This is a genomic window from uncultured Shimia sp. (genome assembly GCF_947493595.1).
Classification (GTDB): domain Bacteria; phylum Pseudomonadota; class Alphaproteobacteria; order Rhodobacterales; family Rhodobacteraceae; genus Shimia.
Genome location: NZ_CANLRL010000001.1, coordinates 110,562 through 165,392 on the forward strand (window position 1 = coordinate 110,562; position 54,831 = coordinate 165,392).

61 protein-coding genes (2 of these 61 running past the window's edge) are annotated in these 54,831 nt (G+C 57.7%); 37 read left to right on the plus strand and 24 right to left on the minus strand.

The features are described from left to right. From Q0955_RS00560 to Q0955_RS00575, 4 genes are all read left to right on the plus strand, one after another. Positions 1–660: the 3' portion of an MBL fold metallo-hydrolase gene (locus Q0955_RS00560; RefSeq protein WP_299418669.1), read on the plus strand. Its footprint begins 384 nt before the window's first position; 660 of the gene's 1,044 nt are visible here — the last part of the coding sequence; its start codon lies beyond the left edge, outside the window; its stop codon occupies positions 658–660. Between the two features lie 15 nt (positions 661–675). After that, positions 676–1,134 (plus strand): DUF6173 family protein, encoded by a 459-nt coding sequence (locus Q0955_RS00565; protein WP_299418671.1) that lies wholly within the window; start codon positions 676–678, stop codon positions 1,132–1,134. Positions 1,135–1,226: 92 nt separating this feature from the next. After that, complete coding sequence (locus Q0955_RS00570) at positions 1,227–1,361, plus strand: aa3-type cytochrome c oxidase subunit IV (protein WP_299418673.1); 135 nt, start codon at positions 1,227–1,229, stop codon at positions 1,359–1,361. Positions 1,362–1,385: 24 nt separating this feature from the next. Next, a complete protein-coding gene (locus Q0955_RS00575) occupies positions 1,386–2,015 on the plus strand; it encodes a hypothetical protein (RefSeq protein ID WP_299418675.1) in 630 nt (209 codons plus the stop codon). Between the two features lie 105 nt (positions 2,016–2,120). Here the strand turns inward: Q0955_RS00575 and Q0955_RS00580 are convergent, their stop codons facing one another. Further along, a complete protein-coding gene (locus Q0955_RS00580; protein ID WP_299418677.1) occupies positions 2,121–2,444 on the minus strand; it encodes an AzlD domain-containing protein in 324 nt (107 codons plus the stop codon). Continuing rightward, positions 2,441–3,154, minus strand: coding sequence for an AzlC family ABC transporter permease (locus Q0955_RS00585; RefSeq protein WP_299418679.1), 714 nt, complete (start codon positions 3,152–3,154; stop codon positions 2,441–2,443). Before Q0955_RS00585 ends, Q0955_RS00580 begins: the two co-directional genes overlap by 4 nt. A 149-nt stretch (positions 3,155–3,303) precedes the next feature. Here Q0955_RS00585 and Q0955_RS00590 point away from each other — a divergent pair, with 149 nt between their 5' ends. From Q0955_RS00590 to glp, 4 genes are read left to right on the plus strand one after another with little or no spacing between them, the layout of a single operon-like run. Beyond that, the gene (locus Q0955_RS00590; protein ID WP_299418681.1) at positions 3,304–4,191 is read left to right on the plus strand and encodes a formate dehydrogenase accessory sulfurtransferase FdhD; all 888 of its coding nucleotides are present in this window, start codon (positions 3,304–3,306) and stop codon (positions 4,189–4,191) included. Further along, positions 4,188–4,808: a molybdenum cofactor guanylyltransferase MobA gene (mobA, locus tag Q0955_RS00595; protein WP_299418684.1), complete on the plus strand. Its 621-nt coding sequence runs from the start codon at positions 4,188–4,190 to the stop codon at positions 4,806–4,808. The genes Q0955_RS00590 and mobA overlap by 4 nt, the downstream gene beginning before the upstream one ends. A gap of 2 nt (positions 4,809–4,810) precedes the next feature. Then, on the plus strand, positions 4,811–5,308 hold the full coding sequence (mobB, locus tag Q0955_RS00600) for a molybdopterin-guanine dinucleotide biosynthesis protein B (RefSeq protein WP_299418686.1): 498 nt from the start codon (positions 4,811–4,813) through the stop codon (positions 5,306–5,308). Between the two features lie 21 nt (positions 5,309–5,329). Then, on the plus strand, positions 5,330–6,601 hold the full coding sequence (glp, locus tag Q0955_RS00605; protein ID WP_299418688.1) for a gephyrin-like molybdotransferase Glp: 1,272 nt from the start codon (positions 5,330–5,332) through the stop codon (positions 6,599–6,601). A 27-nt stretch (positions 6,602–6,628) separates the two neighbouring features. On the opposite strand, the gene Q0955_RS00610 is transcribed toward glp, so the two are convergent. Continuing rightward, the gene (locus Q0955_RS00610) at positions 6,629–7,651 is read right to left on the minus strand and encodes a hypothetical protein (RefSeq protein WP_299418690.1); all 1,023 of its coding nucleotides are present in this window, start codon (positions 7,649–7,651) and stop codon (positions 6,629–6,631) included. Between the two features lie 26 nt (positions 7,652–7,677). Beyond that, positions 7,678–8,148: a transcription elongation factor GreA gene (greA, locus tag Q0955_RS00615; protein WP_299420999.1), complete on the minus strand. Its 471-nt coding sequence runs from the start codon at positions 8,146–8,148 to the stop codon at positions 7,678–7,680. A 251-nt stretch (positions 8,149–8,399) separates the two neighbouring features. On the opposite strand from greA, the gene Q0955_RS00620 reads away from it, so the two are divergent. From Q0955_RS00620 to Q0955_RS00630, 3 genes are all read left to right on the plus strand, one after another. Next, the gene (locus Q0955_RS00620; protein WP_299418692.1) at positions 8,400–10,049 is read left to right on the plus strand and encodes an electron transfer flavoprotein-ubiquinone oxidoreductase; all 1,650 of its coding nucleotides are present in this window, start codon (positions 8,400–8,402) and stop codon (positions 10,047–10,049) included. A gap of 112 nt (positions 10,050–10,161) precedes the next feature. Further along, the gene (locus Q0955_RS00625) at positions 10,162–11,868 is read left to right on the plus strand and encodes a tetratricopeptide repeat protein (protein ID WP_299418694.1); all 1,707 of its coding nucleotides are present in this window, start codon (positions 10,162–10,164) and stop codon (positions 11,866–11,868) included. After that, positions 11,858–12,703: a 4-(cytidine 5'-diphospho)-2-C-methyl-D-erythritol kinase gene (locus tag Q0955_RS00630; protein WP_299418696.1), complete on the plus strand. Its 846-nt coding sequence runs from the start codon at positions 11,858–11,860 to the stop codon at positions 12,701–12,703. The genes Q0955_RS00625 and Q0955_RS00630 overlap by 11 nt, the downstream gene beginning before the upstream one ends. Here the strand turns inward: Q0955_RS00630 and Q0955_RS00635 are convergent. Further along, positions 12,700–13,701: a polyprenyl synthetase family protein gene (locus Q0955_RS00635; protein ID WP_299418698.1), complete on the minus strand. Its 1,002-nt coding sequence runs from the start codon at positions 13,699–13,701 to the stop codon at positions 12,700–12,702. The genes Q0955_RS00630 and Q0955_RS00635 overlap by 4 nt on opposite strands. Before the next feature lie 59 nt (positions 13,702–13,760). On the opposite strand from Q0955_RS00635, the gene Q0955_RS00640 reads away from it, so the two are divergent. From Q0955_RS00640 to Q0955_RS00650, 3 genes are all read left to right on the plus strand, one after another. Continuing rightward, a complete protein-coding gene (locus Q0955_RS00640) occupies positions 13,761–13,982 on the plus strand; it encodes a DUF2007 domain-containing protein (protein ID WP_299418700.1) in 222 nt (73 codons plus the stop codon). Continuing rightward, entirely contained in the window at positions 13,979–14,731 is a 753-nt protein-coding gene (locus Q0955_RS00645; protein ID WP_299418702.1) for a methyltransferase, read from the plus strand. Before Q0955_RS00640 ends, Q0955_RS00645 begins: the two co-directional genes overlap by 4 nt. Before the next feature lie 202 nt (positions 14,732–14,933). Next, the gene (locus Q0955_RS00650) at positions 14,934–15,098 is read left to right on the plus strand and encodes a YdcH family protein (protein WP_299418704.1); all 165 of its coding nucleotides are present in this window, start codon (positions 14,934–14,936) and stop codon (positions 15,096–15,098) included. A 3-nt stretch (positions 15,099–15,101) separates the two neighbouring features. Here Q0955_RS00650 and Q0955_RS00655 read toward each other — a convergent pair whose 3' ends face one another. Both Q0955_RS00655 and gcvA read right to left on the minus strand, forming a co-directional pair. Then, complete coding sequence (locus Q0955_RS00655; RefSeq protein ID WP_299418706.1) at positions 15,102–15,968, minus strand: EamA family transporter; 867 nt, start codon at positions 15,966–15,968, stop codon at positions 15,102–15,104. Beyond that, the gene (gene gcvA, locus Q0955_RS00660) at positions 15,965–16,915 is read right to left on the minus strand and encodes a transcriptional regulator GcvA (protein ID WP_299418708.1); all 951 of its coding nucleotides are present in this window, start codon (positions 16,913–16,915) and stop codon (positions 15,965–15,967) included. The genes Q0955_RS00655 and gcvA overlap by 4 nt, the downstream gene beginning before the upstream one ends. Positions 16,916–17,031: 116 nt before the next feature. On the opposite strand from gcvA, the gene Q0955_RS00665 reads away from it, so the two are divergent. After that, positions 17,032–17,190: a hypothetical protein gene (locus tag Q0955_RS00665; protein ID WP_299418710.1), complete on the plus strand. Its 159-nt coding sequence runs from the start codon at positions 17,032–17,034 to the stop codon at positions 17,188–17,190. A gap of 74 nt (positions 17,191–17,264) precedes the next feature. On the opposite strand, the gene phbB is transcribed toward Q0955_RS00665, so the two are convergent. The 5 genes from phbB to Q0955_RS00690 form a co-directional block, all read right to left on the minus strand. Then, positions 17,265–17,987, minus strand: a complete 723-nt coding sequence (phbB, locus tag Q0955_RS00670) for an acetoacetyl-CoA reductase (protein ID WP_299418711.1) — start codon at positions 17,985–17,987, stop codon at positions 17,265–17,267. A gap of 192 nt (positions 17,988–18,179) precedes the next feature. Then, positions 18,180–19,358, minus strand: a complete 1,179-nt coding sequence (locus tag Q0955_RS00675; RefSeq protein ID WP_299418713.1) for an acetyl-CoA C-acetyltransferase — start codon at positions 19,356–19,358, stop codon at positions 18,180–18,182. Between the two features lie 202 nt (positions 19,359–19,560). Beyond that, positions 19,561–20,400: an EAL domain-containing protein gene (locus Q0955_RS00680; RefSeq protein WP_299418715.1), complete on the minus strand. Its 840-nt coding sequence runs from the start codon at positions 20,398–20,400 to the stop codon at positions 19,561–19,563. 193 nt (positions 20,401–20,593) lie between these two features. Next, positions 20,594–21,211 carry a hypothetical protein gene (locus Q0955_RS00685; RefSeq protein ID WP_299418717.1) on the minus strand — a complete coding sequence of 206 codons (618 nt, stop codon included), beginning with the start codon at positions 21,209–21,211 and terminating at the stop codon, positions 20,594–20,596. A gap of 44 nt (positions 21,212–21,255) precedes the next feature. Continuing rightward, a complete protein-coding gene (locus Q0955_RS00690; RefSeq protein WP_299418719.1) occupies positions 21,256–21,858 on the minus strand; it encodes a TlpA disulfide reductase family protein in 603 nt (200 codons plus the stop codon). A gap of 22 nt (positions 21,859–21,880) precedes the next feature. Between Q0955_RS00690 and argH the strand changes: the two genes are divergently transcribed. The 5 genes from argH to Q0955_RS00715 all read left to right on the plus strand — a co-directional run bounded on the left by argH (position 21,881) and on the right by Q0955_RS00715 (position 27,995). Continuing rightward, positions 21,881–23,275 carry an argininosuccinate lyase gene (gene argH / locus Q0955_RS00695; RefSeq protein WP_299418721.1) on the plus strand — a complete coding sequence of 465 codons (1,395 nt, stop codon included), beginning with the start codon at positions 21,881–21,883 and terminating at the stop codon, positions 23,273–23,275. Between the two features lie 140 nt (positions 23,276–23,415). Beyond that, a complete protein-coding gene (locus tag Q0955_RS00700) occupies positions 23,416–23,613 on the plus strand; it encodes a hypothetical protein (RefSeq protein ID WP_294116453.1) in 198 nt (65 codons plus the stop codon). A 104-nt stretch (positions 23,614–23,717) separates the two neighbouring features. Then, positions 23,718–24,035: a DUF2834 domain-containing protein gene (locus Q0955_RS00705; RefSeq protein WP_299418723.1), complete on the plus strand. Its 318-nt coding sequence runs from the start codon at positions 23,718–23,720 to the stop codon at positions 24,033–24,035. An 84-nt stretch (positions 24,036–24,119) separates the two neighbouring features. Next, positions 24,120–25,400: a diaminopimelate decarboxylase gene (lysA, locus tag Q0955_RS00710; RefSeq protein WP_299418725.1), complete on the plus strand. Its 1,281-nt coding sequence runs from the start codon at positions 24,120–24,122 to the stop codon at positions 25,398–25,400. A 21-nt stretch (positions 25,401–25,421) separates the two neighbouring features. After that, a complete protein-coding gene (locus tag Q0955_RS00715; protein WP_299418728.1) occupies positions 25,422–27,995 on the plus strand; it encodes a TIGR02302 family protein in 2,574 nt (857 codons plus the stop codon). 20 nt (positions 27,996–28,015) lie between these two features. On the opposite strand, the gene Q0955_RS00720 is transcribed toward Q0955_RS00715, so the two are convergent. Further along, a complete protein-coding gene (locus tag Q0955_RS00720) occupies positions 28,016–29,197 on the minus strand; it encodes a zinc-ribbon domain-containing protein (protein WP_299418730.1) in 1,182 nt (393 codons plus the stop codon). Positions 29,198–29,341: 144 nt separating this feature from the next. On the opposite strand from Q0955_RS00720, the gene Q0955_RS00725 reads away from it, so the two are divergent. From Q0955_RS00725 to Q0955_RS00740, 4 genes are read left to right on the plus strand one after another with little or no spacing between them, the layout of a single operon-like run. Next, positions 29,342–30,019, plus strand: coding sequence for an ATP-binding cassette domain-containing protein (locus Q0955_RS00725; RefSeq protein ID WP_299418732.1), 678 nt, complete (start codon positions 29,342–29,344; stop codon positions 30,017–30,019). Further along, a complete protein-coding gene (locus Q0955_RS00730) occupies positions 30,016–30,918 on the plus strand; it encodes an FtsX-like permease family protein (protein ID WP_299418734.1) in 903 nt (300 codons plus the stop codon). The genes Q0955_RS00725 and Q0955_RS00730 overlap by 4 nt, the downstream gene beginning before the upstream one ends. Continuing rightward, entirely contained in the window at positions 30,918–31,661 is a 744-nt protein-coding gene (locus tag Q0955_RS00735) for a lysophospholipid acyltransferase family protein (protein WP_299418736.1), read from the plus strand. Before Q0955_RS00730 ends, Q0955_RS00735 begins: the two co-directional genes overlap by 1 nt. Next, positions 31,645–32,250, plus strand: a complete 606-nt coding sequence (locus Q0955_RS00740) for a pyridoxamine 5'-phosphate oxidase family protein (protein WP_299421001.1) — start codon at positions 31,645–31,647, stop codon at positions 32,248–32,250. The genes Q0955_RS00735 and Q0955_RS00740 overlap by 17 nt, the downstream gene beginning before the upstream one ends. Position 32,251: 1 nt before the next feature. Here Q0955_RS00740 and Q0955_RS00745 read toward each other — a convergent pair whose 3' ends face one another. From Q0955_RS00745 to sucC, 9 genes are all read right to left on the minus strand, one after another. After that, entirely contained in the window at positions 32,252–32,779 is a 528-nt protein-coding gene (locus Q0955_RS00745) for a hypothetical protein (RefSeq protein ID WP_299418738.1), read from the minus strand. Positions 32,780–32,845: 66 nt separating this feature from the next. Continuing rightward, positions 32,846–34,240 carry a dihydrolipoyl dehydrogenase gene (lpdA, locus tag Q0955_RS00750; RefSeq protein WP_299418740.1) on the minus strand — a complete coding sequence of 465 codons (1,395 nt, stop codon included), beginning with the start codon at positions 34,238–34,240 and terminating at the stop codon, positions 32,846–32,848. Positions 34,241–34,324: 84 nt separating this feature from the next. After that, entirely contained in the window at positions 34,325–34,594 is a 270-nt protein-coding gene (locus Q0955_RS00755) for a hypothetical protein (protein ID WP_164644948.1), read from the minus strand. 255 nt (positions 34,595–34,849) lie between these two features. Continuing rightward, positions 34,850–35,254, minus strand: a complete 405-nt coding sequence (locus Q0955_RS00760; RefSeq protein ID WP_299418745.1) for a hypothetical protein — start codon at positions 35,252–35,254, stop codon at positions 34,850–34,852. Positions 35,255–35,377: 123 nt separating this feature from the next. Further along, positions 35,378–36,877: a 2-oxoglutarate dehydrogenase complex dihydrolipoyllysine-residue succinyltransferase gene (odhB, locus tag Q0955_RS00765; RefSeq protein ID WP_299418747.1), complete on the minus strand. Its 1,500-nt coding sequence runs from the start codon at positions 36,875–36,877 to the stop codon at positions 35,378–35,380. A 3-nt stretch (positions 36,878–36,880) separates the two neighbouring features. Further along, positions 36,881–39,841 (minus strand): 2-oxoglutarate dehydrogenase E1 component, encoded by a 2,961-nt coding sequence (locus Q0955_RS00770; protein WP_299418749.1) that lies wholly within the window; start codon positions 39,839–39,841, stop codon positions 36,881–36,883. 249 nt (positions 39,842–40,090) lie between these two features. Continuing rightward, positions 40,091–40,972 (minus strand): succinate--CoA ligase subunit alpha, encoded by an 882-nt coding sequence (sucD, locus tag Q0955_RS00775; RefSeq protein ID WP_294116436.1) that lies wholly within the window; start codon positions 40,970–40,972, stop codon positions 40,091–40,093. Between the two features lie 82 nt (positions 40,973–41,054). Further along, on the minus strand, positions 41,055–41,537 hold the full coding sequence (locus Q0955_RS00780; RefSeq protein ID WP_299418751.1) for a hypothetical protein: 483 nt from the start codon (positions 41,535–41,537) through the stop codon (positions 41,055–41,057). 3 nt (positions 41,538–41,540) lie between these two features. Beyond that, entirely contained in the window at positions 41,541–42,734 is a 1,194-nt protein-coding gene (sucC, locus tag Q0955_RS00785) for an ADP-forming succinate--CoA ligase subunit beta (RefSeq protein WP_299418753.1), read from the minus strand. A gap of 876 nt (positions 42,735–43,610) precedes the next feature. Between sucC and Q0955_RS00790 the strand changes: the two genes are divergently transcribed. Then, entirely contained in the window at positions 43,611–44,609 is a 999-nt protein-coding gene (locus Q0955_RS00790; RefSeq protein WP_299418755.1) for a glycosyltransferase family 2 protein, read from the plus strand. A gap of 53 nt (positions 44,610–44,662) precedes the next feature. Here Q0955_RS00790 and mdh read toward each other — a convergent pair whose 3' ends face one another. Beyond that, positions 44,663–45,625, minus strand: coding sequence for a malate dehydrogenase (gene mdh, locus Q0955_RS00795; RefSeq protein WP_299418757.1), 963 nt, complete (start codon positions 45,623–45,625; stop codon positions 44,663–44,665). A 235-nt stretch (positions 45,626–45,860) separates the two neighbouring features. Between mdh and Q0955_RS00800 the strand changes: the two genes are divergently transcribed. Together Q0955_RS00800 and Q0955_RS00805 are read left to right on the plus strand one after the other, a co-directional pair. Beyond that, positions 45,861–46,052: a hypothetical protein gene (locus tag Q0955_RS00800; RefSeq protein WP_299418759.1), complete on the plus strand. Its 192-nt coding sequence runs from the start codon at positions 45,861–45,863 to the stop codon at positions 46,050–46,052. A gap of 75 nt (positions 46,053–46,127) precedes the next feature. Beyond that, positions 46,128–46,868: a sulfite exporter TauE/SafE family protein gene (locus Q0955_RS00805; RefSeq protein WP_299418760.1), complete on the plus strand. Its 741-nt coding sequence runs from the start codon at positions 46,128–46,130 to the stop codon at positions 46,866–46,868. Between the two features lie 12 nt (positions 46,869–46,880). Here Q0955_RS00805 and Q0955_RS00810 read toward each other — a convergent pair whose 3' ends face one another. Continuing rightward, on the minus strand, positions 46,881–47,198 hold the full coding sequence (locus Q0955_RS00810; RefSeq protein ID WP_283427043.1) for a hypothetical protein: 318 nt from the start codon (positions 47,196–47,198) through the stop codon (positions 46,881–46,883). Positions 47,199–47,508: 310 nt separating this feature from the next. Here Q0955_RS00810 and Q0955_RS00815 point away from each other — a divergent pair, with 310 nt between their 5' ends. The 10 genes from Q0955_RS00815 to Q0955_RS00860 form a co-directional block, all read left to right on the plus strand. Then, positions 47,509–48,363, plus strand: coding sequence for a CoA ester lyase (locus tag Q0955_RS00815; protein WP_299418764.1), 855 nt, complete (start codon positions 47,509–47,511; stop codon positions 48,361–48,363). A 39-nt stretch (positions 48,364–48,402) separates the two neighbouring features. Continuing rightward, positions 48,403–48,954, plus strand: a complete 552-nt coding sequence (locus tag Q0955_RS00820; RefSeq protein ID WP_299418766.1) for an NnrU family protein — start codon at positions 48,403–48,405, stop codon at positions 48,952–48,954. Between the two features lie 4 nt (positions 48,955–48,958). After that, positions 48,959–49,162, plus strand: a complete 204-nt coding sequence (locus Q0955_RS00825; protein WP_132858657.1) for a DUF1737 domain-containing protein — start codon at positions 48,959–48,961, stop codon at positions 49,160–49,162. Next, positions 49,162–50,193, plus strand: coding sequence for a MaoC family dehydratase (locus Q0955_RS00830; protein ID WP_299418771.1), 1,032 nt, complete (start codon positions 49,162–49,164; stop codon positions 50,191–50,193). Before Q0955_RS00825 ends, Q0955_RS00830 begins: the two co-directional genes overlap by 1 nt. Before the next feature lie 8 nt (positions 50,194–50,201). Beyond that, on the plus strand, positions 50,202–50,948 hold the full coding sequence (locus tag Q0955_RS00835; RefSeq protein ID WP_299418773.1) for a DUF4344 domain-containing metallopeptidase: 747 nt from the start codon (positions 50,202–50,204) through the stop codon (positions 50,946–50,948). A 58-nt stretch (positions 50,949–51,006) separates the two neighbouring features. Continuing rightward, a complete protein-coding gene (locus Q0955_RS00840) occupies positions 51,007–51,672 on the plus strand; it encodes a DUF1194 domain-containing protein (RefSeq protein ID WP_299418775.1) in 666 nt (221 codons plus the stop codon). A gap of 258 nt (positions 51,673–51,930) precedes the next feature. Then, a complete protein-coding gene (gene sdhC / locus Q0955_RS00845; protein WP_299418777.1) occupies positions 51,931–52,314 on the plus strand; it encodes a succinate dehydrogenase, cytochrome b556 subunit in 384 nt (127 codons plus the stop codon). A gap of 11 nt (positions 52,315–52,325) precedes the next feature. Beyond that, positions 52,326–52,697, plus strand: coding sequence for a succinate dehydrogenase, hydrophobic membrane anchor protein (gene sdhD, locus Q0955_RS00850; protein ID WP_299418779.1), 372 nt, complete (start codon positions 52,326–52,328; stop codon positions 52,695–52,697). Positions 52,698–52,720: 23 nt separating this feature from the next. Then, positions 52,721–54,529 (plus strand): succinate dehydrogenase flavoprotein subunit, encoded by a 1,809-nt coding sequence (sdhA, locus tag Q0955_RS00855; RefSeq protein ID WP_299418781.1) that lies wholly within the window; start codon positions 52,721–52,723, stop codon positions 54,527–54,529. After that, positions 54,529–54,831, plus strand: the 5' portion of a protein-coding gene (locus Q0955_RS00860) for a hypothetical protein (RefSeq protein WP_299418783.1). The gene runs 252 nt beyond the window's last position; the window shows 303 of its 555 coding nt (coding positions 1–303); its start codon is at positions 54,529–54,531; its stop codon lies off the right edge, out of view. Before sdhA ends, Q0955_RS00860 begins: the two co-directional genes overlap by 1 nt.

Consider the following 54,831-nt stretch of genomic DNA (forward strand, 5'->3'; position numbering starts at 1 on the left):
GTACCACGCCAGGAAACGCTCGATTTCTACCGTGCCTGCGGCATGGATGAAGAAATCTACAACCAGCGATCCAGCGAACGGCCTTTCAATTTTGCCGATGTGGTTGCTCCGATGCCCCTGGGCTTCAAACGCATCAAGCAGGATGACGTGATCGAAATGGGCGGTCGCAAATGGACCGTGCACATCGGCAATGGCCACGCGCCGGAACATGCCACTTTCTGGTCTCAGGACGACAACTTGGTGCTGTCCGGTGATCAAATCCTGCCCTCGATCAGCTCCAACATCGGTGTTTATGCGACAGAACCAGAAGCTGACCCTGTGGCGGATTGGCTCGAAGCCTGCGAAAGGCTCAAACAATACGCCCGTGATGACCAACTGATCCTTGGCGGTCACAAGCTGCCCTTCACCGGCGCGCCCCTGCGCATGCGACAGCTGATTGACAACCACCACGGCGCGCTCAAGCGGCTGGTCGAGCACCTCGACACGCCACAAACTGCTGCTGAATGTTTCTTGCCGTTGTTCAAACGCCAAATTGATGGCGGGGCTTATGGGCTTGCGCTTGTTGAAGCCCTTGCACATCTCAACCATCTTTACCAAGTTGGCGACGTAAGCCGCACCACGCGCGAAGACGGCGCGTATCTGTGGCAGCGGATCGAATAACAGGCGCGAACACCTATGACTGACGACATCAAAACCACCGCAGAGGCCATCGAAGCGGAGGCTTTGCCACGCTTATACGAAGTGCATTCTGACCCTGATGCTGAAACCGTGGCGGTGCCCGAGGACATCGCCAAACAACCGGTGAAGCAGAAAAGCGCGGCGGAATGGGCCTACGAACGCCTGATCCTTTACATTCAGAACTTCGAAAAGCAGCTCGATAACGAACACGAAGTGGCAATGGGATTTGTCGGTGGCGAAGCTGGCGTGCTGCGCATCGAGGGCATGGGCTTCTTTGATCCCGATATCGTGACCTTCTACGGCACCGACAGCAGCGGTATCAAAACCCAACTGGTACAACATGTCAGCCAGCTGAACGTGATGCTGCGGGCCTTGCCGAAACAGAAAGACACCGGCGAAGCGCCGTCACGCATTGGCTTCCGCTTGGCCGAAGGTCTCAAGAAAGACAGCGCCTGAGGCAGAGATCATTGCCTGCGTCACCTGAGTGGGTGACAGGGCCAAATGAATCAGCTATCCAGCGTTTTAAGCAGACAGGAAGGATTACTCCCATGGCGGAACACAAGCACGGTTCGATGAACATCGACGCTCAAGAAAAAGCATTTGCAGGCTTCATCAAGGCCTCCACATATGTGTCGGTTGCAGCAATCGGCGTTCTGATTTTCCTGGCGATCTTCAACAGCTGATCGCATCGGGCGGGGGTGCCCTTTATGAATGTTTTGGTTCGTGGTTTGGCGCTTTTGGCGCTGGTGGCCTCTGTTTCCGCGTGTTCGGTGCGCAATCCGGCGTCGGAGAACTCACCGGATGCCGCTGTGGAGGCCGCACGCTATGTGCATGACGGTCCCAAACAGCTGACACTCTACACAATGATCTCCAACGAGAGTGGCTCTGGCGCTCACACGTCGTTGATGATCAACGGCAGCCAACGGGTCGCATTTGATCCTGCAGGCTCTTTCCGCAAAGAGGGCGCCATCGTTGCCAAAAACGATGTTGTCTACGGCATGACGCCTTACATGGTGGATCAATACACCCGCTTTCATGCTCGGGAGACTTACCATGTGGTGGTGCAGTCGATAGACGTGAGCCCACAGGTGGCAGAGATGGCGTTGCGCAAGGCGCAGACTTTGGGCCCCGTTACCGAAGCCCAATGTGCAAAATCAACGTCGGCGTTGCTCCAGACACTGCCAGGATTTGAAGATGCACCGCAGTCTTATTATCCGCGCAAGCTGATGGATTACTTTGCCGATAAAGGTGCGACTTATGATCGTTTGTTTGAGTATGACGATGATGACAAGTCCAAGGTGCTCGCGGCCTTTGTGCCGGAATACGAACGCCAGTAAGACCTCGCAAATGATGCACAGAAGCGCCCTACGGGGCGCTTTTTTGTGCGCGCATCGCCACAGTCGCAAAACAGTCGCGATACAGACGTAATACCGACGTGGATTTTAGAGGAAATACAGCCCCAAAAACAACGTCGCGGCGCCGCCAAAAATCGCCGCCAATACGTTCTTGGTGACATAGCCCAAGCCCAATGTTACCGCCGCAGCCGCCAGTCGTGCAGGGTCTGGCTGTCCCTCAGTTGCTGCGGGCCACAGCACAAGCGGTGCCACCAGCCCCGGCAGCACGGCCACAGCCGTATAGCGCAGATGGCGCAGTACCCATTCCGGCATCTCACGGTCGCCGATCACGCCCAAAAACAAGTAGCGCAGACCAAAGCTACCCAGCCCCATGGCGATAATGATCACCCAAATGGTTGTGCTCTCACTCATGCCATGTCCTTGTTTTCGGTGCGCAATTCAACAAAAGCGCCGGTTATCATTCCGGCAATGCCTGCCACGATCAGGCCCAGGTTCCAGGGCAGGAAAGCAAACAGCAGTGCGCAAATCACAGAAACCACCGCCGCTGCAATATGCGCCTTTGTGCGCAGCATTGGGCCAATCATTGCAAGGAAGGTGATTGGCACCGCAAAGTCGAGGGCAAAGCTGTCGGGAATAGACTGGCCCACCAGCGCGCCAACCAGTGTGGCGAGATACCAGTTGGGCAGAACTGGCGCGATAACCCCTGCGAAATAGGAGGTTTTTTGGGCCAGTGTCATCTCCGGACGCTTCTCATATTCCATGACAGACAGCGCGTAGCTTTGGTCCACCAAACTATACGCCACCAACGCCCGCCGCCATGCGGGCAGGGCACCAAGGTGCGGGGTCATAGAAGCGGAATACATCGCCATCCGCAGGTTCACAGCCAGAGCTGAGGCAATCACTACAAGCGTCGGAGCATTGTCCGCCATGAGCTGCAATGCCGTGAACTGCGCCGCTCCGGCGATGACAACAATCGAGAAGCTCATGACCTGCACCAAAGGCAGCCCTGCCTCAGTGGCCACAACGCCAAACAACATGCCAAACGGCCCTACCACGAGGACAAACGGCAATCCGTCTCGGAAGCCGCGCCAGAAGGTGGACCTATCCCAATATGACGCCATAAAAGCCTCGCTGAAATGTACCTTTGTCGGGGTAGCGAGTTGGCTCGACCTGCGCAAGCGTTGCGACCGTAAAGTCGCAGCAAAGTTATTGATGGTGGCAATGCAAAAAAATCATCACTAGGTTGCCCGCAAACCAATGGAGGACACGCATGGCAGACGCGCCGGACCTGGCACAATTTTTGATTGCCCCTGATCCCAAAGCGCCACGCTTGACCCGCGCTGTGACCGGCGTGGATCACCTCGGGCAGGAAACCGAAATTTCCGTTGTAGAAGAACGGCCTCTGACGATTTACCTCAACAGCCAGGAAATCGTGACAGCCATGACGATTGGCGACTATCCGGAGTATCTTGCGGTGGGTTTTCTGCGCAATCAGGGCATGTTGCGCGACGGAGACGTGGTCACGCGAGTGGATTATGACGAAGAGCTCGAAGTGGTTGTCGTGCGCACCGAAACCGAGACCAATCACGAAGAGAAGCTGAATAAAAAGACCCGCACGTCCGGGTGTGCTGTGGGCACTGTTTTTGGTGACATGATGGAAGGGCTTGAGGGGGTAGAGCTGCCTCAGACGCAGGTGAAAACCAGCGACCTTTACGCGCTGGCCAGCACCATCAATCGGACGCCGTCGTTGTATCTCGAAGCCGGGGCCATACACGGGACGGTGCTGTGCCAAGGCGCGCGCCCCTTGGTCTATATGGAAGATGTCGGGCGGCACAATGCGGTGGACAAAATCTCCGGCTGGATGTTTCAGAATGGGGAAACAGCAGCGGACAAGATGATGTACACCACTGGGCGATTGACCTCGGAAATGGTGATCAAATGCGCGTTGATGGGTATTCCTGTTTTGGCCTCTCGCTCGGGGTTCACCGCATGGGGCGTGGAGATCGCGCGGCAAGTTGGTTTGACGGTGATTGGCCGTATGCGTGGCCAGAGATTTGTCTGTCTGAGCGGTGAAGAGCGCTTGTTGCGCGACGTCGACCCGTCGAGTGTGCCGGAAGAGGCCAAGAAACATAGGCGCAAAGGGGGATTTCACAAATGAAACAACCTCTTGGTGTGATCCTGGCTGGCGGGCAAGCGACCCGTATGGGCGGCGGTGACAAGGGGCGCTTGTCTCTTGGTGGTAAGACAATCTTGCAGCACGTCATTGATCGGCTGGAGCCGCAGGTGGCTGGTCTGGCGATCAACGCAAATGGCGACCCTGCGCGGTTTGCGGATCTTGATATGCCCGTCTTACCGGATTCTTTGGCGGAGTTTCCCGGCCCATTGGCAGGTGTCTTGGCGGGGCTGGACTGGGCGGCGGAGCAGGGCGCGGAAGCCATTGTGACCGCAGCTGCGGACACGCCGTTTTTTCCCTGTGATCTGGTGCCGCAATTGTTGCTGGCGGCGGAAAACTTGCCGCATCCCCTAACGTTAGCGGCGTCCGGCGAACCGGGCGGCAAGCTTTGGCGGCAGCCCACATTTGGCCTTTGGCCTGTGGCGTTGCGGAATGATCTGCGGGCGGCTTTGGAAGATGGCTTGCGAAAAGTTGTGATCTGGACAGACAAACATGATGCAGGTCAAGCAGCCTTTGTTCAAAGCGGGATAGACCCCTTCTTTAATGTGAATACGCCGGAAGACCTTGAAGAGGCGCGCCGGATTTCTGGAGAGATAGAATAACAATGCAAATCTATGGCGTTGTCGGGTGGAAAAACTCGGGCAAAACAGGATTGATGGAACGTCTGGTGACAGAAATCACCGGCCGCGGTTTTAGCGTGTCTACGGTTAAGCACGCACACCACAGTTTCGACGTGGATCATCCCGGCAAGGACAGCCATCGCCATCGTGTGGCGGGTGCACGCGAGGTTCTATTGGCAAGCAAAAGCCGCTGGGCTTTGATGCATGAGTTGCGCGATGAGGACGAACCCACGCTGGAGGAATTGCTCACCAAGCTGTCTGATGTCGACCTCGTTCTGGTTGAAGGGTATAAGAGAGACGCTCACCGAAAGGTGGAGGCGCATCGCCAAGAGACCGGCAATGCATTGATTTCGCCAGAGGATCCCACCATTCGCGCAATTGCCAGTGATGTGGCCTTGGACAATGAGAAGCCGGTTTTCGACTTGAACAACACAAAAGAAATAGCGGACTTTATTCTGTCAGACTTGGGTTTGTCTGCGTAATTCAGCCCTTTGGAGGCCTGCATGTCTAAGCATAACGAGCTGGTGCCACCGCCGCTAAGAAATGACTGCTTTTCCCTGCCTGCCGACACCCACTGGACGCCGGTGTCCGAAGCGCTTGCGCTTTTGAAGGAGCGGCTTCAGGTTTGCGTCGGAATGGAAACCGTGCCGCTCTACCGGGCATTGGGGCGGGTCTTGGCTGAGGATGTCTTGGCGCTTCGGGCCAATCCACCACAGCCAAATTCGGCCGTGGATGGCTACGGGCTTAGTCATGCTGAGATCGTTGAAGGGCCACAAACGGTGCCTTTGGTGGACGGGCGTTCCGCGGCTGGTGATCCGTTTGAAGGGGTATTGCCGGTCGGCCATGCAGTGCGGATCTTGACTGGTGCCACAGTGCCCGAAGGTGTGGATACGGTGATCCTGCAAGAAGATGTAACGACGGATGGGCAGGCAATTGCTTTTCACGGCCCTCTAAAGCGGGGCAGCAACACGCGGAAGGCTGGCGAGGACGTCGCCAAAGGCGGGTTCATCCTTGCCAAAGGCCGGCGTATCACACCAGCTGACTTGGCACTGGCGGCAGCCACAGGTGTCTCAGAGCTTCCTGTTTTCAAACGCTTGCGTGTGGCGGTGGTGTCTACCGGAGATGAGCTGGCTGAACCGGGAAGCACAGCCCGTCCGGATCAGATATTTGATGCCAATCGCCCGATGTTGCTTGCCATGATTGCACAGTTTGGCTTTGAGCCAGTGGACATGGGGCGCGCGCCTGACGATCGGGAGGGATTGAAAGGCTTCCTAAATGAGGCTGCAATCCGCTCGGATCTGATCCTGACTTCTGGTGGCGCGTCAGCCGGTGATGAAGACCACATGTCAGCACTGCTCAATGATACTGGGTCGATGACCCTGTGGCGGTTGGCTATCAAACCCGGAAGGCCGTTGGCCCTGGGGATGTGGCAAGGCACTCCGGTGTTTGGTTTGCCTGGCAATCCTGTAGCAGCCAAGGTCTGTACGCTCATTTTTGCCAAACCGGCCATGGATGTGATGGGCGGCGCGGGCTGGCATGCCCCCGTGGGATTGAAGGTGCCAGCAGCATTTGCGAAGTCCAAGAAGGCAGGGCGACGTGAGTATTTGCGTGCGCGTTTGCGAGATGGGCGCGCAGAGGTTTTTGCGTCTGAGGGCTCTGGACGGATCAGCGGGTTGAGTTGGGCGGAGGGGCTGGTCGAGTTGCCGGACGAGGCCATGCAGGTGCAAGAGGGCACGGAAGTGCTCTACTATCCGTATTCTGCTTTTGGGCTTTAAAAAAGGCGCTCGTTAGAGCGCCTTTTATTAGTCAAAAATCCCAGCGACGCGCCCTAGTAACATAAACGCGCGTGCGGTGCGGGTCTCGGAAAGCGCCGCGATGTCGGCGTCGGTCGCGGTTTCCTCAAACTCTACAAAGCACTTGTCAAAGCGGCGCAAGAAGTGGTGCGCGGCATCCCGGAAAATCGGATCTTGCTTCATACGACCTGCTGCTAAGGCCAAAGAGCTGCGATCCCGAACGCCCCCGAGCGCGGCAATTGGCTTGCCGCGTTCACCCGCTGCAAAGCGACGCCAGATTTCCGGGCGGGCCAGGTCAGGGCGCAGGTCATCCATGTAGATACCGTCTTGGCTCAACAGAGTGAGCACATCCTGGCTTGCTTGAATCAGCTGTGCGGATTGTCGGTCCCGCAATGCTTTGCGCAGAGCGGCAAATCCTTCTGCGTCGTCCGCGTTTTCCGGGAAGTTTAGAGCCTGAATAAAATCCGTTCGAGGCAGCGGAGGCGATAGCTCTTCGGCTGGTGTGCCCAAAGCCAACGTGCCTTGATCCGCCAGATCATCTGCCGGAACGTCGATTTCTGCGGGTTTGCGGATGCTGTCGTCCCGCTCGCGGCTGGAAGAGAACGTGGCCAGTGCGGTTTCCGTCTTGCGTGTAGCTGCTGCAATCTCGTCAAGCTTTTTCGCAACCGACGGCTCAACGCCCTGCTGTGCCTGAACACCTTGCGCCTGATTGACGTAAGTACGGCGCATTGCATCAATCGCAGCTTGAAGGCGGGCACTTTCCTCGCGCATCACGCGAGATGACCGCGCTGCCGTGGCCGCGACCCAAATCATCGCAACGGGCATAAAGACAGCCAACAGGGTCATGAGGAATTGAAGCCCGCTGGCACCGTCAACGGGATTATGTTCCAGTACCAGGAAGAACACGACAGATCCGACAAGCCAAACGAAGCTAAGGCCAACCGCAATTAGCTCAATTGAGGTGACTTTAGGGCCGCTTGGCTTGTCATAAATTCCCAGCGGAGTTGGCTGAGAGTCTGTGTCGTCTTTCATGCGGGGCCGCATCTCAACTATCTGGTTCACTGAAAAGAAATACTTAGAACTTCGTAGCCTTTTTCGCCACCTGGTGTGCGAACTTCGACGCTGTCGCCTTCCTCTTTGCCAATCAGGGCACGGGCGATGGGTGACTTGATGTTGAGAAGGCCTTTTTCAATGTTGGCTTCGTGTTCGCCAACAATCTGCCAGGTTTTTTCTTCGTCGGTGTCTTCGTCCACCAAAGTCACGGTTGCGCCAAATTTGATGGCGCCGGACAGGGTTGCAGGATCGATCACTTCTGCCAGGCCAATCACCGCTTCAAGCTCTTTGACGCGGCCCTCGATGAAGCCCTGCTTTTCGCGTGCGGAATGGTATTCAGCGTTTTCCTTAAGGTCGCCAAGCTCACGGGCAGAGGCAATCGCCTCAATGATCGCGGGGCGTTCCACCGTTTTCAACTGTTTCAATTCCGCTTCAAGCGCCGTGTGGCCGGCGCGGGTCATTGGTATTTTTTCCATGGGTGCGGTCTCGTTGGTCATTGGCCGCCAAAAGGGTTTGGCGGCAGTCTGTATTACGTACTAGCTCGGCAGAGTGCCCTGAGACCGCTTTCAAATGCAAGAGTGGAAGCCAATGCAAGAAGAATTATGCTGCACTGCTGCAAAATTACTCAAATGGGTCGAAATGTCGTGGGGTTCCGATTGACGGAATGATTATAGTCGCGCTAGCAGATGCGAAAGAAAATTACCCAGCGATCCGGGAAGGGAAGCCAATGTCGGAAATCGAACGCGAAGCCATGGAGTATGACGTTGTCATCGTTGGTGCAGGTCCAGCAGGCCTGTCAGCAGCGATCCGTCTGAAGCAATTGGACGCGGACTTGAACGTAGTCGTTCTGGAGAAGGGCTCTGAAGTTGGCGCGCACATTCTTTCCGGTGCTGTTTTGGATCCTTGCGGCTTGGACGCGCTGATTCCTGATTGGAAAGAAAAAGGCGCGCCGCTGAACACTCCGGTGAAAGAAGACAACTTCTACATGTTGGGCGAGGCGGGCGAAATTCGCGTGCCAAACTTCCCGATGCCACCGTTGATGAACAACCATGGCAACTACATTGTGTCCATGGGCAACGTCTGCCGTTGGATGGCAGAGCAGGCGGAAGAGCTTGGTGTTGAAATCTTCCCGGGTATGGCCTGCTCTGAGTTGGTTTACGGCGACAACGGCGAAGTCAAAGGAGTTGTCGCAGGCGTCTTTGGTCTGGAAGAAGATGGATCGTACGGTCCAAATACCGAGCCAGGCATGGAGTTGCACGGTAAATACGTGTTCCTGTCCGAAGGTGTGCGCGGATCGCTCTCCAAAGAGGTGATTGCGAAGTACAACCTTCAGGACGGCAAAGAGCCACAGAAGTTTGGCGTTGGCATGAAGGAGATCTGGGAGATCGATCCTGCCAAGCACAATGAGGGCGAAGTAACCCACACTATGGGCTGGCCGCTGGGCAGCAACGCAGGTGGTGGTTCTTTCATTTATCATCTGGAAAACAACCAAGTGTATGTCGGGTTTGTGGTACATCTGAACTACAAAAACCCGCACCTCTTCCCATACATGGAGTTTCAGCGCTTCAAACATCATCCGAAGATCGCGGAGCTTCTGGAAGGCGGCAAGCGTGTTGCATACGGTGCGCGGGCAATTTCTGAAGGCGGTTATCAGTCCATGCCGAAGATGGTGGCGCCTGGCGTGGCGCTTTTGGGTTGTTCCGTGGGCATGGTCAATGTGCCGCGCATCAAAGGCAACCACAACGCGATGCTTTCAGGCAAGGCTGCTGCGGAAGCGGCTTTTGATGCGATCAAAGCGGAGCGTTCGGGCGACGAGCTTACGGCTTACGAAACCGAGGTGCGCAGCGGCGCGATTGGCAAGGACCTGAAGAAGGTGCGCAATGTGAAGCCGATCTGGTCCAAATGGGGCCTGACAGCTTCCCTGATGCTCGGCGGTTTGGACATGTGGACCAACACGCTTGGTTTCTCTCTCTTTGGTACGGTCAAGCACGGTAAAAATGATGCGGAAGCGACCGAAGAAGCCAGTAAGCACAAGCCGATTGATTACCCGAAGCCAGACGGAAAGTTGTCTTTTGACCGTCTGACAAACGTCAGCTTCTCGATGACCAACCACGAAGAAAGCCAGCCGTGTCACCTGCGTCTCGCCGATGACAGTTTGCCTGTGTCGGTGAACCTGCCGAAGTTTGCCGAGCCCGCTCAGCGCTACTGCCCTGCTGGTGTGTACGAAATTGTTGAAGAAGAAGGTAAAGACCCCCGCTTTGTTGTGAACTTTCAGAACTGCGTGCATTGCAAAACCTGTGACATCAAAGATCCGAGCCAAAACATCACATGGGTGACACCGCAAGGTGGCGACGGGCCAAACTACCCGAACATGTGATCGTAACACGTGGATTTTTTACCAAAACATGGGGCGGCCAATAGGTCGCCCCATTGCGTGTTGGCAGCCCCCCGACTACCTTTAAGGCGAGAATAGAGCATGGGAGTCTCACGTGGCCGGACAGTTTTTAAAATCAGTGGCGATTTCCGCGCTTTTGGCGACCATGGCGTTGCCTGTGCAGGCAGATGGCGGGGCGGGGGCGTATCTGGCTGCGCGTCAAGCCAGCTACGGATCTGACTATGCTGCCGCTGCCCGCTACTATAGTGACGCGCTAACCAAGGACCCAAGCAACCCTGTGCTTCAGGAGAACGCGGTGTTGGCCTTTCTTTCGCTTGGTCAAATTGATCGCGCTATGCCAATTGCGCGCAAGATGGATGCGGACGGCCACCAAAGCCAACTTGCGGAGATGGCGATCACGGCGGGGCTGGTTGAGGACAAAAACTACAATGAGTTGGTCGAGCGCTTGGAGGGGGCTGGTGTTGGTCCGCTGGTCGACGGTCTCATGAAAGCCTGGGCGCACATTGGCCGAGGTGCCATGTCTGAGGCTCTGGCTGCGTTTGATGAGGTGTCCAAAGAGCAAGGTCTTGGCGGTTTTGCTGCCTACCATAAGGCTTTGGCCTTGGCCTCAGTTGGTGATTTTGAAAGTGCGCACGCGATCTTTCTGGAAGGCGCGATGAACGGCATGCAGTCGACGCGGCGTGGCGTGGTGAGCGAAGTTGAAATTCTCTCACAGCTAGAGCGTAACGAAGACGCTGTTAAGCGGTTGGATGAAGCCTTTGGCGCCGATCTCGATCCTGAACTGCGGATGCTGCGGGATGACCTGGTTGCCGGGAAAGTACTGCCATTTACGCATGTTGGCTCAGCGGCTGACGGGATCGCTGAAGTGTATTTCTCGATAGCAAATGCGCTGAGAAACGAGGCTAACGCGGACTATACATTGCTCTATGCACGCTTGTCGGAGTTTTTACGCCCGGATCACACCGAGGCGCTGCTCTTGACAGCGGAACTTCTTGAAACATTGGGGCGCTATGAGCTGGCATCGCAAACCTACCAGAAAGTTCCTGCTGATGATCCGTCTTTCCATGCGGCGGAGCTTGGTCGGGCGGAAGCACTGCGCGAAGCTGGTAAAATTGAAGCCGCAATGGAGGTTCTTGAAGCCTTGACGCGCAGCCAACCGGATCTGCCGTATGTGCACACTGCACTTGGCGATTTGCGCCGTCAGGAAAAAGATTTTGATGGCGCGATCGCAGCTTACGACACGGCGATAGGCCTCTATGACACGCCTGAGCTGCGGCAGTGGTTCTTATTCTACGCGCGGGCGATTAGTCATGAGCGTCTTGGGAATTGGGAAGCAGCGGAGGCAGATTTCCGTAAAGCTCTGGAGTTGAACCCAGAGCAACCACAGGTGTTGAATTACCTCGGGTATTCACTGGTCGAGAAGCAGATCAAACTGGATGAAGCGCTGGAGATGATTGAGCGCGCTGTCGCGGCCCGTCCGGATAGCGGGTACATTGTAGACAGCCTTGCCTGGGTGTTGTTCCGCTTGGGCCGATACGAAGAAGCCGTGGGGCATATGGAGCGTGCCAGTGAACTTATGCCGGTTGATCCTGTTGTGACCGATCATTTGGGCGATGTGTACTGGGCGGTAGGCCGAGAGCTTGAGGCGCAATTTCAGTGGCGTCGGGCACTAAGCTTTGTAGATGAAGAAACCGCCGAGGAAGCCAAGCCAGATCGCATTCGCCGCAAGCTGGAAGTTGGACTGGACGTGGTGCTTGAAGAGGAAGGCGCAGCGCCTTTGGCGGCAACGGATGACAATTGAGGCTTTTGCGCCCGCCAAAATCAACCTGACATTACATGTGACTGGACAGCGGGATGACGGCTATCACCGTTTGGACTCGCTTGTCATGTTGACGGATGTTGGGGATCGGTTGACGGTTGAGAAGGCACGGGAAACCAGTTTGAACGTGGTCGGTCCAATGGCCGAAGGGGTGCCGACCGACCGCAGCAACTTGGTGATCCGTGCGGCGGAGATGTTGGGCGTTTCGGCAAAGATCACACTGCACAAGTCTTTGCCAGCAATGGCGGGGATTGGTGGCGGATCATCGGATGGGGCGGCCACAGTTCGTGCATTGTGCGCTTTGTATGATCTCGCAGTTCCAAGTGCTGAAATACTGTCATCGCTTGGGGCAGATGTGCCTGTTTGCATGGAGCCTGAATTGGTGCGGATGCGGGGCATTGGTGACGAGATTGATCGCCTGGATACACCGCCAGACTGGTCAATGATCCTTGTGAACCCGCGTGTGTCTGTTTCCACGCCGCAGGTGTTTGCAGCTATGGTTGAGCGGGACAACCCATTGATGTCAGAGCCGTTTCCGAATTGGGCTGACTTTAACAGTACAGTTGCGTGGCTGTCTGCTCAACGCAATGACATGCAGGAGGCCGCTGTTGAGATTCAACCTGTTATTGGCCAGGTGTTGGCCGAGCTAAACCAAACCGTTGGTTGCGCTTTGGCGCGGATGTCCGGGTCGGGGGCGACGTGTTTTGCAATTTACAGAACCGCATCGGAGCGCGATGCGGCTTTGGAGGTATTGCGTCACCAGAACCCAGGTTGGTGGTGTGTGCCAACGCGGCGGGTTGGGGCGCGGTTCGCTTAGTTCAGGCGGGCGACGACGTAGTCGGCGATGTCTGACAGCAAGCCCCGGATTTCGTGGTCCGGAAGTTTTTTTACAGCGTCTTTGGCTTTTTCTGCCCACTGCATTGCGTCGTCACGGGTGCGAGTCAAAGTGTTGTATTTGTCCATCAGCGAAAGCGCATGATCTAGGTCGCCGGCTTCCTGGCGGCCTTTTTCAATTGTGCGCTCCCAGAAGCTGCGTTCTTCGTCAGTGGCCTGCGCAACAGCTTTGATCACCGGCAGTGTTAACTTTCTTTCGCGGAAATCGTCACCCACGTTTTTGCCAGTCTGGGCTGAGTCGCCCTGATAATCCAGCAGGTCATCCGCGATCTGGAAGGCGATGCCAAGGGCGTCACCGTAGTCAAACAGGGCCTGCACATCGTCCGCAGACGCGCCTGCAATCACGCCGCCCACTTCGGTCGCAGCGGAGAACAGCGCAGCGGTCTTTCCTCGTACCACCTGCAGGTAAATATCCTCGTTGGTGGAGAGGTCTGTGGCTGCGGTGAGTTGCAACACTTCGCCCTCTGCGATTGTCGCGGAAGCGTTGGACAAAATACGCAACACGTCGATGTTGTTGGTTTCGGTCATCAGCTGGAAGCTACGCGAAAACAGGTAATCCCCCACCAGCACCGAGCTTTTGTTGTCCCACAGAAGGTTGGCGGTGGGGCGGCCACGGCGCTGTTCGCTTTCGTCCACCACGTCATCATGCAGAAGGGTAGCCGTGTGAATAAATTCAACGGTTGCCGCGAGGTGCACGTGGTAGGGGCCGTCATAGCCACATAATTTGGCGGCTGCCAAAGTCAGCATCGGGCGTAGGCGTTTGCCACCGGCACCAACTAGATGCGCGGTCACTTCTGGAATGCGCGGCGCATGTTTGGAGGCCATACGCTCTTCGATCAGGGCATTTACCGCTTCCATGTCGTCGCGCAGCAGGACTGCGAGGGCTTCGTGCGGCTTGCTTGCGGCGTGATCGAGACTCATTTTGGACTTCCTGTCGTGAGGGGTCGACATTGGCCGCTCCCTAACCTTAGATCGTTATTATGAAAGAGCTTTTGCGTAGCACAGATCCGACCACCATCGCCTTTGCCACAGCCCTGCTTCAGGGGGAGGGTATAGACTGCTTTGAAATGGACGTAAACATGAGCGTCCTTGAGGGCAGCATTGGCATATTGCCGCGCCGGTTGATGGTACGGTCACAAGATTTGCAGCAAGCTGAACGGGTTATGCTCGACAATGAGATCGCATTGGGGCGGGCGCTGTGAGTGCAGAGCTTACCCAGAACGATTTTTTGAATGGGCGCGTGACCCTATGGCAACCCAAGGATGGCTATCGTGCCGGGGTTGATCCAGTTTTGCTGGCCGCGACGATTCCTGCAAAGCCGGGGGATCGGGTGTTGGAGCTTGGCAGCGGCGTCGGTGCGGCATTTCTTTGCCTGTCTGCACGTGTGCCAAAGCTAACCGTGCATGCCGTCGAGCTGCAGCCAGAGTACGCCGCATTGGCGCATCGCAATGCCAAGGAGAACGGCGCGGAAGCGACGATCTGGGAGGCCGATTTGGCCATGTTGCCCATGGAGTTGCGGCAGATGCAGTTTGGGCATGTGTTTGCCAACCCGCCTTATTTCGATCGGACTGCGAGCACAGCAGCGCAGGATGCGGGCAGAGATGTGGCGATGGGGGAAGACACGCCACTTGGCAAATGGGTTGAGGTGGCCGCCAAGCGCCTTGCCCCCAAAGGCACCGCAACCTTCGTGCATCGTGCAGAACGGTTGCCGGACTTGTTGAGTGCAATGCATGGTGCATTGGGGTCCATACAAGTGATGCCTTTGCAGGCACGCGTGGGGCGGGACGCCAATTTGGTGCTTGTTCACGGTGTCAAAAACGGGCGCGCTGCGTTTCGTCTTCATGCGCCTGTGCGCATGCATGAAGGGGACAGCCACACGCATGATGGCGACAGTTACACGGATCAAATTCGCGGGGTTTTGCGCGATGGAGCGGCGCTGCCTTTCCCTTAATGGGTTACCGCAACGCTCGGGTCATTAAGCCTGACCGATTCGGCTCAAAACCACGTCGGTATCGCGTCGGTATTACGACTGTTTTACGACAGCGTCGGCGGAAATTTTCCAGTGTTAAGAATATGTCACAAGTCGCACGTGACAGGCGGCAAAAACTGTGCTGCACTGTTGGGACTACATATTGTTTGCATAGGAGAACATGATGAGCGTAAGCGCACACCTCGAAGAGCTGAAACGCAAACACGAAGCCCTCTCTGACCAAGTCGAACAAGAACAACGCGCCCCTGGCAGCAGTGATCTTGATGTCGCAGAACTCAAGAAGCAGAAACTCCGCCTCAAAGAAGAAATCACGCGATTATCCGCATAACGCTCAGCCAGATTTCAAGCTGGCGCGTGCGGCAAGCACCGCGCCGCCAGTGATCAGCAAAGCCGCCGCGCCCAGGTGTATCGTGGGCTCGGCAAACCCAACCCCCACCAGAGCCAATGTCGACAACAGCGGGGCCGCGTAAGAGGCGGTGCCCAAAAGTTGGATGTCGCCACGCTTGACCCCCACATCCCAGACATAGAACGCCAGACCAACCGGGCCGAGGCCGAGAGCGAAGACGGACACCCAAGTAAGCGCGTCGGCGGGCCAAATTGTTTCCTCAAGCGCGAGGTGCAGCAAGGTGGAGAGCGCGGCGGTGGCGAGGCAGAACACCACCACGGAGACCGTGGGGATGTCGCCAAGGCGACGGGAGAGCAGCGAATAGCTGGACCATGTGAAAGCGCAGGCAAGGGCAAGGCCATAGCCGGGCAGATGGGCCGGGTTAAAGCCAAGGCCGCCTCCGCCGATGATTAGGGCCGCGCCCAAGAAGCCAAGGCAGGCGCCAAACAGGTGGCCTGCGCGCAGGCGTTCACCGGGCAGGAGGCCGGACATCAATACAATCAGAAGAGGCCATAGGTAGGCGATCAGCCCGGCTTCAGCTGCGGGCGCGAGGCGCAGGGCGGAGAAGTAAAGCGCGTGATAGCCAAACAGGCTGAGGCTGCCAAAGAGGTAGACTTTGAGGGGGATGGTGCGCAGGGCGCGCCACTCGCCGGTGACTATCGCCCAGATGACGCCAAGCGTGCCGCCGACAGTGAAACACAGGGCGTTGAGCAGAAGCGGAGGTGTTGGGGCGCTGCCAACCGTGAAGAGGGCGAGCAGGGCCCAGAGCAGCACAGCGATAAAGCCAACTGCGGTGGCTTTGGTGCGGGTCATGCGGGGGGAATCTCCTCGATCGGCGTGATGATCAAGTTTTCTGTCACTTCGGCGGTTTTGTCTATCTCTGCCATCATCCAGTCGCGCAGGGCAGCGATGTGGGGGCGGTCCTGGGTGCCGTCGCGACAGAGGAAGCGGAAGCGGGCCTGTAGCCAGATGGCGTGTTTGTAGGGCGCGACAAGGCGGCCTTCGTGGATGTCTTTCACCACTAAGGCGCGACGACCAAGGGCGATGCCTGCGCCAGCCAGGGCGGCGTCAATGCTGTGGTCCGCGCCGGTGAAGCGGGGGCCATGAGAGGTGTCGATGTCGAGCTGCATCAGGCGGCACCAGGCGGCCCAATCGGCCCGTGGGCGCAGGAAGTCGATGGATTCGTCGTGGATCAGCGTGGCGTTTTTCAGGCTTTCCGGGGTGGGGAATCGCTCCGCCATTTCCGGTGTCATCACTGGGCTGACCCATTCGCGGGCCATTGGGGCGGCCCAAAGGCCTGGGTCTTCATTGGCGATGCCAAAGCGGATGGCGACGTCGACTTCGTCGCGATTGAAGTCGAGGTTGCGCAGGGTGGCGGAGAAGCGCAGGTCTATCTCCGGATGGGCGCGGGCAAATTCGTAAAACCGCGGCGCAAACCATTTGGCGGTGAAGGCGGGGCCGGCGGTGACCATAAGCGTGGCGTCATCCATCTGGCGCTGGGCGGCGCGCCAGGACGCGGACAGGGTTTGGAAGCCTTCCTGTATGCCGGGGGCGAGGGTCTCGCCAATTTCAGTCAGGGCCACGGCGCGGTTGAGGCGGTGGAAGAGTGGCGCGCCGAGGTGCTCTTCAAGCGATTTGATCTGATAGCTGAGCGCGGCGGGCGTGACGTGCAACTCGTCCGCGGCTTTGGCAAAGGACATATGGCGTTGTGCGGCATCAAAGGCCCGCAAGGCGGTGAGGGGAGGCAGGCGATCAGACATGTTGAGTTAAGTACAGCTTAAGTGAAGGTAGGGGAAGTCTCGTTTGTCGTGAAGGTACGTTAGCGCCATATTGGTCTCAGTTAAGTTTTCCATCGTCAAACAGAAGAGAGGCTAACATGATCGAGACTGCACCCAACGCCCGCACTCAGCAAGCCTACCAGGACGCGCACGCCGCCCGTAGCGCTGCCTTTGTTGGGTTTTTCAAAGCTCTGTTTGGTGGCAAATCCGTTCCGCTGAACCGCGTTGTTCTTACGGAACCGTCCCGCTGCGCCTGAGGCAGGCACTTACGGGGCAAAAGAGAAGGGCCGGTCAGATGACCGGCCCTTTTGGTTTGTATTGTCTGTGCAGATCAGACGAAGAACTGGCCACCGTTGGCGGAGATGGTGGAGCCGTTGATGAAGCCTGCGTCGTCAGAAGCGAGGAACGTCACACAACGCGCGATTTCTTCTGGCTCACCAAGGCGGCCGGTTGGGATCTGACCAATGATCGAGTCGCGGACCTTTTCAGGCACGGCCATGACCATCTCGGTGGCAATGTAGCCAGGACAGATGGCGTTGGCGGTGATGCCCGCGCGGGCACCTTCCTGAGCCAGGGACTTCACGATGCCAAGGTCACCGGCTTTGGTGGCGGCGTAGTTGACCTGCGCAAACTGACCTTTCTGACCGTTGATCGAAGAGATCACGATGATGCGACCAAATTTGCGCTCGCGCATGCCGGTCCAGACAGGATGCACAGTGTTGAACACGCCGGTCAGGTTGGTGTCGACAACTTCGTGCCACTGCTCCGGGGTCATTTTGTGAAACGGAGCGTCGCGGGTGATGCCGGCGTTGGCCACAATCACGTCGATCGGGCCAAGGTCGGCTTCGACCTGTGCCAGACCTGCTTTGGAGGCCTCGTAGTCGGCCACATTCCATTTGTAGGTCTTGATGCCGGTGGCTTCGGTGAAGGCCGCAGCCTTCTCGTCGTTGCCAGCATAGGTGGCTGCAACTTCATAGCCTTCGGCCTTCAGTGCTTTTGAGATGGCTTCACCGATACCGCGGCTGCCGCCGGTGACGAGTGCTACTCTTGCCATGATGGTCCTCCAAGTGAGTAAATGTGTTGGTAACTCTGTTACGTTTTTAAATCACGTTGCGCAACATAATTACGTGATGAATTGCCGCACTGCAGATATTTTTTGCTGCTTGTGCGAAAAATGACCTCCCGAAACCAAAAAAGGGCGCCCAATGGACGCCCCTTTCCTTTTTAAATGCAAAGGGGCGCAGTCTTATGGGCGCTCAAGGCACATGGCCACACCCATACCGCCGCCGATGCACAGGGTTGCGAGACCTTTTTTGGCGTCGCGACGCTTCATTTCAAACAGCAGTGTGTTCAGGATTCGCGCACCAGACGCGCCAATTGGGTGACCAATGGCGATGGCGCCGCCGTTTACGTTCACAATCTCAGGGTTCCAGCCCATGTCCTTGTTCACGGCGCAGGCCTGTGCGGCGAAGGCTTCGTTGGCTTCAACCAGATCCAGTTCCTCAGCGGACCAGCCTGCTTTGTCCAGCGCCTTGCGGGAGGCGTAAATCGGGCCAACACCCATGATGGATGGGTCCAGGCCGGCTGTGGCATAAGACGCGATGCGGGCCAGAGGTTCGATGCCGCGCTTCTCCGCTTCGTCTGCGGACATCAGCAGGGCGCCAGCCGCGCCGTCGTTGATGCCGGATGCGTTGGCCGCGGTTACGGTGCCGCCGTCGCGTACGAAGGCCGGACGTAGCTTTTGCATCGCTTCCATGGTGGCGCCGTGGCGGATGTATTCGTCGGCATCCACAACGATGTCGCCCTTGCGGGTCTTCACGGTGAACGGCACAATTTCATCGGCAAATTTGCCAGCCTTTTGAGCAGCTTCAGCTTTGTTTTGCGAGGCCACAGCAAAGGTATCTTGGTCATCGCGGCTGATCTGCCACTTCTCTGCCACGTTTTCGGCGGTCTGGCCCATGTGGTAGCCGTTGAACGCATCCCACAGGCCGTCACGGATCATGGAATCGATGTACTTCACGTCGCCCATTTTGGTGCCCGCGCGCAGGTGCGCCACGTGTGGGGACAGCGACATGTTTTCTTGACCACCCGCGGCGACGATGGACGCGTCACCCAATTGGATGTGCTGCGCGGCCAGTGCTACGGCGCGCAGGCCTGACCCACACACCTGATTGATGCCCCAAGCGGCGCTTTCGATTGGCAGGCCAGCGTTGACGTGTGCCTGGCGGGCCGGGTTTTGACCTTGGCCACCGGTCAGAACCTGACCGAGAATGGTTTCAGAGACGTCCGCCTTGTCGATGCCGGCACGCTCTACCAGTGCTTGCAGCACGGTGGCGCCGAGATCATGTGCGGGGGTGTTGGCGAACGAGCCGCTGAAGCTACCCACGGCGGTCCGTGCCGCGGAAGCAATCACTACGTTGGTCATATGCAAATCCTCTACAAAATGCTGAACAAAGCATGTGCGGGACCGCCCCCCTCAGGCAACCCGCAGAACTCCGTTTCCGTGGCGTCAATAGCGTATTTGCCGCACTGCGGCAACGGTCAGGCTGTCACAGGCCTAAAGTCGCACGCGAGAAAGCGCCCATTGTGCGTGGACGCTGTGGCGTTGGTTGGATCTGGATGGGGTTTTAGGCGGCGTCGCTTTTGCGTTGTTTCCACGGCGGCGAGATCGTCGGCGCGCCAAAGGCGAAGCCTTGCAGGCAGTCAAACCCAAGATCCGCCATCATTTGGGCATCCGCCGGGCTTTCGATACGGCTAGCGACAGAGTGCATGTCAAACCGTTCACAAATCGCAGCGACCGCGGAGGCCAATACCTGATTGCTGCCATCCTGGGAAATATTGCGGCTGAAGCTGCCATGTAATTTGATTATGTCAAAATCAAAATCGCGGAACACGGTCAGCGTGGTCAGGCCGGCGCCGTAATCATCCAAGGCAAAAGACATGCCTTTGACTTGCAATTCTTCCATAAAGCCCTGGACAATCTCAGGGACTTGCACAACCGATTTTTCGGAAATTTCGAAAATCAACCGTTCGGGAATGGTGGCAGCACGGGTGAGGCCGCGTTGTAAACAATCCATCCATGGGGCATAGCCAATTGAGCGGGCCGACATGTTGATAGACAAGCGCAGGCCGGGCTGTTCGGCCAGTGCTTGCAGGCCAAGCTCGAGCGCCAAGACATCCAACTGGCGGCCCAGCTCGGTGTCTTCGACGGCCCCCATGAAATCTTTGGCAGGGATAATGCGGCCGGTTTCGTCCAGAACCCGCACCAGACCTTCGTAGAATGCGGGGCGCTTGGTGTTGGAGGCCTGAACAACCGGTTGGTAGGCGAGCATCACCTGTTTGTGCGTAATTGCCTCGCGGACCATATCCAGCGTGGAGGAATCCCGTGTGTCCAGGGCGTAAGCCAGCGGGCTGCGATGCTCTTGCTTCGCGCCAGCCTTGCGTTTCTTTTTCCTTGGGCGATCCATAGCAGGCTTCCCATCATCCCATTTAGCAGCGTGCCCATTTAAGAACACAGACATGAACCATGTCTTAAAATGACGATTTGATGGGGCTCTGAACAGGGGTGTTTTAGCCCTGTTTTTAACTAACTTAAGGCGAATAGAGGGCGATGAGCCCGCATTGCGTCACAGGGCTTAAGAAGCGGTTTTCAGAGCAAAGTCAGTGGGAAATGTGCACGATATGGCATGTTTGACGCGCCGGGCTCGACAACAGCGGCAGGAGGTCCTGTGGAGCGTCTCGCAGCAGTTTCACCGAGGCTTTGGCGCAACGATGTAGTGCTTGTTCGCGGGCCACCACTGGAGACGCTTCGGCCCAAGAATAGCCAAACGCCCCGTTGTCCGCGACGGCAAAGGCACCGGAGCGTTTTTTGTTTTGCAGCTTTTTGTATTCGCGAAAGTCTTTGTTGGCGGCGTGGGACAGGGTCACGCCAAAGGCGGTGCGATCAAAGTCCTTAGGCACGCTGCGGGCGTAAAGGACACAGTAATCGGGGTTGCGCGATTGTTGATGGCACAGGGTTTTCGCGTAAGCTTCGGCGAGCCAGAGTGAGTTGGCGTTGGCGTGCACGCCGGCGTGCCGTTCGGGGCGATTGATGTAGATCGCGCCGAAGTAGTCGGATTTGCGTTTGAACTGGCGGAAGGCGGCGCGGGCGTCGCCGCGCAGCTCAAATCGTTTCACCATCTCGATCTTAGTGTGCCTGCCGTGCTGCTGGACGTCTTGTGCGGCAAGATGGGCGGGGGCGCCCAACAGGAGAAAGAAAGCCAAGGCGTGGCGGATCATGTGCGTCTCTTCTTATGTGCCAGTCGTCAGAGCCTTGGGGCGGATCAGGAGTTTCCCATGGCGATAACAGCGGAGAGGATAGCACGGGCGTTTTCGCTCGACCAGTCTGCATCCCCTTGTAAACGCGCGATTTCCTTGCCGTCACGGTCCATTATGATGGTCGCGGGCAAGCCAAAGACCGCCATTTCCCGTGCAACGGCCTGCTTGGGGTCGCGGTGCAAAGGCAGGTTGTCGACGCCGATCTCGTCAAAGAACTTTTGCATGGCCGGCACCATGTTACGGCCGGTGGCCAGGGTCACCACCTCAAAGTCTGCGCCGCTGAGCTCGGATTGCAATTCAGACAGCATCGGCATTTCGTGGCGGCAGGGGGCGCACCAGGTGGCCCAGAAGTTGAGGAGTACCACTTTGCCTTTGTAGTCGCCCAAGGTGGCTTCGCCGCCGTCCTCGGTGATGAAGCTGTTTTGCGAAACTTCTTTGGGAGCGGAGTGGAAGTTGAGCTTGCGCATATCGCCGTCGCGCATGTCGACCACGGCGGAAAAGTCGCGGGTTTCGGCGGTTGCTGTTGGTTTCAGGGCAACAAAGGAGAGGGCGGCAATTGCGATTGCTGCCAAGCCTGTATACACCAGCGCGGACCCATTTACTTTCATCTTCCCTCCAAAAGGGCTTCTCATGACCAAAGATACCTCAAACCAGATGTGGGGTGGCCGTTTTGCCGCCGGACCGGACGCCATTATGGAAGCGATCAACGCTTCTATTGGCTACGATCAACGTATGGCGGCGCAGGACATTGCTGGCTCTCGGGCCCATGCGGCGATGCTCGCCAAGACAGGCATCCTGACAGATAGCGATGCTGAAGCCATTCGGGAAGGGCTTCTCACAGTCTTGTCAGAGATTGAGGGCGGCACGTTTCAATTTTCCACGGCGCTGGAAGACATTCACATGAATGTGGAAGCGCGCCTGAAAGAGATCATTGGTGAGCCTGCAGGGCGTTTGCACACAGGCCGGAGCCGGAATGACCAGGTAGCGACGGATTTCAAACTTTGGGTGCGCGACCAGATTGATGCGGCGATTGCTGGGATCGAAGCGCTGATCCGTGCGTTTGTGTCGCAGGCTGAAGCGGGCGCGGATTGGGTGATGCCGGGCTTCACCCATCTGCAGACTGCGCAGCCGGTGACATGGGGCCATCATATGATGGCTTATGTGGAGATGTTTGGCCGCGATTTGAGCCGGTTCAAAGACGCGCGGGAACGGATGAATGAATCCCCGCTGGGCGCGGCTGCCCTCGCAGGGACCTCTTTCCCGATTGACCGTGAGATGACCGCCAAGGCTTTGGGCTTTGACCGTCCGGCGGCAAACTCTCTGGACGCGGTGGCAGATCGAGACTTTGCGCTGGAATTCCTGTCGGCCTCCAGCATCTGTGCCATGCACCTGAGCCGCTTTGCTGAGGAGTTGGTGATTTGGTCCTCTGCACAGTTCCGCTTTGTGACGCTCTCTGATCGCTTCTCCACCGGCAGCTCGATAATGCCGCAGAAGAAGAACCCGGATGCTGCAGAGCTGATCCGCGCAAAAATTGGCCGGATTTTTGGGGCCAACACTGCGTTGCTGATGGTCATGAAAGGCCTGCCGCTGACCTATTCCAAAGACATGCAGGAAGACAAAGAGCAGGTCTTTGATGCGGCGGACAACCTGATGCTGGCGCTGGCGGCGATGGAAGGCATGGTCAAGGATATGAATGCCAACCAGGACAGTCTGGAAGCGGCGGCTGGCAGTGGTTTCTCTACCGCAACCGATCTGGCCGACTGGCTGGTGCGGGCACTGAACATGCCGTTCCGCGATGCGCACCACGTGACCGGGTCTTTGGTGGCAATGGCGGAAAGCAAAGATTGCGACCTGCCGGACCTGACTCTGGAAGACATGCAGTCTGTGCATGCGGCGATCACCGAAGACGTGTTTGGCGTGCTGGGCGTGCACAACTCCGTGTCCTCACGCATGTCTTACGGTGGCACCGCTCCAACCCGAGTGCGTGAGCAGATTGCTGCTTGGAAAGCTAAGCTGGACGACTAACCCCTTGGGGAGATGATGCCGGAGGGCAGTGTTTCCCCTTTTCAATCCTAGCTGTTTTTCCGTATGGTGGACGCGTCGACGGTATTTGCACCGGGGGGTGCAATTGGTCCTGTTGACGCTGCTGCCATGGGAGACCCCACATGTTCCGCGTTGTTTTTGCCTGTTTGAGTTTGGCTGTTGTTTCCGCTTGTGGCGTGGATGGAGAGCCCTGGACGCCCCGTGCCAACGCCAATATCGGAATTGGCTCTGACGGGGTGCACACATCCGGCAGCGTGGGTGTGACCAACGGTACCGTGAGCATTTCAATTGGCGGTGGCTGTCGCTGGTATGGCTGCTAAGGGCTTAGCCCCTTGAAAGCACGTCCCTAATCAGGACATTCTGATCCGAAGCAAAGGCGGCGCCGTACCTGTGGTGCCGCTTACTTTTTGGGATTGGGGAACACATGTCACTTTTGCGCTGGGTATTTCTGGGATTGGCCATTTGGGGCGCGATCCATCCGATGATGTATTTTGGGCCCTGGATTGCCGAGAACGGCTTGGACCTTCAGGCTATGGTCGCGCTGTGGAAAGCGAACAATGCGGTGACTGGACTGTATTGGGACTTAGTGATCTCCGCCATCACGCTAAACGTTTGGATTTTGGTAGAGGTGTGGGTGCGGCGTAATTGGATTGCGCTTTTGGCGATTCCGGCAACTTGGATGATTGGTGTGAGCTGCGGTTTGCCGCTTTATCTGTTCCTGCGGGCAAAACCGGTGAAGTAAGTCAGCTTAGGAGCATTGATCGGCGCTGTGCCGCGGCGTATGAGGGAGACCGAACTACGCTAGCGGCACGCAGGAGACGGCACTATGGATCATTTTCTTTATCGCGACGGGGAGTTGTTTGCCGAAGATGTGCCGGTGAAGGAAATTGCCGCGCAAGTTGGGACGCCGTTCTACTGTTATTCTACTGCGACGTTTGAGCGTCACTTCCGTCTGTTTGATGAGGCGCTGGAAGGCACGGATCACCTGGTGTGCTACGCGATGAAGGCGGCCTCCAATCAGGCGATCCTGAAAACTCTGGCCGCGCTGGGCGCGGGCATGGATGTGGTGTCGGGCGGCGAATATGCACGCGCCAAGGCCGCGGGTGTGCCGGGCGACAAGATTGTGTTCTCCGGTGTCGGCAAAACCGAAGACGAAATCGAGCTGGCGCTGACTGGTGGTATTCGCCAGTTCAACGTGGAGAGTGAGCCGGAAATGGCGGCCATCAGCGCCGTTGCAAGCCGTTTGGGTCTTGAAGCCCCGATCACCATTCGGGTGAATCCGGATGTGGATGCCAAAACCCACGCCAAAATTGCAACCGGCAAATCCGAGAATAAATTTGGGATTCCCATTAGCCGCGCCAAAGAGGTTTACGCGTTGGCGGCGTCTTTACCGGGCCTGAAGGTCATTGGCATTGATGTGCACATTGGTAGCCAGCTGACCCAGCTGGAGCCGTTTGAAGCGGCCTACAAAAAAGTGGCCGAGTTGACCGAGCAGTTGCGGGCCGAAGGGCACGACATCAAGCGGCTGGATCTGGGCGGTGGCTTGGGCATTCCCTATGAACGCTCCAACTCTGCGCCGCCGTTGCCGGTGGAATATGGCGCGATGGTGAAGCGCGTGCTGGGCCATCTGAACTGTGAGATCGAGATTGAACCGGGCCGTTTGATCGCAGGCAACGCGGGTATCATGGTTTGCAAGGTGATTTACGTGAAGTCCGGTGAGGATCGTGAGTTCCTGATTGTCGACGGGGCGATGAACGACCTGATCCGTCCGGCGATGTATGAGGCGCACCATGATATTGTGCCGGTTGTTGAGGCAGAACCAGGGCAGGAGCCTGCGCAATACGACATCGTGGGGCCGGTTTGTGAATCTGGCGACACCTTTGCCAAGGGACGTAACATGGCGCAGCTTGAGGACGGTGATTTGATCGCTTTCCGCAGTGCCGGGGCTTATGGCGCGGTCATGGCGAGCGAGTACAATACGCGGCCACTGATCCCCGAAGTGCTGGTGAAAGATGATCAATTTGCGGTTATCCGCCGACGTCCAACCTATGAAGAGATGATAAACCGCGATAGCATCCCGGAGTGGCTGGACGAAACCAGCGACTAAGAGATAACCGATAGGAGCGCCGTGACCCGTCAAACCTCTTCAGATGCAGCCTTGTTGCACCTTCGGTGGGTCATTGGCCTGACCCGTTTGGGTCTGTTTGCAGAATCATTCACGCGTGCGTTTTGGCCGGTGTGGACCATCGCCTTTGTGGTGCTGGCCGCACTCATGGTGGGCGTGCAGGATCATCTGCCGTTGGAAATGATCTGGATTTGCGGCTTTTTGGCAGCGGCGGGGATGTTTGTGTTTGTAGCGCGCGGGGCGCGGCAGTTGGTGTTGCCGTCCCGAGACATGGCAATTGCGCGGCTGGATGCGACATTGCCTGGACGGCCTATTGCCGCACTTCAGGATGTGCCGGCGGTGGGCAAAGATGATGTGGCGTCACAGGCCCTGTGGGCGGCACACCAGAAACGCATGGCAGCGCGCACCCAAGGGGCCAAAGCGGTGCAGCCGGATTTGCGCATTTCGCGGTTAGACCCGTTTGGGCTGCGCTATACGGCGATCCTTTTGCTGATGATTGCCTTTGTCGGCGGGTCATTTTCCAATCTGGCGTCGGTGCGGGAGTTGGGGCCGGGAGGCGGGGCTGCTTTGGCGAGCGGACCAACTTGGGAAGGTTGGATTGAGCCGCCGAGCTACACCGGCAAACCAGCGCTCTATTTGAACGATCAGCCTGCGGGCAAGCTGGTGTTGCCGGAGGGCAGCCGGGTTTTGCTGCGGCTTTACGGCGAAGTGGGGGCGTTGACCGTGGCGGAGACTGTGTCCGGTCGGGTTGGGGCGATTGAGAGCGCGGCGCAGCCGGAACAGAGTTTTGATGTACGCCAGACCGGGGATTTGGAAATTGCCGGGCCGGGTGGGGCGGCGTGGAATATTGTGATGCAGGACGACCGCGCGCCGAAAGTGTTTTTGAGCGGGCAGGTTGAGGCTTCCGGTCGTGGTGAGATGACCCTGCCGTTTCATGCGTCAGATGATTATGGCGTGGTTGGCGGCACAGCGGTTGTGGAGTTGGATCTGGACGGTGTGTCTCGGCAGTACGGATTGCGGATCGATCCTGAGCCGCGCGAGGCGGTGGTGGTCGAGTTGCCTTTGCCGATCTCTGGCGACCGGGCGTCGTTTGAAGAGACCTTGATTGAGGACTTTTCCGAGCATCCATGGGCGCATTTGCCGGTCAAGGTTACCTTGACCGTTGAGGATGACGCAGGGCTTGAAGGGCAATCCGGAGATTTGCGGTTTGAGCTGCCTGCGCGGCGGTTTTTTGATCCGTTGGCGGCGGCAGTGATTGAGATGCGGCGGGATTTGCTGTGGTCGCGGGAGAATGGAAAACGCGTGGCGCAGTTGATGCGGGCGGTGTCGCACCGGCCCGAAGATGGCGTGTTCCGGCGGGAGACGGATTACCTGCGGTTCCGGACCATCCTGCGGCGGTTGGAAGTGAACGTGCGCCACGGGCTGTCCGAAGAGAAGCGTGAAGAACTGGCCGAGGCGCTGTGGCAATTGGCGCTGAATTTGGAAGATGGTGACCTTGGCAGCGCGGCGGAGCGGTTGCGACAGGCGCAGGAGCGGTTGTCGGAAGCGATGAAGAATGGCGCAAGTGATGCCGAGATTGCGCGACTGATGCAGGAGCTGCGAGAGGCTACAGAGGACTACATGCGCGAGTTGGCACGACGCCAGCAGGAGAATGGTGAGCAGGGTGAGGATCAGCAAAATGCTGAGAACTCCATGCAGATGTCCCAAGATGATCTCCAGCGCATGATGGATCGCATTCAGGAGCTGATGGAAGAAGGCCGCATGGCTGAGGCGCAACAGGCGCTGGAAGAGTTGCAGCAACTGATGGAGAACATGCGCGTCACCCAAGGGCAGGGGCAACAGAACCAAGGTGAGCAGGCCATGGAAGGGTTGGCGGATACGCTCCGGAACCAGCAAGGGCTATCGGACGAAGCTTTCCGTGAGTTGCAGGAGCAATTCAACCCGGGTGCTCAAAGTGGTCAGTCGCAAGAGAACCAAGGCTATAGCGGTGGCGAAGGGCGTGGTCAGGCGCATGATGGCACCGGTGGGGAAGGCGACGGTGATGGTGAGGGCGACGGGGAGACCGGTCAATCCAGTGGGGATCAGCAGAGCCCGCAAGGGTCACTTGAAGATCGCCAGCAGGCCTTGCGACAGGAATTGAACCGCCAGATGCAGAACTTGCCCGGGCAGGGTACGCCCGAAGGGGATGCGGCGCGGGAAGCTTTGGGCAATGCCGAGGGCGCGATGGAAGGTGCAGAGGAAGCCCTGCGCGAAGATGATCTGGCCACAGCGATTGATCGGCAGGCAGAAGCCATGGATGCGCTGCGCGAAGGGTTGCGCAACCTTGGCGAAGCCATGGCGCAGCAACAGCAGCAGGGGCAGCAAGGCACAGCGGAAGCACAGGGCCAATCTCAAGACCCGCTTGGCCGCAGCCAAGGCAATCGCGGGGCGGCGGGAACCGATGAGGGGCTGCTGCAGGGTGAGGATGTGTATCGGCAGGCGCGACGTTTGTTGGATGAAATCCGCCGTCGCGCCGGGGATGCAGAGCGCTCCGAGTCAGAGCGCAATTATTTGGAACGTCTGCTCGAGCGTTTCTAAGCGCCGCGAAGGACAGTCGGTTAGGACTGTCCAGTTAACGCGTTGAGTTTCAAAAACAGACCGGTGACTTGATCGTCCAACCAAATACGTGCGCCGTTTGCGGAGCTCATAAAGCTGTCGATGTAAGGCGCGGCCTGTGGGTAATTCTGGCTGAGACTGGCGTGTGAGCTGTACACAAACACCGCCGCTCCCGCGATCAGGAGTACCAGCGCAAAACCCAACCGAAAACCGCGGGCTCGGCTGGCCTTGTTTGCCGACTTTTGTCCCAAATCCGGATTGCGTGGCGAGTCACCGGTGGTGCGCAGGGTGGAGTTGATTTCCTCAATGTCGGGCAACAAATCGCGCCGGGTGTCTTTGCTGCTGCGCACGGTGGCAGCCACAGCCGCTGCAGTGGCGTTGTCGTCCTCACCACGCAATCGGCGCAAACGTGCAGCCGCTTCACCAGTTCGGCGGTCTGTTTCAGCGGGACGATCTTCGCCTTGATCCAAGCCAAGATCGCCTTGTGTCTCTAAGCTTTGAGGTTGCTCGGCAGCGCGTGCCTGGGTTTCGTACTCCACCTCTTCGCGCAAGATATCCTTGACGGTGTCGTCCAGACCGCGGGGCTTGGGAGCTGGAGCTGGCGCTTCCTCCAAAGCTTCCTCGGCGGTCTCTGGTTCCTGTTCTGGTTCAACCTCAGGTTCAGACGCAGCAACGGGCTCCGGTTCGACGGCGGATCCCGCGTCCTCTTCGGCAGAGTCCGCCTCAGGGTCCGGCTCGGATGTGTCGCCCGCGACCTCGGCCGCGTCATCTATGGGCTCAAGTGTTTCTGTGGCTTCGTCGGTGTCGGATTCCGCCCAGCTGTCGTCTGTTTCCAAATCCCAATCGTCACCGCCAAGATCCAGATCGTCGGCGTTTTCCTCTTCTTCCTGGGGCGTGAAGAAATCCTGCTCTTCATCAGGAGCCGCCTCAATGGAGAGTTCAGGAGGTTCGACCTCTTCAAAATCCGTTGCTTCAGGTGCGGCGGGCGCTTGTTCGGTCTCTTCCGGTGTCTCAGCAACGACATCAGCGACGGCCTCTTCTACCGGGACTTCCGCCTGCATGTCGGCATGGACCTGAAACCACGTGTTGCCACAGTTGGAACACTGCACATCCCGTCCGCCTGTTGGGATGATGTCGTCCGGCACCTCATATTGGGCGCCGCAATTTGGGCAAGTTAGCCGCATACTCGTCCCCTGCTGTCGAAGTTCTTGCTTTTATTCAGGAACCATATTCTGAAACATCGCTTGGTGAAAGTGCAAAGGCTGCGTGGAACAGATTGCAACCAAGGCGATGCTCGTGCACAACAATCGGGACAAATGAGGTCTCAGGTGATCGAACTAGACAATATTGCGTATAGCTATGGCGGCGGTGAGCTGTTGAGCGAGGTGTCCTTGAAGCTGGCACCCGGATCCTTCCATTTTTTGACCGGTCCATCGGGGTCCGGAAAGACCACGTTTTTAAAGCTGTGTTACGGTGCATTGAGCCCCACGGCCGGACAGGTGCAACTGTTTGGCAAAGATGTGCGGGAAATGGATCGGGAAGATCACGCAATGACCCGTCGCCAGATTGGTGTGGTGCATCAGGATTGCCAGTTTCTGGACCATCTCTCGGTGCGCGAGAATGTGGCGTTGCCGCTCACGGTGTCTGATCGTGACTCCCTTGAGCAGCACTCTAACCTGAAAGAACTGCTGACTTGGGTGGGCCTTGGGCACCGGGCCAGCGCTTTGCCGCCGGAGCTGTCGGGCGGGGAGCGCCAGCGCGCAGCATTGGCGCGCGCCGTGATCATGTCGCCAGATGTCGTCCTTGCAGATGAGCCAACTGGCAACGTGGATTGGGAAATGTCGCAGCGGTTGCTGCAGCTTCTGGTGGAGCTGAATAAGATGGGGAAGACCATCCTGATTGCGACCCATGATCTGAACCTGATCCGCTCTGCCAAGCATCATGTGCAGGCGCGGGTGCTGCGGATTTCGGGGCGCAAGTTGCAACTGGCTGGGGCGGATCTATGAGCAAAGGTCTGCAATTGTCCAAGTTGATCGTCGGGGACGCGCAGGCGGACCGAGTGGTGCCGCCCACTGGGTTTACGGCCCGCTTGACGTTGTTTGCCGCTGGCGCAATGGCGTTTCTGACGGTGTTTGCTTTGGCTTTGTCGCTGGCTTCGGGCCGATTGGCGACGCGGTGGGGCGATGAGTTGGCACAGAGTTCGACTTTGCGCATATCCGCGCCGGAAGAACAGATGGCGGCGCAGACGGCTGCGGTCTTGACCGTGCTGGAGAGCACTCCGGGGATTGCTTCGGCGCGGGCCTTGAGTGTGGATGAGCAACGCAGCCTGTTGGCGCCTTGGTTTGGACCGGACTTGCCGCTTGATAGCCTACCAGTGCCGCAACTCATTGAGATTGTGGAGAGCGAGGAGGGCTATGACGGCGCGGGGTTGCGGCTGCGGCTACAAGCTGAAGTGCCAGGTGCGGTGTTAGATGACCATACACGCTGGCGCAAACCGCTTGAGCGCGCAGCTGGGCGGCTGCGTCTGCTTGGTTGGGTGTCCATTGGTCTGATTGGGGCGGCAACGGCAGCGATGATCACTTTGGCGGCCAATGCAGCATTGGCGGCCAATGCGCAGGTGATTTCTGTGCTGCGTTTGATTGGCGCACGGGACAGTTACATTGCGCGGGCCTTTGTGCGCCGCTTTACCCTGCGTGCCTTGCTGGGCGCGGCTGTGGGCACGGCGCTTGGGGCTTTGGCGGTGTTCCTGTTGCCGGCGACACAAGAGAGCGGTGGCTTTTTGACCGGCCTGGGCTTTCAAGGGTTTGGCTGGGCGCTGCTGGGGCTGATCCCAGTCCTTGCCGCCGTGGTGGCTTATGTGGCGACCGGTGCGGCGGCACGACGTACACTAGGGGAGTTGACCTGATGCGCTTGGCGTTTCAATGGGTGATGTCGATCATCTATGTGGTTCAGAATGCGGTTGTGATGCTGGCGATGGGGATTGTTTTCTTTCCCTGGGCCTTGCTGTCTTCCAAAGGAGCCATGGCGGCGTGTAACACCTATGCCAGTTGGGCGATCTGGTCGGCGCGCTGGCTGGTGGGCATTCGGTCTGAGGTGCGTGGCGAGGTGCCCAGTGGTGCGGTTTTGGTGCCTGCGAAGCACCAGTCCTTTCTTGATATCATGATGATCTTCAAAGCGGTGCCGCAGCCGCGCTTCATCATGAAATACGAGTTGCTGTTCACGCCCATTATCGGGGTCTACGCGTGGCGACTGGGCTGTGTGCCTGTGCGTCGTGGTAAGCGCGGCGCGGCGATCAAGGCGATGCTGGCAGATGTGGAAAGCGGCCGGGTGCCGCCAGGCCAATTGGTGATCTATCCGCAGGGCACGCGGGTGCCTGTTGGCGAACATGTGCCTTATAAGGTTGGCCCTTACGTACTCTATAAAGAGACTGGGCAGACGGCGGTGCCAGTGGCGACCAATGCGGGTATGTTCTGGCCGAAAGGCACGATGCTGCGCAAGCCGGGGCTGGCCGTGGTGGAGTTTCTGGACCCAATTGAGCAGGGTGCGGATCAGAAAGAGTTCATGGCGCGGTTGGAAGAGGTGATTGAGACCAAGTCCAACGCGTTGATGGTGGAAGCGGGGTTTGAGCCGGATGCAGTACGTCAGTGATCTTTCCGAATTAGAAGAGATTTACGGACAGCCAGCTTCGGCATCGGTCAATAAGGTGGCGCAGAAGATGACGCCGCTTTATCGCAAGTGGATCATGGCGTCGCGGTTCTGTGTGGTGTCGACGGTGGGGCCGGAGGGCACCGATGGCAGCCCGCGCGGGGACGATGGCCCTGTGGTGCGCGAGCTGGATGACCACACGCTGGCGATGCCGGATTGGCGCGGGAACAACCGGATCGATACGCTGCGCAACATCGTGGCGGATGGGCGCATATCGCTGATGTTCATGGTGCCGGGCTCCAACAATGTGGTGCGAGTCAATGGGCTTGCCAAGGTGACAACGGATACGGTGCTTTGTGAGAGCTTTGAGGTGCAGGGCAAACATCCGCGCGCGGTGATTGTGATCAAAATTGGCGAGATATACACGCAATGTGCGCGGGCAGTGATGCGGGCGGGATTGTGGACGTCTGAGCATGAGAGTGCTGACCTGCCCACCGTGGGGCAGATATTGGCCGAGCAGACCGATGGGGCCGAGGGCGGCACGCCCTACGACGAGGGCTGGGCGGCGCGCGCGGCGAAGACAATGTGGTGAGTTATAGAGGCTCACCTTGCGGCGCGACGAGAAACAAGGTGCTGCCAGCGCTTTCTTGCCAATCTGGATAGGCGAAAAAGAACACTCCCCAGCGGCTTGGATGTGCAGGAGGACCCTTGGCCCCCCCCTTGTGCACAGATCCCATCTGCGCATTGGGATCGTACGTGAGTTCCGGGAAACGTCGTTTTACAATCGCCTCCAGTAGGCGAAGTAATTCTCTTGCCTGAGTTTCGCTGAGCGCTAAAGGGGCGAGGGTATCCAGCCCACATCTGCGCGGTTCGAGTTTAAGAAAAGTGGCTGTAAATGGATGCACCCACAGGGGGGAGCCATCCGTGTCTTTCACCGCTTCAAACCCCCAAGCCGCCAGCGATTCGGTTGGTTGTGCGTAGTGATTTGAAATGCAGATTTCTTCAAAGAACTCGGCAATCTGCGCAGCCCTTGATTTCGGTATCAGCGCTATTGCCGAAATTAAGAGGCCAGTCACCAATCCGCCCAAGACGACTCCCGTCAGCTTCTCGCGATCTATCAAAAGCTGTGTTCCTCTCAAAATAAAGAGCGCCCTGAAAGGCGCCCTTTGTTGTTCTGGGTGAACAGCTTAGCTGTGGATTGCGCCGTCGCCGCAAGCCAGTGCGGCTTCGCGGACCGCTTCGGAGTAGGTTGGGTGCGCGTGGCAGGTCAGGGCGATGTCCTGAGCAGAGGCGCCAAACTCCATGGCCACGCAGAGCTCGTGGATCATGTCGCCGGCTGCCGGGCCAATGATGGCTGCGCCAAGCACGCGGTCGGTTTCTTTGTCGACGATGATTTTCACAAAGCCTTCGCCCTGATGCACGGCTTTGGCGCGGGCGTTGCCCATGAACATGAACTTGCCAACCTTGATCTTGCGACCTTCGGCTTTCAGTGCGGCCTCGGTGGCGCCGACGGTGGCCACTTCTGGGGTGGTGTAGACCACGCCCGGGATCACGCCGTAGTTCACGTGGCCGTGCTTGCCAGCCAGCACTTCGGCAACCGCCATGCCTTCGTCTTCGGCTTTGTGGGCCAGCATCGGGCCTTCGATCACGTCGCCAATGGCGTAGATGCCCGGCACGTTGGTGGCCCATTTGCCGTCCACGGCGATCTGGCCGCGTTCGGTCATTTTCACGCCAAGCGCGTCCAGACCCAGACCTTCGGCGAAAGGTTTACGGCCGGTGGCAACCAGCACCACGTCCGCGTCCACAACCTCTTCGTCACCGCCTTTCTTAGGCAGGTAGCGCACTTTGGCTTTGGTTTTGGTGGCGTCCACGCCCTGCACAGCCGCGCCCATGATGAACTTAAGGCCTTGTTTTTCAAGGATACGCTTGAAGGTGCGTTGCACGTCGGCGTCCATGCCCGGGCAGACCGCGTCCATGTATTCCACCACGGTCACTTCCGCGCCGAGGCGGGCATACACAGACCCGAGTTCCAGGCCGATCACGCCCGCGCCGATCACGGTCATTTTCTTTGGTACCTTTGGCAGGTCCAATGCGCCGGTGCTGTCGACCACAATGCCTTTGTCGTTGTCGACTTCAACACCTGGCAGGGAAGACGGTACGGAGCCGGACGCGATCACGATGTTCTTGGCTTCATGCACATCGTCGCCAACTTTGACCTGACCGGCGGCTGGAATAGACGCCCAGCCTTTGAGCCAATCGATCTTGTTCTTCTTCATCAAGAACTCGATGCCACCGGTGTTTTGTCCAACAACATCAGTCTTGTAAGCCTTCATCTGCGTCCAATCCACAGACGGGCTTTTGCCCTTCAGGCCCATGTCGGCAAAATTGTGCTCGGCCTCATGCAGCATGTGGGTCGCGTGCAGCAGCGCCTTGGACGGGATACAGCCCACGTTCAGGCAGGTGCCGCCCAGCGTTTCGCGGCCTTCCACGATGGCGGTTTTCAGACCCAGCTGTGCACAGCGGATTGCAGACACATAGCCGCCAGGGCCTGCGCCGATGATGATGACGTCGTATTGAGCCATAGGTGTGTTTCCTTGGTCTATTGCAGGGGCGTGATGCCCCGTGTTGTAGAAAATCTCACTACAAGAGATTGATATGGTTGGTCTTTATTCGGGTTTCAACAGTTTAACAGTGACGTTGGTGATGCCGTCGCGCTCCATGTGCATGGCCAGTTCCTCGCTCTCAAAAAAGGCGCGGGCCTGGTCTTTGTCAATGATGGCAAAGAGGGCGATGGCGTGGTTTTCACGGTCGGGATCGGACCAGACGTTGAGGTCCACAATCCCGGCGGCTTTGCGGTTGGCGGCGTCCTGTCGGAAGACGGTGAGCCAGGCGTCAAAATCGGCAACATCAGCTTGCCAGAGCACATGGGTGGGCATGGTCTATCCTCCTATGTCCTGCATCTCGCGCGGCGCGGGGCCAGCGGCGGGCAGGGGAAATGCGCGTCTCTCCAATAGGGGCAGTTTGGGCGATTTTTGCACGTCTGCATAGCGTCGGTATTGCGTCTGTATCGCGGAGGTGGGGATTTGGGTGGCGAAGTGAGGGAAGGGGCGCTGCCCCTGAGGCATCTGTGATGCCTCTACCCCGGGATATTTGGGGCAAGAAGAAGTCGATCGGCCAATGGAGTTCGACATTCAGCAATTCTCCTGAGCCGAGGCATTTGTCCGTTTCTCAAGATAGATTGCGATGCTCAAAAGCACTGCAGCAACAGCGAAGCAAGTGCCCCAAAACAAGTCATTTAGCTGGTAGCTTTTGCTGAGGTCGATCCCGTATACGATTGCGTCGTGCAGCCCGGCGATTGCAAACATGGCTGACACTGTCGCGACGATAGTTTTTGACCATCGGAGAATGACAAGCAGGACGATCATAGTCAGTACCGCAAAGTGAGCGCCTTGTCGGTCAACAAGCGCCAAGTATCCTTCCAGGGAGTTGCTGACCGTCGCCAAGTAAAAGTATGGCCATAGGCGCTCAAGCAAGATGGCGATTAAGAACAATCGCGCCACAACAACGAGTATTTGGGAGGTTTGGACTGATTTCATCTCATCCCTCCGCTCGGACCACGTGTGGCACGGGCAGCGCCCGACCGTCCCCATGGGCGGGCGCTTTTAGCACCCACCCGCGGTCAGGCGTTGCCCTATGTTGGGGGCGGTCGGTCACGATTTTTACAGATCCATCAGCAGGCGGCGTGGGTCTTCCAGCGCTTCTTTCACGCGTACGAGGAAGGTCACGGCGCCTTTGCCGTCTACGATGCGGTGATCGTAGGACAGGGCCAGATACATCATCGGACGGATCACAACCTGACCGTTGATTGCCATCGGACGGTCCTGAATTTTGTGCATGCCGAGGATACCGGACTGCGGTGGGTTCAGGATCGGGGAGGACATCAGGGAGCCGTAGACACCGCCGTTAGACAGCGTGAAGGTGCCGCCCTGCATTTCCGCCATGGAAAGCTTGCCGTCACGGGCACGTTTGCCTTTTTCGGAGATGGCTTTTTCGATCTCGGCAAAAGACATGCTGTCGGCATCGCGGATCACAGGCACAACCAGACCGGTTGGGGTCCCAGCGGCCACACCCATGTGCACGAAGTTTTTATACACGATGTCGGTGCCGTCGATTTCTGCGTTCACCTCTGGCACTTCTTTCAGCGCGTGGCAGCAGGCTTTGGTGAAGAAAGACATGAAGCCCAGACGCACGCCGTGCTTTTTCTCAAAGGCATCTTTGTACTCTTTGCGCAGATCCATCACCGCGCCCATGTCGACCTCGTTGTAGGTGGTCAGCATCGCGGCGGTGTTCTGACTTTCCTTCAGACGCTTGGCGATGGTCTGACGCAGACGGGTCATTTTCACGCGCTCTTCGCGGGAGGCGTCGTCAGCAGAGACCGGAGCGCGAGGTGCAGCAGCTGGGGCTGGTGCCGGTGCGGCAGGGGCCGGGGCCAGAGCGGCTTTCATGACGTCTTCTTTCATGATGCGGCCGTCGCGGCCTGTGCCAGTGACAGAAGCTGCGGCAATGCCTTTTTCCGCCATCAGTTTGTTGGCGGAGGGAGCGTTCTCCACATCTGCGGACGCCGCAGGAGCGGCAGCAGTTGCAGGCGCAGCTGCCGGGGCGGCGCTTGCGGAGGCAGATGCGCCACCAATCACGGCCAGTTTGGCGGAAGCATCTACGGTGGTGCCTTCCGGTGCAACGATTTCAGACAGAACACCAGCAGCCGGCGCTGGGACTTCTACGGAGACCTTGTCGGTTTCCAGCTCACAGAGCATTTCGTCCTGAGCCACGGTGTCGCCCACAGCTTTGAACCATGTGGAGACGGTGGCTTCGGTTACGGACTCGCCCAGTGTTGGGACCATCACGTCAACCGCGTCACCACCACCGGATGCTGGGGCTGCGGCGGCAGGAGCAGCGGCAGCGGCGGGCGCAGGTGCGGCACCTTCGCCGGCAGTGATGTTGGCCAGCAGCGCGTCAACACCCACGGTGTCGCCTTCGGCAGCCACGATCTCACCCAGAACACCCGCAGCAGGGGCTGGCACTTCGACGGTCACTTTGTCGGTTTCCAGCTCGCAGAGCATTTCGTCCACGGCAACCGCATCACCCGGCTTTTTGAACCAGGTGGCCACGGTGGCTTCGGTGACGGATTCGCCAAGGGTAGGGACTCGAACTTCGGTCATGGATCAATTTCCTTCCATGGAGAGCGCGGCATCCACCAGCGCTGCTTGTTGGGCTTTGTGTTGGCTTGCCAGTCCGGTGGCAGGGGAGGCGGAGGCCGGGCGGCCTGCGTATACCGGACGGGTGTGTTTGGCTTTGATGCGGGTCAGGGCCCATTCGATGTTGGGCTCGATGAACGACCAGGCACCTTGGTTCTTGGGCTCTTCCTGACACCAGACCATTTCCGCATCTTTGAAGCGCTCAAGCTCCTTGATCAGCGAGTGGGCCGGGAACGGATAGTATTGCTCAATCCGCATCAGGTAGACATCGTCGATGCCACGGGCGTCGCGTTCTTCGAGCAGGTCGTAGTAGACTTTGCCTGAGCACATGACGACGCGTTTGACGTCTTTGTCTTTGGCCAGCGTGGTGTCGGAGTTGCCTTTTTGGGCGTCATCCCAGAGCACGCGGTGGAACGAAGAGCCATCGGTGAAATCTTCTGCTTCGGAAATGGCCAGCTTGTGACGCAGCAGGGACTTTGGTGTCATCAGGATCAGCGGCTTGCGGAAGGTGCGGTGCAGCTGACGGCGCAGGATGTGGAAGTAGTTGGCTGGCGTGGTACAGTTCGCCACAATCCAGTTGTCACCCCCACACATCTGCAGGAAGCGCTCAAGGCGGGCAGAGGAGTGCTCTGGGCCCTGGCCTTCAAAACCGTGCGGCAACAGAACGGTCAGACCGGACATGCGCAGCCATTTGCTTTCGCCGGAGCTGATGAACTGGTCAAACATGATCTGCGCGCCGTTGGCGAAGTCACCAAACTGGGCTTCCCAGAGCGTCAGCGCGTTTGGTTCTGCCAGCGAGTAGCCGTACTCAAAACCAAGTACCGCGTACTCAGACAGGGCGGAGTCGATGACTTCGTACTGGCTTTGACCGGCGCGGATGTTGTTGAGCGGGTAGTAGCGCTCTTCGGTGTCCTGGTTGATGATGCCGGAGTGACGCTGGGAGAAGGTGCCACGGGTGGCGTCCTGACCTGCGAGGCGGACCGGATAGCCTTCGGTCAGCAGTGAGCCAAAGGCCATGGCTTCGGCGGTGGCCCAGTCAAAGCCTTTGCCGCTTTCAAACATCTTGCCACGGGTGTCCAAGAGACGGCCCACGGTTTTGTGCACGGGGAAGCCTTCAGGAACGGAGGACAGAGACCTGCCGATTTCAGCCATGGTTTCTGGCTTGATCGAGGTCTGGCCGCGCTCATAGTCTTCGCCGCGCTTGTCCAGATGGGACCAACGGCCATCGAGCCAATCTGCCTTGTTGGGCTTGTACTCTTTGCCGGTCTCGAACTCTTCGTTCAGATGGGCCTGGAAGGAGGCTTTCATGTCCTCGATCTCGCCCTCTGGAATGAGGCCGTCTTTTACCAGACGTTCGGTGTAGAGCGTCAGGGTGGTTTTGTGCTTTTTGATGCGCTTGTACATCACCGGGTTGGTGAACATGGGCTCGTCGCCCTCGTTGTGACCAAAGCGGCGGTAGCAGAACATGTCGATGACGACGTCTTTCTGGAACTTCTGACGGAATTCCGTCGCCACTTTTGCTGCGTGTACAACCGCCTCTGGATCGTCGCCGTTCACGTGGAAAATCGGGGCTTCCACAACCAGCGCGTTGTCGGTTGGGTATGGCGAGGAGCGGGAGAAGTGTGGCGCGGTGGTGAAGCCGATCTGGTTGTTCACCACGATGTGCATGGTGCCGCCTGTTTTGTGGCCTTTCAGGCCGGACAGGGCAAAACACTCAGCCACAACACCTTGGCCGGCAAAAGCCGCGTCGCCGTGCAGCAGGATCGGCATCACAGAGGTGCGCGCATCGTCATTGCGTTGGTCCTGCTTGGCGCGAACCTTGCCCAAGACAACCGGGTTCACCGCCTCAAGGTGAGAGGGGTTGGCGGTCAAGGAGAGGTGCACGGCGTTGCCGTTGAACTCACGGTCAGACGAAGCACCGAGGTGGTATTTCACGTCACCGGAGCCGTCGACATCCTCTGGTTTAAAGCTGCCGCCCTGGAATTCGTTGAAGATCGCGCGGTATGGCTTGGCCATCACGTTGGCCAATACGGACAGGCGGCCACGGTGTGGCATACCGATGACAATTTCTTCGACACCCAAGCTGCCGCCGCGTTTGATCACCTGCTCCATGGCGGGGATCAGGCTTTCGCCACCGTCCAGGCCAAAGCGCTTGGTGCCCATGTATTTCACATGCAGGAACTTCTCAAAGCCCTCGGCCTCGACCAGCTTGTTCAGGATCGCCTTGCGGCCCTCACGGGTGAAGGTGATTTCCTTGTCGTACCCTTCGATGCGCTCTTTGAGCCAGCTCGCCTCTTCGGGGTTGGAAATGTGCATGTATTGCAGCGCGAAGGTGCCACAGTAGGTGCGCTTCACGATGTCCATGATCTGGCGCATCGTGGCGATGTCGAGACCGAGTACCTTGTCGATGAAGATCGGGCGATCCATGTCGGCGTCAGAGAAGCCGTAGGATTTTGGATCAAGCTCCGGATGCGGGGTCTGATTCCGCATGCCCAGCGGGTCGATGTCTGCAATCAGGTGGCCACGAATACGGTAGGCGCGGATGATCATCAGGGCGCGGATGGAATCCAGCACCGCGCGCTTGATGGCTTCGTCAGAGACCTCAACGCCTTTCTCGGCGGCTTTCTCTTTGATCTTTTTGCCAGCGGCCTTGGCTTCAACCTGTTCCGGCCATTCGCCGGTCAGGGAAGACGTCAGGTCATCATTTGGCTGTGGGGGCCAGTCATTACGCGCCCAAGACGGGCCAGCGGCCTCTGCCTTGACGTCCAGCTCGGCATCACCAAGCTGGCGGAAAAACTCCTGCCAGACTTCGTCAACCGCAGCGGGGTCGGCGGCGTAGCGGGCGTACATCTGTTCGAGGTATTCCGCATTGTGCCCCTGCATAAAGGAGGAGGCGTGGAAGATGTCGTTTGGCGACTGTTCGGTCATGATGGCACCTCGTGAAGGATGGGACCGGATTTATGTTGGCCCCACATAGGGCTGGCTTGGGGTAGATGAACGCGGGAATGTTTCAAAAGACTTAGCGCAGGTTGCGCAGAAACATAATTTTTCGCGTTCACCTTTGGGTTATGAGCTCGGCAAATTTGTTGGCAGCGCCGTTCCCTCCCCGTAGGAGGACACGGAACGTCCTCCCTGGGTCAGGCGCTGCCTTGTGTTGATATGCCGGACGGCAGGCATTTAGCCGATCGCTTTAAGCACAGCTTCGCCGAGGCCGGCTGGGCTGTCTGCCACAACGATGCCAGCTTCCTGCATCGCGGCGATCTTGTCTTCGGCACCACCTTTGCCACCGGCAACAATCGCACCGGCGTGACCCATGCGACGGCCGGGAGGCGCTGTGCGGCCTGCGATGAAACCTGCGGTTGGCTTCCAGCGACCTTTCTTGCGCTCGTTGGCGAGGAATTCTGCGGCTTCTTCTTCCGCGGAACCACCGATCTCACCGATCATGATGATGGACTGGGTCTCGTCATCGCTGAGGAACATGTCCAGCACGTCGATGTGCTCGGTGCCTTTGATGGGGTCGCCGCCGATGCCCACAGCTGTGGACTGGCCCAGACCGATGTCTGCGGTCTGCTTTACCGCTTCGTAGGTCAGTGTGCCGGAGCGGGACACAACGCCCACGGAGCCACGCTTGTGGATGTGGCCTGGCATGATGCCGATTTTGCAGGCGTCAGGCGTGATAACGCCCGGGCAGTTTGGACCGATCAGGCGGGAGGCAGAGCCTTCCAGTGCGCGCTGTACTTTCATCATGTCCAGCACTGGAATGCCTTCGGTGATGCAGATGATCAGTTCCATTTCCGCATCGATGGCTTCGAGGATCGAGTCGGCCGCGAAGGGCGGGGGCACATAGATCACAGAAGCGTTGGCTTCGGTCTTGGCCTTGGCGTCGTGTACCGAGTCAAAGACCGGCAGGCCGAGGTGTTCCATGCCACCTTTGCCCGGGGTCACGCCGCCGACCATTTTGGTGCCATACGCGATGGCTTGTTCAGAGTGGAAGGTGCCCTGAGAGCCGGTGAAGCCCTGACAGATTACCTTGGTGTTTTCGTCTACGAGAATAGCCATTTGGCAGTCTCCTTGGGGTTAGAACTTTGGCAAATCGACTCGTTCGCCATTGTTGCGAGGGGCACCTGGTGCCCTTCGGACTCTATCTTTGTCTTTCGAAAGTGACCTGGCTCGATCCGTATCCGCTCGAGACGAAACGCAAACTCACCTTTTGGGTGCCCAGTTGAAAGAATTGCTCCGAAACCGTGCTGTTTATTTTTCGAGATTTCCGAGTAAACCCTTTATCAACCAGCGACTTTCCAGCAATTTTGAAGGCTTCCTTGTGGTCAGAACGTGTCCAGATATTAACTGAAACGAAGCATTCTCTCTTGCCTTGGGTTCCAACGACAATTTCAGTTCGGGCAAGGGCATTGGGCCTTTTAACAGCAAACCGCATGTTCCCCATAAACCCTTTGAAGCCCAAGCTCTTGAGCGTCTTTGTACTGGTTCCCGAAGCCATGAAGGCCGCGCAAGCATCGCTGCCTTGAATGACACGATTAGCAACCTCTTTTGGCAGTGAACTTGAAGCCACTGCCGCCTGAGGAAGGGAAAACGCCAACAACGAACTGATAAGGAAAGCTTTCATCACTTAGCCTTTAACCGCTTTCACGATTTTCTCGGCGCCGTCGGACAGGTTGTCCGCCGCGATCACATCAAGACCGGAGGTGTTGATGATCTCTTTGCCGGCTTCCACGTTGGTGCCTTCGAGACGCACAACCAGCGGCACCTGCAGGCCAACTTCTTTCACCGCGGCCACAACGCCCTCTGCGATCACGTCACAGCGCATGATGCCGCCGAAGATGTTCACGAGGATGCCTTTGACGTTTGGATCAGAGGTGATGATCTTGAACGCTTCGGTCACTTTCTCTTTGGTTGCGCCGCCGCCCACGTCGAGGAAGTTGGCAGGTTCTGCACCGTAGAGTTTGATGATGTCCATGGTGGCCATCGCGAGACCCGCGCCATTCACCATGCAGCCGATTTCACCGTCCAGAGCGATGTAGTTCAGGTCGTACTTGGACGCCTCAAGCTCTTTGGGGTCTTCTTCGGTGTCATCGCGCAGTTCGACGATGTCCGCGTGGCGGTAGAGGGCGTTGCCGTCAAAGCCAACTTTGGCGTCGAGCACTTTCAGGGACCCACCTGGCATGACGATCAGCGGGTTGATCTCCAGCTGCTCCATGTCTTTTTCCATGAAGGCTTTGTAGAGAATGCCCATCAGCTTCACGCATTCTTTGACCTGTGCGCCTTTCAGGCCCAAGGAGAAGGCAACGCGACGGCCGTGGTATGGCTGGTAGCCAGTGGCCGGGTCCACAGAGAAAGACAGGATTTTCTCAGGGGTGGCTTCGGCCACTTCTTCGATGTCCATGCCGCCTTCGGTGGAGCACACAAAGGACACGCGGGAGGTCTGACGATCCACCAGCAGAGCCAGATACAGCTCACGTTCGATGTCGGAGCCGTCTTCGATGTAGATGCGGTTGACCTGTTTGCCCGCTGGACCGGTCTGGTGGGTCACAAGGGTGCGGCCCAGCATCTTTTTGGCTTCTTCGGCGGCTTCTTCGACCGATTTGGCGAGGCGGACACCGCCTTTTTCACCTGCGTCGGCTTCTTTGAAAGAGCCTTTGCCGCGCCCACCTGCGTGGATTTGCGCCTTCACAACCCAAAGGGGGCCGTCAAGTTCGCCAGCGGCGGATTTTGCGTCTTCTGCTTTGAGAACGGCGCGGCCTTCGGACACCGGGGCGCCGTAGGAGCGAAGCAGGGCTTTCGCCTGATATTCGTGGATGTTCATGGAACTGTCCCATCTTGCTGCGATTGGAGCAGTTCTGGCACAGTCCTGTCGAGCCGATAAGCAAATTCGACAGGAATGGTGGATTTTTTCTCATTTGTGATCACAGTCTCAAAACGTGTGATCACAAAATGTAGCTGCTCGGCGGAAAGCCGCACAAGTTATTTAAAATGTCTGTGAAATAAGGCGATGCGCGTGCGACTCGGACTGCGGCGTCGCGTTACCGCCAACGGTTTGGCGCCCGCAAACTGTGATGCGCCCGCTTTGTGGTATTGGATTTGACGTGACATAAGACCAAATCACCCGGAGGGCATTGGCGTGACAGCCTCGTCACCAATAGCGCGGGCGGGTAATTGCAAGGGGCGCGCGCCTTTGTGGCTAAGCGCCGCAGTTGGTGGTGCCGTGACCTGCGAGGGGGCGGGCTACGTTGGCATACAAGACGTAACGCCACCCGGGGTGCTCATCAGGGTTGTCCCCTGTGGGCACGCTGCAACGGGGTAGGAAGCTGCGGTTGCTGGATATCCCTGTGTCGGGACCTGGCTGTTGGGACCCGGGGAAACAGGCGGCTCACTTTGAGGGCCGGCGCGCACAGTTCGATCTGACGTTGTTTGGTGATTTCCGCAGGCCGTGAGGGTTGCGAAAGACATCAGGACGACTGGCAGAACTAGGCGATGGAACATGGGGGCCTCAATCAGATTGTTAAAAAGAATTGGCGGCGGCAAAGCGCATACATGGAGAAAGTGTAGGCAGTTTGCGGGCCAGCGCAACCAAAACGAAGTGATTGACAGTCCGGCGCGCATTGTTGTTTTACAGGCCACGCTGTCTCCACATTTTTGGAGACGGTAAATAGGCCGATTGGCATTTATTTGGAGAAGTTGTTTGCGTTGGGATATTGTGACGACGGCCTTTGAGCCAACTGCGGTGACTTTGGGGTTTCTGGCGCATCATGTGGATTTAGGCGTTAACAAGATTTGGCTGCATTTGGACGCGCCGAACTCTGAGCTGGAATCGCTTGTTGGAGATCATCCCCAAATTCAGATCATCAATTGCAATGCCGCCTATTGGGCGGCAAGTTCCAATGGCGAGCGGCCGTGGGATTTCCGGATCCGCCAAACCATCAATGCGGATGCGGCTATGGCGCAAAGCTCGGCTGATTGGATCGCCCACATTGATGCCGACGAATATGTCACCAATGAGAGTGCTCTGTTTGCCTTTCTTCAGAAGCAACCGGATGAGGTGTTGACCGTGGTGGTGCCGAACGGAGAGAGGGTGCACCGCCGGGGAGGTAGGCAGCCGCATATTTTCACCGGCACATTTCGGTTGCCGTTTCCGCCGCGCATTCACCGAGCTTTGCCATTGTTGTATGGAAAACATGCCAAGTACCTGCAAAAAGGCCTGGCGGGGTATTGGCACGGGAAAGCCTTTACACGCGTGTCGTCCGGACTGCCGTTGGCCTTGCACCGCGCGAAACTGCCCGAGGGCATGAAAGTTCATGAGGGGCAACGCGAGTTTTCTGAGCAGGCGATTTTGCATTTTGACGGCATGACCAAGGCGCATTGGCTGGACAAAATGCGCAAGAAGGCGCCGGGAGGCAAAGTGCTGAAGCCCCATAACCCTGCACGTATTCGCCAGGCACAGGATGTTTGGGACAACCGCGACAACGGACCGTATCTCGATCACCTTTATCAGCACGTCAAAGAGATCAACGGGGCGCAACAGATATTGCTAAACTTGCTTGGGCGGGGAAAGGCGTTTGATGTGGACGTGCCCGCCAAGATCAAAGCGGTGTTTCCACATGCAAATGTGGATCTGACGCCAGAAGCGGTGGATGCGGCGCTCAAAGACATTCAGGACGGGCGGGTGCCCACCGCGTTCTAAGCACAAAAAAGGCGCCGCAGAGGGCGCCTTTTTCAATTCAGTGCAAGCGTGGCTTATGCCAGCGAGCTGTCGATGCCTTTGCAAGCGTCCACGAGGCCTTTGACGGCATTCACGGAGGTGTCGAACATTTCCTGCTCTTCTTTGTTGAGCTTGATGTTCACGATTTTCTCAACACCGCCGGCACCGATCACGGTTGGCACACCAACATACATGTCTTTCACGCCGAGGTCGCCGTCACAGTAAGCGGCACATGGCAGAACGCGCTTCTGATCTTTCAGGTAGGCTTCGGCCATTTCGATGGCGGAGGCCGCTGGAGCGTAGAATGCGGAGCCGGTTTTCAGCAGGCCAACGATTTCTGCGCCACCATCACGGGTGCGCTGAACCATGGCGTCCAGTTTTTCCTGTGTGGTCCAACCCATCTCGATCAGGTCTGGCAGAGGAATACCGGCAACGGTGGAGTAACGCACGGAAGGCACCATGGTGTCGCCGTGGCCGCCCAGAACAAATGCGGTTACGTCGCGCATGGAGACGTTGAACTCTTCCGCGAGGAAGTGACGGAAACGTGCGCTGTCCAGAACACCTGCCATGCCGCATACTTTGTGTGCTGGCAGGCCGGAGAATTGCTGCAGCGCCCAAACCATCGCGTCCAGCGGGTTGGTGATGCAGATCACGAACGCGTCTGGCGCGTTGTCGCGGATGCCTTCGCCAACGGATTTCATAACTTTCAGGTTGATGCCGAGCAGGTCATCGCGGCTCATGCCTGGCTTACGTGCCACACCTGCGGTCACGATGCAGACGTCTGCACCAGCAATCGCGGAGTAGTCGGAGGTGCCGGACATGGCGGCGTCGATTTTCTCAACGGGGCCAGATTCTGCGATATCGAGCGCCTTGCCCTGAGGCAGGCCGTCAGCGATGTCAAACAGTACAACGTCACCAAGTTCTTTGATTGCAGCGAGGTGGGCGAGCGTGCCGCCGATGTTACCTGCGCCGATGAGGGCGATCTTTGGTCGTGCCATGGGATCAGTCTCCGGTCCGGTTGATTATCGGGGGGTGGCTTAAGTCGAAATGCGCGTTGACGCAAGTGTTTGAAGCTGAAGCTTCACGAGTAGGCGGAGAGCTGAACAGGGATAAGGAGCAAAATTTCTTGCGCAATTTGTATGGTTTGGCGCGCTTGATTTGCGGCAAATCCTGTGAGTAGATGGCGGGCATAAATCACAGGCTTCTTTGAGGACCAATAAAATGAAAACAACCATGAAAACCCTGATGGCACTGACGTTGGTGGCCATGACAGTGTCCGCGTGTGGCGGTGGCAATGCGACAACAAACGTACAAGCCGTAAGCGTTGGCGACCAGCTTGCTTCCTTGGAGAAAGCCTATGCAGAAGGTCTGGTGACAGACAAAGAATACAAAGATCAGCGCAAGAAGATTCTTGACGGGAAGTGATCGCACTTTCGCTGCTTTGCAGCATGAGTGGCCACAAATTTCGGCAGGCGCGGCATCGGCTGCGCCTGTTTTTCTATGACTGATTCTCTCACATTCTGGATGCTGGCACCAATTGCGGTGTTGTTTGCCGGGGTGTCCAAAGCTGGTTTTGGCTCTGGTGCGGCTTTTGCCAGCGCGGCGGTGCTGGCGCTCATCCTGCCGCCTGCGCAGGCGTTGGGGCTGATGTTGCCCGTGTTGATGGTGATCGATCTCGCGACGCTGCGGCCTTATTGGGGCAAATGGCACTGGCCGGAGGCGCGGGTGTTGATCCTCGGCGGCATTCCAGGTGTGGTCGGGGGTGTTGCGCTGTTTCGCGTGGCCAATGACGATGTGTTGCGTCTTTTGATGGGCGCAGTCTCTCTTGGCTTTGTGATTTGGCAGCTGTGGCCGCGCGCGGCGACACGTCAAAAAATGCCTGTGCGCTTGGGGGGCTTGGCCGGAGCTTTGGCGGGGTTCACCAGCTTTGTTAGCCATGCGGGAGGCCCGCCAGCGGCCGTGTATCTATTGTCTCGAGGGCTGGGCAAGACCGCCTATCAAGCCACCACGGTTTTGGTGTTTTGGGTGATTAATATTGCAAAATTTGTGCCCTATGCGTTCCTCGGGGTGTTTACCGCCGAGACCCTGCGCGCGGGTGTGGTTTTGGCACCATTCGCGCTGCTGGGAGCCTGGATAGGTGTGAGGCTGCATCACGCCGTATCAGAGCGGGTCTTCTTTGCGTTGACCTATACGCTCCTGTCGATCACCGGCGTGACACTGATTTGTAACGCGCTTTTCTAAAGGCGTGTGACATCAAGCGTCGTCACCTTTGGCCGGCAGAGCTTCGGCAAGCTTTTCATAGGATTGGCCGGTCGCCATCAGGCATGTGGAGCCGTTTGGCATGGTGACGGTGATGGTCCAGCTGCCGGAATCTTCGGAGGCAAAAATCTCCACCATGGAGCCCTGTGTGCCAAGACCAAGCGCCTGACGGGATTCCCCGTACTTCTGGGCCAGACGTTCCACAACCAGGTCGCGGGTGGCGCAATGTTGCATGTTCTGTGCCTGGGCGATTGAGGTGGCGCAGATCGAAAGGCCAAGACCGGCCGTCAGGGTCAAAAAAGTGCGTTTCATGTGGTTTCCTCTCATTAAGAAGGCATGTGCGCGCCTTTTGCACGCCATGGATTTCAAAGCTCTCGCCTCTTCTTATGATCGCGGTCCTTTTGAACCGTCTTTGCGTTCCTCCCACAGGAAGCGATGGGGTGAGTGTGCGCAGGTTGGGGCTTAAAAATGGTTAACGTAACGATTTCATTGTTTCCAAAACCGCGACATTTGGCGCATCCGCTTGAGTTAGCGTGAGACTTTTCTGCGATGCGGCAAAAACGCCCTTGAAGTTTTCTGAGAAAAATGCACCTCTCTGCGCAACATAATTGCGGAGAGAGTCATGGATCAGCGCGCACGCCCCTTTCGGTCGGTTCTTTACATTCCTGGGTCCAAGGACCGTGCATTGGAAAAAGCACGTGGTTTGCCGGTGGATGCCATCATCTTTGATCTCGAAGATGCGGTGGCACCGGACGAAAAGGAAAACGCCCGTGCCACATTGGCGGATGCGTTGACACAGGGCGGATATGGAAGCCGGATGCGCATTGTTCGGATCAATGGTCTGGACACACAATGGGGCGAGGCGGATGCCAAGGCCGCGGCGGGTATGGATTGTGATGCAGTGCTGCTGCCAAAGGTGGAAAACGCCGCGCAGGTCGATGCGCTAGCCGCGTTGATTGGCGATAAGCCGATTTGGGCAATGATGGAAACACCGCGCGGCATGCTGAATGCAGCAGAGATTGCGGCGCATCCACAGTTGACTGGCTTTGTGATGGGCACCAATGACCTTGCCAAAGAGCTGCAAACCCGTTTCCGCCCAGATCGGTTGCCAATGATGGCGGGGTTGGGTCTGTGTCTGCTGGCTGCCAAGGCCGAGGGCATTGTGATTGTTGATGGCGTGTACAATGCGTTCAAAGATGCCGAAGGCCTGAAGGTGGAATGTGATCAGGGCCGTGACATGGGCTTTGATGGCAAAACGCTGATCCACCCGGCGCAGGTAGATGTGGCCAATGCGGCCTTTGCGCCAAGTGAGGCTGAGATCGATCTGGCGAAGCGTCAGATTGCGGCGTTTGAAGAGTGCGAAGCCAGCGGGCAGGGCGTGGCCGTGGTGGATGGCAAGATTGTCGAAAACCTGCACATTGTCACCGCGCGTGAAATTTTGGCAAAGGCGGATGCAATCGCCGCGCTGGAAGGTTAACTCTTACCCCACAACCAAATAATCCAGCGAGGGAGCGAGATGACGTTATTGGTTCTTGGGGTGCTACTTTGGGCCGGGGCCCATTTTTTCAAGCGGGTCCTGCCCGGTGTGCGGGAGCCTATGGGCGACAAAGGCAAAGGGCTTGTGGCGATCGCGCTTGTTGCCTCGATTGTGCTCATGGTGATTGGCTTTCAGGCAGCACCGGTTGAGGACGTTTTGTGGGTGGCACCAAGTTTTGCCAAGCACATCAACAATTTGGCGGTTCTGTTTGCCATTTTCCTGATGAGCCCCGCGCCGCGCAAAGGCAAACTGTTCAATGGGATGCGTCACCCGATGCTGATTGGGTTTGCTTTGTGGGCGTGTGCGCACCTTTGGGTCAACGGCGATATGCCGTCACTGGTCCTGTTTGGCGGCCTGTTGGTTTGGGCGCTTGCCGAGATTGTGGTGATCAACAAAGCCGAAGGGCCTTGGACGCCAACAGAGACCGGCAGTATTGCCAAAGATGGCATGTTTTTTGTCGCGTCCATCATTCTGATGGGTGTGATCGGATATATTCACGGGCTTGTCGGCCCAAGCCCATTTGGAGGGTAAGCACATGAAACTCTACCGTTTTCTCTCCGAAGAGGACACATCGGCGTTTTGTCACAAGGTGACAGACGCGCTTAACAAGGGGTGGGAGCTGTATGGCTCCCCGACACAGACCTTTTGCCACAAGACCGGCGTGATGCGTTGCGGTCAATCCGTGGTGAAGGAAGTGGAGGGCACTTACACCCCGGAGACCAAACTGGGAGAACACTGATGGCCAAGACCAATCCGGGCCGGTTTTTTGAAGATTACACACTCGGTCAAGTGATCGAGCATGCGGTGCCACGCACCGTGGGGGCAGGGGAACGGGCGCTGTATCATGCGCTTTATCCTGCGCGTCATGCTCTGTATTCAAGCGATGAATTTGCGCGCACCTCCGGGCTGCCGCAATCGCCGCTGGATGATCTGGCGGCGTTTCACGTGGTCTTTGGCAAAACGGTTCCGGATGTGTCGCTCAACGCGGTGGCAAACCTCGGCTATGCCGAGGGGCGCTGGCTGAAGCCGGTTTATGCTGGCGATACGTTGCGCAGCACGTCCGAAGTGATTGGTCTGAAGCAGAACTCCAATGGCAAAACCGGTGTGGTTTATGTGCGTACGCGCGGTATGAATCAACGCGACGAGGTGGTCATGGAGTATGTGCGCTGGGTCATGGTGCGCAAGCGGGATGCGGAGGCACCGGCACCTGAGACTGTGGTGCCGGAGCTGTCCAAGGTGATTGATCCAGCTGATTTGGTGATTCCAGAGGGGTTGAACTTCACTGGCTATGATTTTGCCCATGCGGGCGAAGCCCATCGCTGGGGTGACTATGAGGTGGGTGAAACCATTGATCACGTGGATGGTGTGACGCTGGAAGAAGCGGAGCACATGATGGCGACGCGCCTGTGGCAGAACACCGCCAAAGTACATTTTGACGCCACCTTCCGCCCGGACGGGCAGCGCCTGATCTATGGTGGACATATCATTTCCTTGGCACGGGCTTTGTCCTTCAACGGTCTGGCCAACGCGCAGATGATTGTGGGGCTGAATGGCGGCGCACATGTAAATCCGGCGTTCTCTGGTCTGACGGTCAAAGCGTGGTCTGAGGTATTGGACAAAGCGGAGACCTCCGCACCGGGTGTGGGCGCGATCCGCCTGCGACTGGTCGCGACCAAAGGTGGGGAGCCGTTTACGCTGAAAAGCGATGATGGAAAATACCAGCCCGACGTGCTGCTTGATCTTGACTACTGGGCGCTGATGCCGATGTGATTGGTCTCATGTTGAGACCACTTTGCACCGCCGCCGCATTTGCTCTGGCCTGTCCTGCGCAGGCCGAGCTTTCCTTTGCCACCACAAGCGATGACACCATTGCCTATGTCGAAAGCAACCTGCTTGGGATTTTCTATCACGAGCTCGGGCATGCGTTGATCGATATCCTTGGTTTGCCGATTTTTGGGCAGGAAGAAGATGCGGCGGATGTGCTGTCGATCTTTTTGATCGATGCTTTTTACGAAGAAGAAAGTGCAGTGCAGCTGGCTTATGATGCGGCCTTTGGCTTCCTTGGGGAAGCTGACGCCAATTCTGAGATTGCGTTCTGGGATGTGCACGGGCCGGACTTGCAGCGCTACTACAATACGGTGTGCCTGTTTTACGGCGCCAATCCGGAGGAGCGTGATGATGTTGCCGAGGATCTGGGTTTGCCGGAAGAGCGGGCCGAATACTGTCCGGAAGAGTACGATCAGGCGGCACAAAGCTGGGGCGGTGCGTTGGATGAGATCGTACATGACAAAGGCGGAAAAACGCTGACGCTTGGTAACTTTGAGGTGGGTAGCGATGGCGGCGCACTGACGGCGGAAGTTGTGCGGGCGGAGGTTGAGGCGCTGAATCAAGAGTTCCGGCTGCCAGAGGATTTGTTGATTTCAGTGGTCCCCTGTGGGGAGGCCAATGCCTTTTATGATCCGCAGCGCGTTGAGATTGTGATGTGCACCGAATTTGCCGATGCGTTGGTGGAAATGGCGCCATAGATGTGAGCCACACAAGGACGTGACAGGATTTTTCCGCCACCTAGGGTAAGGTGGCTGTATGATTGTGCGTCTTTGTTTCGTTGTTTTCCTTTGTGCTCAGGTGCCCATGGCGCGCGCCTGTGATCTGGCGCTTTTGTTGGCTGTGGATGTGTCCGGCAGTGTGGATGCCACGGAGTATGACATTCAGATGCAGGGGCTTTCCGCTGGCCTGCGTGATGGCGTTGTTGTTGAGGCTTTGATCAAAGCGGAGGCGGCGGTAGCTGTGATGCAGTGGACCGGAGCGGATCGGCAGGTGATGTCGGTGCCATGGATGCGTGTGCGCAATGGCGCGGAGGCCGAGGCCTTGGCAGCCGCGGTGGATACCACGCAGCGCGGGTGGCGCAGGTATTCGACGGCGATCGGCGATGCATTGACCCGGGCAGCCGTGGAGTTTGAGGCGGGTCCTGCCTGTCGTCGGATGGTTCTGGACGTGTCGGGTGACGGACCATCAAATGAGGGGAGCGCCCCTGAAGCTGGCAGAAAACGGCTGGGTCAGATGGGCGTGACGGTGAACGGCCTGGTCATCGAAACCGAAGATGATGATCTCACCGGATACTACTGGGAAAATGTGATCACAGGGCCGGGAGCGTTTGTGGTGACCGCAAATGGGTTTGATGAATATCCCAAAAGGATTCGGCAAAAATTGATGCGGGAGGTCGCCCAACAGCTTTCGCAGCTTCGATGAGACACGGTCAGGCATGCCTATCTGTGAGCGCAAACATCTTTTGGGGGTGTGCAGCTTGAGGATTCATTGTGATTGACGGAAATTTTTCCGACAAAAAGACTCTTTGGCGGATGTGTGATCACAACTAAAAGAGCGTGATCACAAAAGTGGAGGAATCCATGGCATTGCACCAAAAAACCATGACATTTAGGGTATTGAAACCGTGACAAGGTGCAAAAAAGCGGTAAAACGATTTCAGCTAACCTGAAAGGAGCCACTATGGCCGATGTCAATCGGGGCAACCGCCCGCTTTCGCCTCATTTGAGTATTTACCGTCCGCAGATGACCTCCGCGTCGTCCATCATGGTTCGCATCAGTGGTATCGGCGTGCTGGGTGTGGCCCTCTTTGTTGTTTGGTGGCTTCTGGCCGCAGCAACCTCTGAGAGTGCTTTTGCCGGTATCGACGGTTTCATGCGCAGCTGGTTTGGCGGACTTCTGCTTACTGCCGGGGCTTGGGGCCTTTGGTACCACACGCTCGGCCGTCTGCGTCACGTGATCTGGGACCTCGGATACTGCATGGACGTGCAAACGTCCGAGCGTATGGGGCTGGGCATGTTTGTCGGCGCAACTGTGCTGACCGTCATCACTGTGATTGCGGTGTAAGGAGAGACAAGATGCGATATCTGACTGACCGCAAACGCGCAGTGGGCCTTGGCTCTGGCCGCAACGGCACGGCCGCCCATTGGCAGATGATGGTGCGTTCTGTGATTATGGGTGTTCTGGCACCTTTGTTCATCTTCACCGTAGGGTGCGGCATTGGCGGCTCTTATGAAGAGGTGATCGCCTACTTCAGTCGCCCATTCCCAGCGATTGTAACCGGCCTTGGCCTGGTTGTGGGGCTGATCCACCTGATGAACGAAGCGCAGGAAGCGATTGAAGACTATGTGCATGGCACAGCAGGCAAACTGTTGCTGGTGGCAAATAAGGCGTTTTGCTTTGCGTTGATCGCGGCAAGCTTGTTTGCGCTTGTGAAGCTCGCCCTGTGACCCCTGCGTGAGGATCTAAGAAGATGACTGCAGCATACGAATATGAAACCCACGAATATGATGTCGTGGTAATTGGCGCCGGCGGCGCGGGTCTGCGTGCGACGCTGGGCATGGCTGAGCAAGGCCTGCGCACCGCCTGTGTGACCAAAGTTTTCCCAACCCGCTCGCACACTGTTGCGGCGCAGGGTGGTATCGCGGCGTCCTTGTCCAACATGGGCCCGGACAACTGGCAGTGGCATATGTATGACACTGTGAAAGGCTCCGACTGGCTGGGTGACACCGATGCGATGGAATACCTCGCACGCGAAGCACCCAAAGCGGTCTATGAGCTGGAACACTACGGTGTGCCATTCTCGCGCACCGAAGAAGGCAAGATCTACCAGCGTCCGTTTGGCGGCCACACCACCGAGTTTGGTGAAGGCCCTGCGGTACAGCGGACCTGTGCGGCAGCGGACCGGACCGGCCACGCGATCCTGCACACGCTTTATGGCCAGTCGGTCAAGAACAACGCCGAGTTCTACATCGAGTATTTCGCGCTTGATCTGATCATGTCTGAGGACGGTCAATGTCAGGGTGTGGTGTGCTGGAAGCTCGACGATGGCACCATGCATGTCTTCAATGCGAAGATGGTTGTGCTGGCGACCGGCGGTTATGGCCGGGCGTATTTCTCTGCAACCTCCGCGCACACCTGTACCGGTGATGGTGGCGGTATGGTTGCCCGTGCGGGTCTGCCGCTGCAGGATATGGAGTTTGTTCAGTTTCACCCAACCGGCATCTATGGCTCCGGCTGTCTGATCACTGAGGGCGCACGTGGCGAAGGTGGCTATCTGACCAACTCCGAAGGCGAGCGCTTTATGGAGCGTTATGCGCCGCAGTATAAAGACCTCGCACCTCGGGACTACGTGTCGCGCTCCATGACTATGGAGATCCGTGAAGGTCGTGGTGTGGGTGAGAATGGCGATCACATTCACCTGAACCTCAGCCATTTGCCAGCCGAAGCGCTGGCGGAGCGTCTGCCGGGTATCTCTGAATCTGCAAAAGTCTTTGCGGGGGTGGATGTGAACAAAGAACCAATCCCGGTTCTGCCAACGGTGCACTACAACATGGGCGGCATTCCAACCAACTATTGGGGTGAAGTTCTGAACCCGACCGCGGAAGATCCAACTGCGGTTGTGCCGGGTCTGATGGCTGTGGGCGAAGCGGGCTGTGCCTCTGTGCACGGTGCAAACCGCCTGGGGTCCAACTCGCTGATCGACCTTGTGGTGTTTGGCCGTGCGTCAGCCATTCGCGCCGGTAAGGTTGTGGACGCGGACGCGCCCAATCCTGTGCTGAACCAAGCCTCTGTGGACAAAGCGTTTGATCGCCTCGACACCGTACGCAACGCCAAAGGCGGCGCGCCAACGGCTGAGCTGCGTCTTGAGATGCAGCGCACCATGCAGGCGGATGCGGCGGTGTTCCGGACCGACAAGACGCTGAAAGAAGGCGTTGAGAAGATGACGGACATTGCGGCGAAGATCGACGATCTGCACGTGACCGACACCTCTCTGGTTTGGAACAGCGACCTGATGGAAACGCTGGAACTGACCAACCTGATGCCAAATGCTCTGGCGACGATCCACGGTGCGGAAGCCCGTAAGGAAAGCCGTGGCGCACATGCGCATGAGGACTATTCCGAGCGGGACGATGAGAACTGGCGTGTGCACACTGTGAGCCGTGTGGATGGCAACAAGGTGGACCTGACGTATCGTCCGGTGATCAAAGATCCTCTGACCACCGAGGATGAAGGCGGTATCAGCCTGAAGAAGATCGCTCCAAAAGCGCGGACCTTCTGATGAAAGCGCTGGGTTTTGGATTTTGTATGGTTGTTGCCGGCCTGGCGACACAGGTTTCGGCAGAGACCTCGGTTGTTGTTGATCAGGTTCAATCCTGCATGTCCAAAACCCGTGCGCCTGGCAGCTATCTGGTGGCAGTGCACAAAGAGGTGCCTACTGTCATGGCGGCCACAGGCGGCACGGAGACTGGCGTTGTGAAAATCAACGACTGCCTGGCAGACATCTATGATGTGCAGTTCAGCGCGGCGCTGTCCACGAGCAATGAAGCAAGCAAAGAGCTGGTGGCGCAATGCCATCGCAAA

What these genes read in the sequence shown, in the direction of transcription:
- Q0955_RS00690 (WP_299418719.1), bottom strand. Translation starts at nt 21,858, where the DNA reads ATGAAAGTAAATGGGTCCGCGCTGGTGTATACAGGCTTGGCAGCAATC.
- Q0955_RS00655 (WP_299418706.1), bottom strand. Translation starts at nt 15,968, where the DNA reads ATGACCCGCACCAAAGCCACCGCAGTTGGCTTTATCGCTGTGCTGCTC.
- Q0955_RS00830 (WP_299418771.1), top strand. Translation starts at nt 49,162, where the DNA reads ATGGCCAAGACCAATCCGGGCCGGTTTTTTGAAGATTACACACTCGGT.
- sucC (WP_299418753.1), bottom strand. Translation starts at nt 42,734, where the DNA reads ATGAACATCCACGAATATCAGGCGAAAGCCCTGCTTCGCTCCTACGGC.
- greA (WP_299420999.1), bottom strand. Translation starts at nt 8,148, where the DNA reads ATGGAAAAAATACCAATGACCCGCGCCGGCCACACGGCGCTTGAAGCG.
- mobB (WP_299418686.1), top strand. Translation starts at nt 4,811, where the DNA reads ATGCAAATCTATGGCGTTGTCGGGTGGAAAAACTCGGGCAAAACAGGA.
- phbB (WP_299418711.1), bottom strand. Translation starts at nt 17,987, where the DNA reads ATGGCAAGAGTAGCACTCGTCACCGGCGGCAGCCGCGGTATCGGTGAA.
- Q0955_RS00640 (WP_299418700.1), top strand. Translation starts at nt 13,761, where the DNA reads ATGAAAGAGCTTTTGCGTAGCACAGATCCGACCACCATCGCCTTTGCC.
- sucD (WP_294116436.1), bottom strand. Translation starts at nt 40,972, where the DNA reads ATGGCTATTCTCGTAGACGAAAACACCAAGGTAATCTGTCAGGGCTTC.
- Q0955_RS00720 (WP_299418730.1), bottom strand. Translation starts at nt 29,197, where the DNA reads ATGCGGCTAACTTGCCCAAATTGCGGCGCCCAATATGAGGTGCCGGAC.
- Q0955_RS00635 (WP_299418698.1), bottom strand. Translation starts at nt 13,701, where the DNA reads ATGAGTCTCGATCACGCCGCAAGCAAGCCGCACGAAGCCCTCGCAGTC.
- glp (WP_299418688.1), top strand. Translation starts at nt 5,330, where the DNA reads ATGTCTAAGCATAACGAGCTGGTGCCACCGCCGCTAAGAAATGACTGC.
- Q0955_RS00650 (WP_299418704.1), top strand. Translation starts at nt 14,934, where the DNA reads ATGAGCGTAAGCGCACACCTCGAAGAGCTGAAACGCAAACACGAAGCC.
- Q0955_RS00815 (WP_299418764.1), top strand. Translation starts at nt 47,509, where the DNA reads ATGGATCAGCGCGCACGCCCCTTTCGGTCGGTTCTTTACATTCCTGGG.
- Q0955_RS00810 (WP_283427043.1), bottom strand. Translation starts at nt 47,198, where the DNA reads ATGAAACGCACTTTTTTGACCCTGACGGCCGGTCTTGGCCTTTCGATC.
- Q0955_RS00590 (WP_299418681.1), top strand. Translation starts at nt 3,304, where the DNA reads ATGGCAGACGCGCCGGACCTGGCACAATTTTTGATTGCCCCTGATCCC.
- Q0955_RS00675 (WP_299418713.1), bottom strand. Translation starts at nt 19,358, where the DNA reads ATGACCAACGTAGTGATTGCTTCCGCGGCACGGACCGCCGTGGGTAGC.
- Q0955_RS00780 (WP_299418751.1), bottom strand. Translation starts at nt 41,537, where the DNA reads ATGAAAGCTTTCCTTATCAGTTCGTTGTTGGCGTTTTCCCTTCCTCAG.
- lpdA (WP_299418740.1), bottom strand. Translation starts at nt 34,240, where the DNA reads ATGGCTCAATACGACGTCATCATCATCGGCGCAGGCCCTGGCGGCTAT.
- sdhD (WP_299418779.1), top strand. Translation starts at nt 52,326, where the DNA reads ATGCGATATCTGACTGACCGCAAACGCGCAGTGGGCCTTGGCTCTGGC.
- Q0955_RS00700 (WP_294116453.1), top strand. Translation starts at nt 23,416, where the DNA reads ATGTTCCGCGTTGTTTTTGCCTGTTTGAGTTTGGCTGTTGTTTCCGCT.
- Q0955_RS00680 (WP_299418715.1), bottom strand. Translation starts at nt 20,400, where the DNA reads ATGGATCGCCCAAGGAAAAAGAAACGCAAGGCTGGCGCGAAGCAAGAG.
- Q0955_RS00800 (WP_299418759.1), top strand. Translation starts at nt 45,861, where the DNA reads ATGAAAACCCTGATGGCACTGACGTTGGTGGCCATGACAGTGTCCGCG.
- Q0955_RS00825 (WP_132858657.1), top strand. Translation starts at nt 48,959, where the DNA reads ATGAAACTCTACCGTTTTCTCTCCGAAGAGGACACATCGGCGTTTTGT.
- Q0955_RS00730 (WP_299418734.1), top strand. Translation starts at nt 30,016, where the DNA reads ATGAGCAAAGGTCTGCAATTGTCCAAGTTGATCGTCGGGGACGCGCAG.
- Q0955_RS00755 (WP_164644948.1), bottom strand. Translation starts at nt 34,594, where the DNA reads ATGCCCACCCATGTGCTCTGGCAAGCTGATGTTGCCGATTTTGACGCC.
- Q0955_RS00835 (WP_299418773.1), top strand. Translation starts at nt 50,202, where the DNA reads ATGTTGAGACCACTTTGCACCGCCGCCGCATTTGCTCTGGCCTGTCCT.
- Q0955_RS00685 (WP_299418717.1), bottom strand. Translation starts at nt 21,211, where the DNA reads ATGATCCGCCACGCCTTGGCTTTCTTTCTCCTGTTGGGCGCCCCCGCC.
- Q0955_RS00805 (WP_299418760.1), top strand. Translation starts at nt 46,128, where the DNA reads ATGACTGATTCTCTCACATTCTGGATGCTGGCACCAATTGCGGTGTTG.
- Q0955_RS00735 (WP_299418736.1), top strand. Translation starts at nt 30,918, where the DNA reads ATGCGCTTGGCGTTTCAATGGGTGATGTCGATCATCTATGTGGTTCAG.
- Q0955_RS00565 (WP_299418671.1), top strand. Translation starts at nt 676, where the DNA reads ATGACTGACGACATCAAAACCACCGCAGAGGCCATCGAAGCGGAGGCT.
- Q0955_RS00630 (WP_299418696.1), top strand. Translation starts at nt 11,858, where the DNA reads ATGACAATTGAGGCTTTTGCGCCCGCCAAAATCAACCTGACATTACAT.
- gcvA (WP_299418708.1), bottom strand. Translation starts at nt 16,915, where the DNA reads ATGTCTGATCGCCTGCCTCCCCTCACCGCCTTGCGGGCCTTTGATGCC.
- odhB (WP_299418747.1), bottom strand. Translation starts at nt 36,877, where the DNA reads ATGACCGAAGTTCGAGTCCCTACCCTTGGCGAATCCGTCACCGAAGCC.
- Q0955_RS00705 (WP_299418723.1), top strand. Translation starts at nt 23,718, where the DNA reads ATGTCACTTTTGCGCTGGGTATTTCTGGGATTGGCCATTTGGGGCGCG.
- lysA (WP_299418725.1), top strand. Translation starts at nt 24,120, where the DNA reads ATGGATCATTTTCTTTATCGCGACGGGGAGTTGTTTGCCGAAGATGTG.
- argH (WP_299418721.1), top strand. Translation starts at nt 21,881, where the DNA reads ATGACCAAAGATACCTCAAACCAGATGTGGGGTGGCCGTTTTGCCGCC.
- Q0955_RS00580 (WP_299418677.1), bottom strand. Translation starts at nt 2,444, where the DNA reads ATGAGTGAGAGCACAACCATTTGGGTGATCATTATCGCCATGGGGCTG.
- sdhA (WP_299418781.1), top strand. Translation starts at nt 52,721, where the DNA reads ATGACTGCAGCATACGAATATGAAACCCACGAATATGATGTCGTGGTA.
- Q0955_RS00760 (WP_299418745.1), bottom strand. Translation starts at nt 35,254, where the DNA reads ATGAAATCAGTCCAAACCTCCCAAATACTCGTTGTTGTGGCGCGATTG.
- mdh (WP_299418757.1), bottom strand. Translation starts at nt 45,625, where the DNA reads ATGGCACGACCAAAGATCGCCCTCATCGGCGCAGGTAACATCGGCGGC.
- Q0955_RS00620 (WP_299418692.1), top strand. Translation starts at nt 8,400, where the DNA reads ATGTCGGAAATCGAACGCGAAGCCATGGAGTATGACGTTGTCATCGTT.
- Q0955_RS00820 (WP_299418766.1), top strand. Translation starts at nt 48,403, where the DNA reads ATGACGTTATTGGTTCTTGGGGTGCTACTTTGGGCCGGGGCCCATTTT.
- mobA (WP_299418684.1), top strand. Translation starts at nt 4,188, where the DNA reads ATGAAACAACCTCTTGGTGTGATCCTGGCTGGCGGGCAAGCGACCCGT.
- Q0955_RS00575 (WP_299418675.1), top strand. Translation starts at nt 1,386, where the DNA reads ATGAATGTTTTGGTTCGTGGTTTGGCGCTTTTGGCGCTGGTGGCCTCT.
- sdhC (WP_299418777.1), top strand. Translation starts at nt 51,931, where the DNA reads ATGGCCGATGTCAATCGGGGCAACCGCCCGCTTTCGCCTCATTTGAGT.
- Q0955_RS00840 (WP_299418775.1), top strand. Translation starts at nt 51,007, where the DNA reads ATGATTGTGCGTCTTTGTTTCGTTGTTTTCCTTTGTGCTCAGGTGCCC.
- Q0955_RS00740 (WP_299421001.1), top strand. Translation starts at nt 31,645, where the DNA reads ATGCAGTACGTCAGTGATCTTTCCGAATTAGAAGAGATTTACGGACAG.
- Q0955_RS00770 (WP_299418749.1), bottom strand. Translation starts at nt 39,841, where the DNA reads ATGACCGAACAGTCGCCAAACGACATCTTCCACGCCTCCTCCTTTATG.
- Q0955_RS00665 (WP_299418710.1), top strand. Translation starts at nt 17,032, where the DNA reads ATGATCGAGACTGCACCCAACGCCCGCACTCAGCAAGCCTACCAGGAC.
- Q0955_RS00570 (WP_299418673.1), top strand. Translation starts at nt 1,227, where the DNA reads ATGGCGGAACACAAGCACGGTTCGATGAACATCGACGCTCAAGAAAAA.
- Q0955_RS00585 (WP_299418679.1), bottom strand. Translation starts at nt 3,154, where the DNA reads ATGGCGTCATATTGGGATAGGTCCACCTTCTGGCGCGGCTTCCGAGAC.
- Q0955_RS00610 (WP_299418690.1), bottom strand. Translation starts at nt 7,651, where the DNA reads ATGAAAGACGACACAGACTCTCAGCCAACTCCGCTGGGAATTTATGAC.